33 protein-coding genes, 1 tRNA gene and 1 pseudogene are annotated in these 41,963 nt (G+C 59.9%); 22 read left to right on the forward strand and 13 right to left on the reverse strand.

What is annotated here, in order from left to right; genetic code table 11:
- Nucleotides 1-1,218: pseudogene (locus tag EN824_RS35270) on the reverse strand (hypothetical protein); the annotation flags it as partial.
- A 323-nt stretch (nucleotides 1,219-1,541) separates the two neighbouring features.
- On the opposite strand from EN824_RS35270, the gene EN824_RS18410 reads away from it, so the two are divergent.
- The gene (locus EN824_RS18410) at nucleotides 1,542-2,495 is read left to right on the forward strand and encodes a transglutaminase-like cysteine peptidase (RefSeq protein WP_135865365.1); all 954 of its coding nucleotides are present in this window, start codon (nucleotides 1,542-1,544) and stop codon (nucleotides 2,493-2,495) included.
- 131 nt (nucleotides 2,496-2,626) lie between these two features.
- Here the strand turns inward: EN824_RS18410 and EN824_RS18415 are convergent, their stop codons facing one another.
- The 6 genes from EN824_RS18415 to EN824_RS18440 form a co-directional block, all read right to left on the reverse strand.
- Nucleotides 2,627-3,268, reverse strand: coding sequence for a ribbon-helix-helix domain-containing protein (locus EN824_RS18415; RefSeq protein WP_127276192.1), 642 nt, complete (start codon nucleotides 3,266-3,268; stop codon nucleotides 2,627-2,629).
- Nucleotides 3,258-4,547 carry an HlyD family type I secretion periplasmic adaptor subunit gene (locus EN824_RS18420; protein WP_127873135.1) on the reverse strand — a complete coding sequence of 430 codons (1,290 nt, stop codon included), beginning with the start codon at nucleotides 4,545-4,547 and terminating at the stop codon, nucleotides 3,258-3,260. The genes EN824_RS18415 and EN824_RS18420 overlap by 11 nt, the downstream gene beginning before the upstream one ends.
- A gap of 50 nt (nucleotides 4,548-4,597) precedes the next feature.
- On the reverse strand, nucleotides 4,598-6,730 hold the full coding sequence (locus EN824_RS18425; RefSeq protein ID WP_127276188.1) for a type I secretion system permease/ATPase: 2,133 nt from the start codon (nucleotides 6,728-6,730) through the stop codon (nucleotides 4,598-4,600).
- A 39-nt stretch (nucleotides 6,731-6,769) separates the two neighbouring features.
- Nucleotides 6,770-8,218 carry a TolC family protein gene (locus EN824_RS18430; protein WP_127276186.1) on the reverse strand — a complete coding sequence of 483 codons (1,449 nt, stop codon included), beginning with the start codon at nucleotides 8,216-8,218 and terminating at the stop codon, nucleotides 6,770-6,772.
- A gap of 343 nt (nucleotides 8,219-8,561) precedes the next feature.
- Nucleotides 8,562-8,636: transfer RNA gene (locus EN824_RS18435), tRNA-Gln, on the reverse strand.
- 127 nt (nucleotides 8,637-8,763) lie between these two features.
- Nucleotides 8,764-9,108, reverse strand: a complete 345-nt coding sequence (locus EN824_RS18440) for a VOC family protein (RefSeq protein ID WP_127276184.1) — start codon at nucleotides 9,106-9,108, stop codon at nucleotides 8,764-8,766.
- Nucleotides 9,109-9,334: 226 nt separating this feature from the next.
- Here EN824_RS18440 and ppdK point away from each other — a divergent pair, with 226 nt between their 5' ends.
- From ppdK to EN824_RS18455, 3 genes are all read left to right on the forward strand, one after another.
- Nucleotides 9,335-12,013 (forward strand): pyruvate, phosphate dikinase, encoded by a 2,679-nt coding sequence (ppdK, locus tag EN824_RS18445; RefSeq protein ID WP_127276182.1) that lies wholly within the window; start codon nucleotides 9,335-9,337, stop codon nucleotides 12,011-12,013.
- A 118-nt stretch (nucleotides 12,014-12,131) separates the two neighbouring features.
- Nucleotides 12,132-13,235 carry a glycosyltransferase family 9 protein gene (locus EN824_RS18450; RefSeq protein ID WP_127276179.1) on the forward strand — a complete coding sequence of 368 codons (1,104 nt, stop codon included), beginning with the start codon at nucleotides 12,132-12,134 and terminating at the stop codon, nucleotides 13,233-13,235.
- A 156-nt stretch (nucleotides 13,236-13,391) separates the two neighbouring features.
- Nucleotides 13,392-14,132, forward strand: coding sequence for a polysaccharide deacetylase family protein (locus EN824_RS18455; RefSeq protein WP_127276177.1), 741 nt, complete (start codon nucleotides 13,392-13,394; stop codon nucleotides 14,130-14,132).
- A gap of 269 nt (nucleotides 14,133-14,401) precedes the next feature.
- Here EN824_RS18455 and EN824_RS18460 read toward each other — a convergent pair whose 3' ends face one another.
- Together EN824_RS18460 and EN824_RS18465 are read right to left on the reverse strand one after the other, a co-directional pair.
- Entirely contained in the window at nucleotides 14,402-14,791 is a 390-nt protein-coding gene (locus EN824_RS18460; protein ID WP_127276175.1) for a DUF427 domain-containing protein, read from the reverse strand.
- A 127-nt stretch (nucleotides 14,792-14,918) separates the two neighbouring features.
- Nucleotides 14,919-15,272 (reverse strand): hypothetical protein, encoded by a 354-nt coding sequence (locus EN824_RS18465; RefSeq protein ID WP_127276173.1) that lies wholly within the window; start codon nucleotides 15,270-15,272, stop codon nucleotides 14,919-14,921.
- Nucleotides 15,273-15,606: 334 nt separating this feature from the next.
- Here EN824_RS18465 and EN824_RS18470 point away from each other — a divergent pair, with 334 nt between their 5' ends.
- Together EN824_RS18470 and EN824_RS18475 are read left to right on the forward strand one after the other, a co-directional pair.
- Nucleotides 15,607-17,235, forward strand: coding sequence for a fatty-acid--CoA ligase (locus EN824_RS18470; protein ID WP_127276171.1), 1,629 nt, complete (start codon nucleotides 15,607-15,609; stop codon nucleotides 17,233-17,235).
- Nucleotides 17,236-17,313: 78 nt separating this feature from the next.
- Nucleotides 17,314-18,099: a DUF1499 domain-containing protein gene (locus EN824_RS18475; RefSeq protein ID WP_127276169.1), complete on the forward strand. Its 786-nt coding sequence runs from the start codon at nucleotides 17,314-17,316 to the stop codon at nucleotides 18,097-18,099.
- A 61-nt stretch (nucleotides 18,100-18,160) separates the two neighbouring features.
- On the opposite strand, the gene EN824_RS18480 is transcribed toward EN824_RS18475, so the two are convergent.
- Entirely contained in the window at nucleotides 18,161-19,069 is a 909-nt protein-coding gene (locus tag EN824_RS18480) for an MBL fold metallo-hydrolase (RefSeq protein ID WP_135932599.1), read from the reverse strand.
- Nucleotides 19,070-19,184: 115 nt separating this feature from the next.
- On the opposite strand from EN824_RS18480, the gene EN824_RS18485 reads away from it, so the two are divergent.
- The 11 genes from EN824_RS18485 (at nucleotide 19,185) to EN824_RS18535 (ending at nucleotide 32,211) form a co-directional block, all read left to right on the forward strand.
- On the forward strand, nucleotides 19,185-19,775 hold the full coding sequence (locus EN824_RS18485) for a biotin transporter BioY (RefSeq protein ID WP_135932600.1): 591 nt from the start codon (nucleotides 19,185-19,187) through the stop codon (nucleotides 19,773-19,775).
- 95 nt (nucleotides 19,776-19,870) lie between these two features.
- Nucleotides 19,871-20,896, forward strand: coding sequence for an NAD-dependent epimerase (locus EN824_RS18490; protein WP_127281118.1), 1,026 nt, complete (start codon nucleotides 19,871-19,873; stop codon nucleotides 20,894-20,896).
- A 108-nt stretch (nucleotides 20,897-21,004) separates the two neighbouring features.
- On the forward strand, nucleotides 21,005-21,817 hold the full coding sequence (locus EN824_RS18495) for a class I SAM-dependent methyltransferase (RefSeq protein WP_135932601.1): 813 nt from the start codon (nucleotides 21,005-21,007) through the stop codon (nucleotides 21,815-21,817).
- 204 nt (nucleotides 21,818-22,021) lie between these two features.
- On the forward strand, nucleotides 22,022-22,903 hold the full coding sequence (gene rfbA, locus EN824_RS18500; protein ID WP_127281045.1) for a glucose-1-phosphate thymidylyltransferase RfbA: 882 nt from the start codon (nucleotides 22,022-22,024) through the stop codon (nucleotides 22,901-22,903).
- 1 nt (nucleotide 22,904) lies between these two features.
- The gene (gene rfbC, locus EN824_RS18505) at nucleotides 22,905-23,459 is read left to right on the forward strand and encodes a dTDP-4-dehydrorhamnose 3,5-epimerase (RefSeq protein WP_127281044.1); all 555 of its coding nucleotides are present in this window, start codon (nucleotides 22,905-22,907) and stop codon (nucleotides 23,457-23,459) included.
- 29 nt (nucleotides 23,460-23,488) lie between these two features.
- On the forward strand, nucleotides 23,489-24,559 hold the full coding sequence (gene rfbB, locus EN824_RS18510; protein ID WP_135865383.1) for a dTDP-glucose 4,6-dehydratase: 1,071 nt from the start codon (nucleotides 23,489-23,491) through the stop codon (nucleotides 24,557-24,559).
- Nucleotides 24,556-25,464: a dTDP-4-dehydrorhamnose reductase gene (gene rfbD / locus EN824_RS18515; protein WP_135865385.1), complete on the forward strand. Its 909-nt coding sequence runs from the start codon at nucleotides 24,556-24,558 to the stop codon at nucleotides 25,462-25,464. Before rfbB ends, rfbD begins: the two co-directional genes overlap by 4 nt.
- Nucleotides 25,461-29,111 carry a rhamnan synthesis F family protein gene (locus tag EN824_RS18520; protein ID WP_189343690.1) on the forward strand — a complete coding sequence of 1,217 codons (3,651 nt, stop codon included), beginning with the start codon at nucleotides 25,461-25,463 and terminating at the stop codon, nucleotides 29,109-29,111. Before rfbD ends, EN824_RS18520 begins: the two co-directional genes overlap by 4 nt.
- Nucleotides 29,112-29,122: 11 nt before the next feature.
- Nucleotides 29,123-29,890 carry a class I SAM-dependent methyltransferase gene (locus tag EN824_RS18525; RefSeq protein WP_189522196.1) on the forward strand — a complete coding sequence of 256 codons (768 nt, stop codon included), beginning with the start codon at nucleotides 29,123-29,125 and terminating at the stop codon, nucleotides 29,888-29,890.
- A gap of 40 nt (nucleotides 29,891-29,930) precedes the next feature.
- The gene (locus EN824_RS18530) at nucleotides 29,931-30,725 is read left to right on the forward strand and encodes an ABC transporter permease (protein WP_135865390.1); all 795 of its coding nucleotides are present in this window, start codon (nucleotides 29,931-29,933) and stop codon (nucleotides 30,723-30,725) included.
- On the forward strand, nucleotides 30,715-32,211 hold the full coding sequence (locus tag EN824_RS18535; protein WP_127280410.1) for an ABC transporter ATP-binding protein: 1,497 nt from the start codon (nucleotides 30,715-30,717) through the stop codon (nucleotides 32,209-32,211). Before EN824_RS18530 ends, EN824_RS18535 begins: the two co-directional genes overlap by 11 nt.
- On the opposite strand, the gene EN824_RS18540 is transcribed toward EN824_RS18535, so the two are convergent.
- On the reverse strand, nucleotides 32,108-33,901 hold the full coding sequence (locus tag EN824_RS18540) for a capsular polysaccharide synthesis protein (RefSeq protein WP_127280411.1): 1,794 nt from the start codon (nucleotides 33,899-33,901) through the stop codon (nucleotides 32,108-32,110). The two genes, EN824_RS18535 and EN824_RS18540, sit on opposite strands and share 104 nt — an antisense overlap.
- 303 nt (nucleotides 33,902-34,204) lie before the next feature.
- Between EN824_RS18540 and EN824_RS18545 the strand changes: the two genes are divergently transcribed.
- From EN824_RS18545 to EN824_RS18555, 3 genes are all read left to right on the forward strand, one after another.
- Entirely contained in the window at nucleotides 34,205-36,193 is a 1,989-nt protein-coding gene (locus EN824_RS18545) for a nucleoside-diphosphate sugar epimerase/dehydratase (protein WP_245511814.1), read from the forward strand.
- A 117-nt stretch (nucleotides 36,194-36,310) separates the two neighbouring features.
- The gene (locus tag EN824_RS18550) at nucleotides 36,311-37,243 is read left to right on the forward strand and encodes a glycosyltransferase family 2 protein (RefSeq protein ID WP_127279447.1); all 933 of its coding nucleotides are present in this window, start codon (nucleotides 36,311-36,313) and stop codon (nucleotides 37,241-37,243) included.
- A 120-nt stretch (nucleotides 37,244-37,363) separates the two neighbouring features.
- Nucleotides 37,364-37,903 carry a sugar transferase gene (locus EN824_RS18555; RefSeq protein ID WP_127279446.1) on the forward strand — a complete coding sequence of 180 codons (540 nt, stop codon included), beginning with the start codon at nucleotides 37,364-37,366 and terminating at the stop codon, nucleotides 37,901-37,903.
- A gap of 43 nt (nucleotides 37,904-37,946) precedes the next feature.
- On the opposite strand, the gene EN824_RS18560 is transcribed toward EN824_RS18555, so the two are convergent.
- Nucleotides 37,947-38,894 (reverse strand): NAD-dependent epimerase/dehydratase family protein, encoded by a 948-nt coding sequence (locus tag EN824_RS18560; RefSeq protein ID WP_127279445.1) that lies wholly within the window; start codon nucleotides 38,892-38,894, stop codon nucleotides 37,947-37,949.
- Nucleotides 38,895-38,911: 17 nt separating this feature from the next.
- On the reverse strand, nucleotides 38,912-40,240 hold the full coding sequence (locus tag EN824_RS18565; RefSeq protein WP_127279444.1) for an O-antigen ligase: 1,329 nt from the start codon (nucleotides 40,238-40,240) through the stop codon (nucleotides 38,912-38,914).
- A 481-nt stretch (nucleotides 40,241-40,721) separates the two neighbouring features.
- On the opposite strand from EN824_RS18565, the gene cysD reads away from it, so the two are divergent.
- Both cysD and EN824_RS18575 read left to right on the forward strand, forming a co-directional pair.
- Nucleotides 40,722-41,627, forward strand: a complete 906-nt coding sequence (gene cysD / locus EN824_RS18570; RefSeq protein ID WP_127279443.1) for a sulfate adenylyltransferase subunit CysD — start codon at nucleotides 40,722-40,724, stop codon at nucleotides 41,625-41,627.
- A 2-nt stretch (nucleotides 41,628-41,629) separates the two neighbouring features.
- On the forward strand, nucleotides 41,630-41,963 hold a 334-nt coding region (locus EN824_RS18575; RefSeq protein WP_245520776.1), incomplete at its 3' end, for a GTP-binding protein.

The raw sequence follows: 41,963 nt of genomic DNA on the forward strand, positions 1-41,963 counted from the left end.
CGTCGTTGCCCCAGAACCCGTCACGCCGCTCACCGCGGCGCCGTCGGCACCCTTGGTGTCGGCGCCGGCCGCATTGCCGTCGCTGCCGACGCCGGTAATCACGTTGCCGCTCGCCGTGCCGCCTTCCGAGACGCTGTCCGTGTCGGCAACCGCCGTCGGCACGTCATCGATGATGGCAACGGCAAAGGTCGTGCTCGCGGTGTCGCCGTCGACATCCGTGACGGTGATGCTGAAAGTGTCGGGAACCGTGTCGTTGGCGTCGTATCCGGTCGTGTGAACGGGATGGGTAACCGACTCGGTGACCGTGTAGTCATACTGGATGGCACCCGTGCCAGGATCGAACGACAGGATCGTGATGTAGCCGAACTCGCCCGCGATTTGCTGGTTAACGCCGGTCACGGTGGTGCCGTTGATGACGATCGAGCCGATGCCATCGGGTGCGTCGATGCTGATCGTGCCGACGCCGGAGGTTTCGGAGTTGCTTGGTGCGTCGCTGCCCGGCGATTGTTGCGAGCCGCCATCGAGGCCGGTTTCGCTGGCCGCCTGGCCAGGGTCGGTCAGGGACATGGCCACCACGGAGACGCCCCTGTCGACCAAGGAAGGGAACAGCTCGCGATGATCCAGCTGCCCAAAATGCAGGTCAGTCGGCGGCAGCAATGCCGAAAGGCCGAAGCCGTCGCCGATCCCGCCGGCAGGCTGTTCGAAATTGCCGCCGGCGCTCGAGGCCGAACCTCCCGGGCCCGCCGAGATGGAACCATCCGTGCCAAACGCGACATCGACATGGCTCGCTTCCAGCGCGGCGATCAAGGCCACGCGCGGCACTTCGACTTCGCCGATGATGAAGGTCGGCACATTCAGGGCGCCGTCCTTGATGACGATGACCGAGCCGTCCGCCTGCTCGAGCACGAGGTTGTGCCCGTCGACCTTGATGTTGTCGATCGAGACATTGGCGGGAAGTCTGACGACGTTGCTTGCGTCGGCGACGTATTCGTGTGGGGCATTTGCCGCTGGCGGAGCAGCCGCTGGCGCACCGCCGCCGACATCGACGGGCACGGGTTCGGCCGAAGCCGGCGCCGTTTGGGCCGGTGCCGCCGCCTGCTCGGCCGGTGCGGCCTGCGCCACCAACTGGATCGGCGCTGTCAGGTCCTGGTGATCGTTGGAGACGGAATGCTCGTCCCACGAGTTCGAAACGTTGTCCAATTCAATACTGGTCGCCATAGCTTAAACCCCTCCGGCATTTCCCGGAAAGAGACAGGTGGCGCCTCGACTTTGCAACGGTCCATCAATCCATTCTATATATTTGGATATGCCTGCGATAACTTTTTTTACGCTTGGTAAACTGTGAACATATAATCAGTTATATGTTGTCTTGGACGCATGGCGCTTCGCCGCGAGCGATGCGAACAATCCGGTAAATAGAAGTATAAATACGTGTAAAATTTTACTCAAATTAGCAAAACGATTATACAGGAAAGTTATCCACCTTCCTTTCCAGTAATTTGAGACAAGATTGGTAGCGTCCACGGTCAAAGGTGGGCGTCATGAAAAAACAAAAGAATGCTCCGGGGAAGAGCAAGCTCAAGCTGCTTCTGCTGGCAGTGGGGATGGCCGGCTCGGCGCAACCAGCCCTTGCCGGGCCGGTCGTCAGGGATTTCCTGCCCGAAACAGCGCTGCTTGGGACGGTCCAGGCGCCGCATGGTCTCGGCGGTATTTCGCTGCAAAGGTACCAGCCCTGGCAGCCGGCCGCCCCCTACCAGATCAGCCTTGTCCTGAACGGCTACAGTCCCGTTCCAGCGCAAGACGGCTCCAGCGCCTCGACCGCGCAAGAAGGCAGGGGGGTCGACCCGATGCAGACTGCGTCGATTATCCCGGGCGTGTTCGGGTCGGTTGCATTGTCCATGCGCAATTTTCCCGTTTCGGCGCGCTGGGCACCGGTCTACCAGGCCATAACCGGTTGCACCGTGGGCAGTCCCTGTGACCACAAGAGCCCGGCCTTCGCGGCCATGGTCTCGGCCGCCCAAGGCAAGGGCTTTGTCGAAAAACTGTCATTCATCAACAGCGGCATCAACCACCTGATCGCCTACAAGAAGGACAGCGTCGTTTACGGCAAGCTCGACTACTGGGCGAAACCTTCGGAAATCCTCGCCAATCGCGCCGGTGACTGCGAGGACTTCGCCATCCTCAAGATGACGGCGTTGCTGAGGGCCGGCATTCCGGCACGCAGCATGTCGCTCGTCGTTCTCCAGGACCGCAAGCGAGGTTTCTTCCACGCCGTGCTTTCGGTGAGCACTGCAGGCGGCGCTTACATTCTCGACAGTCTCAACAACACGGTGCTCAAGGACAGCGCGCTCCCGGACTACCAGCCACTGTATTCGTTCAGCACCGACCGGGCATGGATCCACGGGTCCAAACCGGGGGCCGCGCAGATGGCCGACGTCAAGGGCGGTTTCGAAACCGTCGCGCCTGGCGAAGGCGCGCTGCTGGAAGTCAAGTAAAGGCAAGGTGGTCGCTTCCTGTCCCGGCTCAATGCCGAGAGCAATTCCGGGAAAAGTGCGCAGCGCTTTGCCATTGGGAATTGCCGTGAAAACAAGGAGATGGAACGGTTTCCGCGAAAGGATGAGCCGCTCTATCCGTTGAAGACAAAAGCCATCAGCAATTCCAGGTCCTGCACCGGGGCGCGCACCACGTTCAGCTGGCCCCGGTAGCGGCGCTCGCCGGCACCGATCACAAATCCGCTCGCAACGGCAACGTCGCCATTGGTGTCAAGGCGCGCGAATATATCCGCCACGTTGAGATCCAGCGCCAGCTTCAGGTCCTGCCGCGTGTCCTGGTCGAATGCTGTCGGCAACTGCCGTTTGACCAGTTGCTGGAACGACGCATTGAACGTCACGATCTTCTTCGTCGATGCCAAGGCGAAAGCCGGCGACGGACAGGCAAGCAGAATGGCGTTTACCGTCCTGATCGACGCAAGCTTGCGCAGGTTCAGGTTCTCGTTCCCCGATTCGCGTATGCAGGCGACCCGAATTGCCGAGGTCAGGTTTCCTTTTTCCGCGTGACTTTCGGCGATCTCGTCGACCAGCATGCCGATCGTGCATTTGCGGCTCTCGGCCATCTGCTTCAGCGAAACCCAGAAAGCCCGCTCAAGACGGATGCCGCGCCTTACGCCGCCGCGCGCCACGACGCGGAACTCGAGCTCGAAATCTTCTGTCGGGAGCGGCAGAAGCAAACGGTCTTTCAAGGTCCGGGGAGAGATGGCGTTATCGCTCACTCATTGCCTCCTGACGTGCCTTGTTGATCGGCTTCAGCAGGTAGCTCAGGATCGTCTTGCGCCCGGTCTTGATATCCACGGAACAGATCATGCCGGGGATGATCGAATATGCCTTTCCGTCTCGCACCAGTGTCGATTTCTCGGTTGCAACACGCACCTGATAATAGGGTTCGCCCGTCTTCTGATCGACCAGGCTGTCCGCGGTAATGTTGGAAACCTTGCCTTCGATGCCGCCAAAGATCGAGAAGTCGTAAGCCGTGACTTTTATCAAGGCATCCTGATCGGGGCGGATAAAGGCGACATCGCGGGGCGAAACACGTGCTTCTACCAGCAATGTCTCGGAAGTAGGCACGATGCCGGCTACGACAGTACCGGGCTGGACGAAGGCGCCGACGGTGTTCAGTTCCATCGTGTTGACGATACCGTCCACCGGCGAGCGGATATCCGTTCGCGCGACCTTGTCGGTCGCGCCGCGAATGGTTTCGTCCACCACCGAAAGATCGGCCAAGGCCTGCGTCAGGTCATCGAGTGCTTCCTGCTTCAATTGCAGCCCGAGTTCCTCGACCTGGAGCTGCGCCTCGGTGATCGCCGACTTGGCTTTCTTTATCGTCTCGCCGGCCAGGTTCAATTGGCCGTTGAGTTCGGTTTGCTCCTGCTCGACCTTGAGCTGCTCGGTCCTTGCCATCAGACCCTTCTTGACCATCGCCTCGACCAGCGTCGCCTGTTGGTCGCTCACAGCCAGGTTTTTTGTCAATCGGTCGAGATTGGCGTTCGCTTCGTCGAGTTCCTTTTCGCGCTGGTCGAGGCGCGACTTGAGCACCGACAGCTTGTTGTCGAAGTTTTCGCGTCGGGCAACGAGGAGATTTTGCTCGTTGTCGCAGATTTCCGGCGCCACCGCCTGAATGTCCTGCGGACATGGAAACGATCCGCTGATGCTGCCGCTCTGTTCGTATTTGAGCCTGGCGATGCGTGTCTGCAGGGCTCGCGCCTTGGCTTGCTGTTCGCCGAGGCTGGACGTGTTCAAAGTATTGTCGAGACGAATGATAAGGTCGTTCTTCCTGACGACCTGCCCCACCTTCACGGCGATTTCCTGAACGACGCCCGGCTCGCTGGCCTGGATGACCTGGGTCTTGGAGGCCGGTATGACCTTGCCATCGCCACGCGCGATCTCGTCGACCTCGGCGAATGATGACCAGGCGACAAAGGCGACGAAGAGCGCCGCTATGATGAATATGGACGCCGTCGCGAAAAGCGGCGGGCGGTCTTCTCTGGCAAGCATTTCCTACGCCCCGTTATTATATCGGGTTTAGCCCGATATAATTTGTTCATTCAGGAATTGGTTCTCTGCAGCGCCTGAATGACTTGTTCTTTTGGCCCGTCAGCAACGATCCTTCCTTGTTCGACAACAATAAGGCGATCGGCCAGTTCGAGCATGCTGAAGCGATGCGTCGAGACGATCAGCGTCGTGTTGCGGTCAAAAGCGGTCTTCAGTTGCTTGATCAGCTGTCGTTCCGAAGCCAGGTCCATCGAGCCGGACGGTTCATCCAGAAAGACGATCTTCGGCTTGGTCAAAAGCAGCCGGGCAATCGCCACCGTCTGTCTCTGCCCGCCGGAAAGATTGGTGCCTCGCTCGCCGACATTCATGTCGTAGCCGCGTGGATGGCGAGAGACGAACTCGTCGACGCCGGCGGCTTTTGCAGCTTCGATGATCTGCTCGTCGGTCGCCTCCGGAGATGCCATGAGCAGGTTCTCCTTCACGGTGCCCGAAAACAGATCGCCAGCTTGCGCGACGATGCCGACGGCGGCGCGCACCTCCGACGGGTGATACTGGCGGATGTCGATGCCATCCAGCAGCAGCTCGCCCGAGCTCGGCAGGAAAAGCCTGCCGATCAGGCGTCCCATCGTCGTCTTGCCCGACCCGATGCGGCCGATGATGCCGATGCGTTCGCCCGGTTTCACCGAGAAGTTCAGGCCGGACAGAACCTCGTTTTCCGATCCGGGATAGACGAAGCCGACATTCTTGAACGTCATCGCTCCATTGCGGATCGGGCGATTGACAAAGCCCACCGTGTCCGGCCGGTCCTCCGGTTGGGACATGATGGAATTCACCATTCTCAAGGAGAGCATGGCCTGGCGAAATCTCGACAAGGTGATCGCGATCTGGCCGAGCGGAGCCACGGCCCGGCTCGCCAGCATCACCGTTCCGATAATGGCTCCTGTCGATACATGCCCTTCCGAAAAGGCATAGGCTCCGGCCACGACCAGGGCGACCGTCACAAGCTGCTGGATGGCCTGGGTGATGTTGCCGGCCGCGGCCGAGAGCTGCTTGATCTTCTCGGAGGTGTTGGCCGCATTCTTCGAATGCTCGCCCCACTTCCTCAGCAAATAGGCTTCGGCGCGCAGCGACTTGATTGTTTCCAGCGTGGAGATGGACTCGACCAGCAAGGCCTGGCGCTGGGATGCTTCGTTCATCGAGGCGGCGACCCGTTTGCCGATGCGATGTTGCGTGACGAGGCCGACGATTACCGACGCCACAAATGCCAGGGCCGGTATGATGACCAACCAATCGCCGATCGCGTAGATGACCAGCAGGAAGATGAAGACAAAGGCCGTGTCGATGAAGACGCTGATGGTGTTGGAGGTGAAAAACTCCCTGACGAACTCATATTGAGTGACACGGTTGGCATATTCGCCGGTCGAGCCAGGTCGCGCGGACAAGGATGAATTCAGCACCTTCTCGAACAGCAGATACGATATCCGCAGGTCCGCCTTGCGCCCGGCATAGTCGATGAGCGAGGCGCGGGCCGTCTTCAGGAGCAGGTCGAAGAGAATGACGGCACCGATACCGATCGCCAACACCCAGAGCGTCGATATCGCCTTGTTCGGCAATATACGGTCATAGACGTTCATGGTGAAGATCGGCGAGGCGATGGCCAGCAGGTTGATGAAAATCGCCGACAGCACGACCTTCGAATAGGTGCGCCAGAAAGCGCCCATCGTTCCCGTCAGCCAATGGCGCCGTTCGATCTGCTGCGCCGACCCGACCTTCATGCCTTCGGTGGCGTTGGCATAGGTGATCGAGAAGGATACGCCGCCACTGATGTAACTCGCGGCCAGCTCGGATTTGCCGATAGTCGTGCGCCCGTCTTCCTGCGGCGCCGTGAGATACCCGTCGCCATCGATTTCGGCCAGCAGGGCGATCGGCAACTGGCTGACACGGAAGATAATTGCCGGAAGATCGACGCGACCGCGCAGGAAGTCGCGATGATTGAATTCGTGGGTCTCGAGACCGATGCGTTCGGCAAGATGCCGGATCTCGGTGACCTCGATGCGCGTGTCCGAAATCGGCACCCCGGCAAACAGCACGGTCTCCGCACTCGGCCTGCCGAGATAGGCCGCAATCGCCGAAAAGCAGGCCTTGAACGCCTCCTTGGGCGACAGAATATGTGGCTGCTGATTCACGATCCGCCCGCCAGGACCCTCAACCTCCCTTACACCGGCTCACTTCTTCCTGACCGGGGCAAGGATGTCGAAGGGTATATCGTTCGTCTGTTCCGACGGGGTCCGTGCATAGGTTTCGGTGTCCGCGGTCTCCGGAACCGCAAATTCATCTTTGGCGTAGGCCGTGGCCTGCTTCGGCGGATGGATGTCCATCGTTTTCAGCAACTGCCCGGTCGCTGCCAGAAGCCGATATTGCGCAAAGAGCGATGCGTAGGACGCGGTGTCCGCCAGCGTCGCTGTGTTGAACCGCGTATTCTGCGCATCCAGCACATCGAGCAGCGAGCGCTGTCCGACCTTGAACTGCTCGCGATAAGAAGCAACCAGCTTCTCGTTGGTAGCGGCTTGCAGCTTCAGGGTCTTTGCCAGATCGGCTTGCCGGAAGCGGCGATCCCACGACGTGCGAACGGCTTCTTCGATCTCCCGCAGAACCTGATGCAGCCCAAGCCGCTGCTCGCTGGCGCGGCGGATCTGCTCCTGCTCATTGGCTTTGTCGATGCCGCCCCGGTACAGATTCCACCGCAGCACCACCCGTGCTTGCAGATCGGACGTGTCTCCATTGTCGCCGTCAATGTCGTATCCGGCCCGGGCAACGCCTTCGGCGACGACCGAAGGGCCGTATTTCGCCCGCGCGGCGTCAACCTGCGAGGCGGCGGCGGAAATATCGCTATTGGCCATGTGGACGCGCGGATTGTTCTCCCGCGCAATGCCCAGTGCGTCGTCCAGCGACCTTGGCAGCGCAGAGGAAACATCGCCTGGCCGCGATGCATTGGTCAGCGGCTTCCCAACGGTCTTGAAGAAGCGGATCCTCGAGGCCTCGAGTTCCTCGGCGGCTTCCTGCATGCGGGCCTTGGCCGCGAACAAGCGCTCCTCCGCCTGTTGCCGGTCGGCTTCGTTCAACCCGCCGCCTGCTATGCCTTCCCTGATGTCGTGGAGAATCGCTTGGTGAAAGCCCAGATTCTTCTTTGCCTCTGCCACGATCGAGGCCTGAAGCATGTATTCCAGGTAATCCTGGACAACCGACAGCCCGATGAACTCGGATCGCTCCAGCACGCGGAACGAGGCGCCATCGACCCGCGAGGCCTGACGGTTGAGTTCGGCTCGCCTTGCGCCACTATCATAAAGCGTTTGCGAAACTGTCAGGTCGGTCTCCGCGGGATAAAGAGCGTCGTGCTCGATGGAGAGCGCGCGGCGGGAGGAGTTGTCCAGACGGCGAGCACCAGCGGATGCCTCGACATCGACGCTTGGGAGATAAAGCCCTTTTGCCTGTCTCAGTTCGAACTCGATCGCCTCACGGTTTTCGATGGCCTGGCCGATTTCCGGATTGGATTCCACCGCAACCGCCATGGCCTCCTTGAGTGTCAGTGCATGCGCGCTCCAGCAACTCAGCATGGTAGCCGTCATCAAGAGACCAACGCTCATGACCTTGGTCGACAGACCTGTCGTCTTCATTTTCCCACCCACGTTTCCCCGCGCTTTGTTAAGAGCGCCCCAGCCGGGCTTGGCGCCTGGCCTTGTTGACTATCTTGCAAATTACCGTGAGCGTTTCATTATTAAGCTGTGACTAAATCACAGAATCCAGACAGACGGCCAAAGAATGTAGCAAAAATGGCACACATTTGAGACGCTGGTGGGGACCAAGTGCCGGTATTGAAACTTGAAACACCGAGACAGGATACGGAGATGGCCAACAGGACGCTTGTTCTGACAATATCCTGATGAGTACGCATGCCTGCAAATAAAGTGCGCTTGGCGCGGCGTTTTTGAGCAGGGCCGATTCGGTGCGTGCTGCGCTTGGCTGGGGCGCCAGGATTCGAACCTGGGAATGTCGGTACCAAAAACCGATGCCTTACCACTTGGCGACGCCCCAATAGCCGTCAGAGTCGCTGTGCGGCGCGTTATTAGCAGAGCAGCCGAAAAGCACAATGCTTATGAGCAGCCGCGAAGGCACTCGCCTGACCAGCAGTGCGATTGCCTCCAGATGATCCACAAGCGGACTATACGGACCACACGGCCAACTCGTTGCCGGCTGGGTCGACGAAGTGGAAGCGTCGGCCGCCGGGGAATGGGAATATCGGCTTGACGATCGTTCCGCCGGCGCTTTCGACCGCGCGAAGGGTTTCTTCCAGATTCTCACTGTAAAGCACAGGCAGCGGCTTGGCCGGCGCTTCCCCTGCATCAGCCTGAAAACCTCCTTCCAGCCCCTCGGCAAAGGCCGAATAGGTTGGTCCATAGTCGGTGAACGACCATCCAAAGGCAGCGCTGTAGAAGCCCTTCAGCCGGTCCAGCGTGCCGCCGGTCGCCGGCATTTCCAGATAGTCCAGTTTTCCAGGCCGTTTCATGGGACACCTCTTTGTTCCCTTTATGTTCTAGATATCGAACATTGAGGTGGCAAGTCTTTTTGACGCATCCGGGGGCATGGCTTTTTCTTAATCGATTGTAGCGACCCGACGGCTTTGGCCGGCGCTTGCCTTTCGCACTGCAGCATCATATCGCTCCAAAGTCGGACACGGGCGGAGCTTTCCGTTTCGCCAATCTTTCCAATCTCCTGCAACCGGAGAGCAAAGCATGACCAAATGGGTTTTCACCTTTGGCGATGGTGCGGCGGAAGGCCGTGCCGGCGACAAGAATCTGCTGGGCGGCAAGGGCGCCAATCTGGCCGAGATGTGCAGCCTGGGCCTGCCGGTGCCGCCGGGTTTTACGATCACCACCGAGGTCTGCAATGCCTACTATGCCAATGGCCGTACCTACCCGGCGGGATTGGAAGCCGACGTCGCTGTCGCGCTCGACCATATCGGCCGGCTGACCGGCCGCCGGTTCGGCGACCCTTCGAAGCTGCTCCTGGTTTCGGTGCGTTCCGGCGCCCGGGCGTCGATGCCCGGCATGATGGACACGGTGCTCAATCTCGGATTGAACGACGAGACGGTCGAGGCCCTGGCCTCCGATTCCGGCGATGCGCGCTTTGCCTATGACAGCTACCGCCGTTTCATCCAGATGTATTCCGATGTCGTCATGGGCCTCGATCACGAGGTGTTCGAGGAAATCCTGGAAGACCAGAAAGCCAGCCTCGGCCATGAACTCGACACCGAGCTGACGGCCATCGAATGGCAAGGCGTCATCGCGCTCTACAAAGCCAAGGTCGAGGAAGAGCTCGGCCGGCCGTTCCCGCAGGATCCGCACGAGCAGCTCTGGGGCGCGATCGGCGCGGTGTTTTCGAGCTGGATGAACAACCGCGCCATCACCTACCGGCGCCTGCACGAGATTCCCGAAAGCTGGGGCACGGCGGTCAATGTTCAGGCCATGGTGTTCGGCAATATGGGCGAGACCTCGGCGACCGGCGTTGCCTTCACCCGCAACCCGTCGACCGGCGAAAAGCAGCTCTATGGCGAGTTCCTGGTCAACGCGCAGGGCGAGGATGTCGTTGCCGGCATCCGCACGCCGCAGAACATCACCGAGGCGGCGCGCATCGCGGCGGGTTCCGACAAGCCGTCACTGCAGAAGCTGATGCCGGACGCCTTCCAGTCGTTCGTCACCATTTCCGACAGCCTGGAAAAGCACTATCGCGACATGCAGGATCTCGAATTCACCATCGAGCGCGGCAAGTTGTGGATGCTGCAGACCCGTTCCGGCAAGCGTACCGCCAAGGCGGCGCTCAGGATTGCCGTCGAAATGGCCAGGGACGGACTGATCACCAAGGAGGAAGCGGTCACGCGCATTGATCCGGCTTCGCTTGACCAGTTGCTGCACCCGACCATCGACCCGAAAGCCGCGCGCGACGTCATTGGCGTCGGCCTGCCGGCGTCCCCCGGGGCCGCCACCGGTGAGATCGTCTTTTCCTCCGGCGATGCCGAGGACCTGAAGACGCAAGGGCGCAAGGCGATCCTGGTGCGCATAGAGACCAGTCCGGAAGATATCCACGGCATGCACGCGGCCGAAGGTATCCTGACCACGCGCGGCGGCATGACCAGCCACGCGGCGGTTGTCGCGCGCGGCATGGGCAAGCCTTGTGTGTCCGGCGCCGGCTCGCTGCGCGTCGACTACAGGGCCGGCACGCTGCTCTCGATGGGCCAGACCTTCCGCAAGGGCGACATCATCACCATCGACGGCGGTAACGGCCAGGTGCTCAAGGGCTCCGTGGCGATGCTGCAGCCGGAATTGTCAGGCGATTTCGCGGCCATCATGGAGTGGGCGGACGCGGTTCGCCGCATGAAGGTGCGCACCAACGCCGAAACGCCTCTCGATGCCCGCATGGCGCGCTCCTTCGGCGCCGAAGGCATCGGGCTTTGCCGGACCGAACACATGTTCTTCGACGGCGCGCGCATCGTCGCCATGCGCGAGATGATCCTGGCCGACACCGAGAAGGACCGGCGCGCCGCGCTGGCCAAGCTTCTGCCCATGCAGCGCTCGGATTTTCTGGAACTGTTCGAAATCATGGCCGGCCTGCCGGTGACGATCCGCCTGCTCGATCCGCCGCTGCACGAATTCCTGCCCAAGACCGAAGCCGAACTCGCCGAGGTCGCGGTCGCCATGAACGTGTCGCCCGACAAGCTCCGGCAGCGCACCGAGGCGCTGCACGAATTCAATCCGATGCTCGGCCATCGCGGCTGTCGGCTCGCCGTCTCTTACCCGGAGATCGCCGAGATGCAGGCGCGCGCCATTTTCGAGGCCGCTGTCGAGGCCGGCAAGAAAGCCGGCGCGCTGGTGGTGCCCGAGATCATGGTGCCGCTGGTCGGCCTGGTGAAGGAACTCGATTATGTGAAGGCGCGCATCGATGCGGTCGCCAAGAGCGTCATGGATGAGAGCGGCGTCAAGATCGACTACCTCACTGGAACCATGATTGAGCTCCCCCGCGCGGCGATCCGCGCCCATGTCATCGCCGAGTCGGCCGAGTTCTTTTCCTTCGGCACCAACGACCTCACCCAGACCACCTTCGGCATCTCGCGCGACGATGCGGCGTCCTTCCTGGAAACCTACCGCCAGAAGGGCATCATCGAGCAGGATCCGTTCGTCTCGCTCGACATTGACGGTGTCGGTGAACTGGTACGCATGGCGGCGCAAAAGGGCAGGGCGACGCGGCCCGGCATCAAGCTTGGCATTTGCGGCGAGCATGGCGGTGATCCCTCGTCGATCCGCTTCTGCGAGGAGGTCGGGCTCGACTACGTCTCCTGCTCACCCTACCGCGTGCCGATCGCCAGGCTGGCGGCCGCGCAGGCCGCGGTGCATGCGGCGAAGACGGGGCGTGGATAGACTGGTACGGAGCTTAAGGTTTGTATGAAAATTCACGTGAACGTGCTGGCGACATAGCGTAATCTCGACACTGTTCTCGACCAATTTACGGATGACCGCCAATTGCTTCCGGAAACAGATGTTGCAGATATCACCCGCTCCGTTCCGCTCGATCCTGATCATTCAAACGAAGTTTGTAGGCGATATCGTCCTCGCCTCGACACTCGCCAGGAACCTGCGGCTCGAATTCCCTGACTCCAGGATCGTGTTCCTCTGCGAAGCGCATTTCGAGAGCTTCGTGGTTGCGCATGGCATCGCTTCCGAGGTGGTTGCGTTCAGGCGGGCCAGCATGCGGGGTACCCTGCTGCAACGCGCAAAAGAGCTCTATGCCGTGGTGCGGGCGCTGCGTGGCTTTCGCTTCGACCTGACGATCGACCTGACCGATTCCAAGACCTCTCGGCTCGTCAGCGGGTTGGTCAACGCCAGGACACGCGTCGGCTACAATCCTTCCGAGAGGCCGCTGAAGCTGTTGGAGCGGCAGCCCGCCAATGTGTTTGCCAAGCCATTCGGGTTTGGCGGCCAGCATTTTGTCTATCGCTATCTCTCCCCTCTTGAAGCACTCGGCATCGATCTGCACGCCACGGTACCGAGCATCAAGCCGCTGCCATTCGAGGCCGAGAAAGCCTTGGCGCTCCTGGGCAGGCACCATATCCACCCGAACGCCTTCATCGCCGTGCATGCGGGCGCCAGTTTCAAGGGCCGGCAATGGCAGCCCGAACGGTTCGCGGAGGCGATTGACGAGATCGCGGCCGAAACCGGACTGGGTGTCGTCCTGGTCGGGGGGCCAGACGAACGTGAAACCGCCGCGCGGATCGTCGCCGGGACGGCGACGCAGGTGGTCGACCTGGTTGGAGAGCTGTCGCTCGAGAGCCTGCTGGCGGTCCTGGAACAGGCCCGGATGTTTCTTGGCAACGAAAGCGGCCCGATGCACATGGCCGCTGCCGCGGGTACCCCGGTTGTCGGCCTTTTCGGCCTGACCAATCCGTCGCGCTGGGGACCTGTCGGCGTGCCCAGCATCGCGCTTCGGCCGTCAATGCCATGTGATTGCGTGGCCAAGGATCTGTGCCGCCGGACCGACCCCAGCAAGGCGTGCTGCGTTTGGCGCCTGGAGGTGAAGCCGGTCGTCGAAGCGGCGCGCGAGGTTCTGGCGCGCACCGAGATGAAACAGGAACGCGCTGTCTGAGCGGTGATCGATCGGCAAGGCTGTCGTCCAACAGCTCGTTCTCAGTCGGTCAAATTGCCGCGCCAGGCGTTTTTCTGCTATCCATCGTCCCGATTTCCGCCTTCATGCGGGTTTTGGGTTACCGGCTTGAAATCGCCGGTCAGGAATTCGGGTTCGATGCGTCTGCTGCAAAAAAATCTCTGCATGATCGCCATGTCGATGGCGCTGCTATCCAGCGCCCATGCCGCGCCGCTGGTCGAACCCACGCTGCACATCAAGCCGGCTGCAAGCGGAACCGGTCGCGTCGCGCTCACGCTCGATGCCTGCGGCGGCAAGACCGACACGCGCATTCTCTCGGCGCTGGTGGACAACAGGATACCGGCCACCATTTTCGTCACCGGCATCTGGCTGAAGCGCAACGCCGAGGCCGTCGCGATCATGCGGGCGCATCCCGACCTGTTCGAACTGGAAAATCACGGCGGCCGCCATGTTCCGGCGGTCGACACGCCACAGAAAATCTATGGCATACGCAGCGCCGGCAGTCCCGAAGCGGTAGCGGCCGAGGTCGAGTCGGGCGCCGCCGCACTTGCCGGGACCGGCGAGCCGGCGCCGAAATGGTTCCGCGGCGCAACCGCCGAATATAGCCCCTCGGCCATTGCAATGATCCGCAAGCTCGGCTTCAAGATTGCCGGCTTCTCGATCAATGGCGATGGCGGCTCGCTGCTCGGCGTCAAGGAGACGGCCAAGCGTATCGCCGCGGCCAAGGATGGCGACGTCATCATCGCTCATATCAACCAGCCGACCCATGCCGCAGGCGAGGGCGTTGTCCAGGGCCTGCTGGCGCTCAAGGACAAGGGCATGACCTTCGTGCGGCTCGACGACGCCGACGGGACGGGCAATCACGGCACCACCGAGTAGAACGGTTCAAAACCGATCGAGAGCGGTTCAGTGTTCGATAGAATGTCTGACCCACTCTAACTTCTTGTTTTTACGCAATTCCCGGGGGAAGCGCTACGCGCTTCCCCCGGGAAAACCGCTGCGCACTTTTCCTGGAATTGCTTGTCTTATGACTTTCGTTGCCGAAGGGTCGAGAATGGACCGCCGGGAGAGGGTGCCAGCCCTCTCGTCGGCGGCGAGGGTCGGATCTGAACCTCAATGCACTCTCAAGTGCCTTCGGGCTGAAGCGTTCAGTCCGGCTTGGCTTCGATGGTGACCTTGCTGGCGTAGAACGCGCCGTGGTCGCGGATGTCGGTCATCTCGTCGAATGGTTGGCGGTAGGCCCACATCGCATCCTTGCCCGCTTCGCCCGCCGGCAGCACGCTCCAATAGCTGGCGTCACCCTTGTAGGGGCAGTGGGTCGAGTGGTCCGTTCGGCTGAGCTTGTCGAAATCGATGTCGGCGAACGGAATGTAGAAGGCGGCGGGGTAGGGGGCCTCCGTCAGCACCTTCGCCTTCGCGGACGAAGCGATGACTGTATCGCCGGCGCGGACCGTGACGGTGCCGGAATAGGGCTCTATCGTGATGATCTTGTCGGGATTGCGCTGAAAGCCGGGTGCCGGGTTGGCGATCTTGTCCATGCTGGTTCCTCTTGCCCCGACCTTAAGTGTGGTGGAAGGCCGGATTGCGCAAGCCCGTAGTCGCAAACAAAACAGACGCCATGCGCTCGTGCGTGGCGCAAGATAGCCTTCGCATTGCCGCGGAAATTCAGGCGGCGGTTTTGAAGGCGTCCATCAGCCCGGCATAGGCGGCCGCGATTCCCGCCACCGGGTTGCTGCTTCTCGAAATGGTCTCGACTTTCAGCGCCCCGCCGCCGGTTGGCAAGGTGAGCAGGAGGAACTGGCGATTGCCGCCATCGCCGACGGATGCCGCCGCGACGTGCTGGCCTTCCCCTTCGTTCTGGACGCACATCTTGAACAGCAGCGTGCCGCCGACCGCTTCGAGCGCGCCGCCGACAACTTCGACGAACTCGTCTTCGGAAACAGTCTTTTCGTCCGGCACCAGATCGGCCAGGCTTTCGGCAAGTGTACTCTCGAGAACCTTATCGTCGAGCGTGTCCATGCGAACCTCTTTCAGTCGCCAATCGCACCCCTTTGCCCGTTAACGAAACTTAACACCGACGATGGCCGGATTGTGGCGCTTTTTGCTGTCGGTCCGATCACCGGAGTCTACCTCGATGTAACGTATTTGAAGCCCCTGACATTCGAATGGCGGCAGGACCAGCCAAATGGACTCAAAAAGCGTCCGGATTCAATCGTTTGCCAATACGGGTCGAACTCCGACTTTCGTCCGCTGCGCTCCTGGATGGCTGGACAATTCCCGGGTTCGCTTCACAATGCGATCAAAAGGGTGAAGCGAAAAGCTCGGGGGCGAAAAGCGTGAGGGAGGGAACGGCATGCTGGGATTGATGCAGGAATGGCCGCTGCTGTGCCACAAGCTGATCGACAACGCTGAACGGCAGCATGGTGTGCGCGAGATCGTGTCGCGTTCGATCGAGGGGCCGATCGTGCGCACCACCTACGCCGACATCCATCGTCGTTCCCTCAAGGTCGCCCAGCGCTTGGAGCGCGACGGTTTTGCCTTGGGCGACCGCATCGCGACGCTGGCCTGGAACACCGCCCGCCACATCGAGGCCTGGTATGGCATCATGGGCATCGGCGCTATCTACCACACCCTCAATCCGCGCCTGTTTCCAGAACAGATCGTCTGGATCATGAACCACGCCGAGGACAAGGCCGTTTTCGTCGACATCACCTTCATCCCGTTGCTCGAGAAGATCGCTGGTGCCGTCAAATCGCTGAAGAAGGTGATCGTGCTCACCGACAAGGCGCACATGCCGCAAACGACCTTGCCCGGTGTCGTAGCCTACGAGGACTGGCTCGATGAGGTCGATGGCGACTTCACCTGGAAGACCTTCGACGAAGGCACCGCCGCCGGCATGTGCTATACGTCCGGCACGACGGGTGACCCCAAGGGCGTCGTCTACAGCCATCGCTCGAACGTGCTTCATGCCATGATCGCGGCCATGCCCGACGCCATGGGCCTGTCGGCGCGCGACACGATCCTGCCGGTGGTGCCGATGTTCCACGCCAATGCCTGGGGCCTTGGCCAGAGCGGCCCGATGATGGGCTCCAAGCTGGTCATGCCTGGCTGCAAGATGGACGGTGCCTCGATCTATGAGTTGCTCGACCAGGAGAAGGTCACATTCAGCGCCGCCGTGCCGACCGTGTGGATGATGTTGCTCCAATATCTGGAGGAGACCGGCAAGACACTTCCCCATCTCAACAAGGTCGTGATCGGCGGCTCGTCGTGCCCGCGCGCGATCATGACGAAGTTCCAGAACAATTACGGTGTCCAGGTCATCCACGCCTGGGGCATGACCGAAATGTCGCCGCTCGGCACGCTGTGCACCTTGAAGCCGGACTATGCAGGCCTTGACGGCGAGGCTCGGCTCGACGTCCAGAGCAAGCAGGGTTACCCGCCCTTCGGCGTCGAAATGAAGGTGACCGACGACGACGACAACGCGCAGCCTTGGGACGGCAAGACGTTTGGCCGGCTCAAGGTACGCGGTCCGGCAGTCGCTCGCGCCTATTATGGCGGTGTGGGCGCGGAGCAGTTCGATGAGGATGGCTGGTTCGATACCGGAGACGTCGCTCATATCGATGCCGGGGGCTACATGCAGATCACCGACCGCGCCAAGGACGTCATCAAGTCCGGCGGCGAATGGATTTCGACCATCGACCTGGAGAATCTGGCCGTCGGCCACCCCGATGTAGCGGAAGCGGCGGCCATCGGCGTCCAGCATTCGAAATGGGGCGAGCGGCCCTTGCTGGTCGTCGTCGCCAAGCCGGGCAAGGAACCGACCAAGGCCGAGATTCTCGATTTCATGGATGGCAAGGTGGCCAAATGGTGGATGCCGGACGACGTCGCTTTCGTCGGTGAGATACCGCACACCGCCACCGGCAAGATCCAGAAGATCACCTTGCGTCAGCAGTTCAGGGACTATCGCTTGCCGACGGATTGAGGGGATGTTGCGTGTTTCGGCTTCAAGCCGCCGCAAAAAGGCACTAAACCTCCGTCCGGGTTGGGGCAGCAGAGAATGATGGTTAGCATTCCCGAACGGCAAACGTCGAAGGCTGCCAGCTGGTCGCGGCGCACGGCCGCCTTTTCGGCGGTGCTTTTGCTGACGAACTTTGTCGGCCATCGCTTCGGCCTCGTTCAAACGCCGGTGTTCCTGTGGGTGTTGGGCATTGTCGCCCTGCTGGCGGCGCTGGCGCTGTTGTTTGCCGGCCTGGCCTTTGCGAGGCTGTGGAATTTTGGTGACCGTGGTGGCCGCGATCTCACCGTCGGCGCCGTGCTGGCGCTGCTGGTGCTCACCCCCTATGGCGTTGCCGCCTACTGGGCGACGATCTATCCGCCGCTGCGGGACATCTCGACCGATTTCGATGAACCGCCCGCGCTCGATGTCGGTGACCGGACCAAGGACATGAACGTGCTGTCTCCGCCGACGCCGGGTGAGCAGAGTTTGCAGACCGACAGCTATCCATTGGTCACCGCACGCAGCTACGACCTGCCATTTGAGACCATCGTCAACGCCGTTGAAACCGTGCTCGACCGGCGCGGCTGGGACCTTTCGGAGCCTTATCCCGAACTCGCCGGACAGACAGAGGTGACCATCACCGCCATTGCCTCGAGCTTCTTTCTCGGCCTTCCCGCCGACGTCGCCATTCGCGTCATGGATGACGGCGACACGGTCATCGTCGACATGCGCTCGGCCTCGCGTTACGGCCGCCATGACCTTGGCGACAATGCCGCGCGCATCACCGATTTCCTGGCGGAACTGGATCAGGAAGTCGCCGGCCAGGTCGGCGCGGCGCCGGCCGAGTAGCCATTTCCGCGCGAATTCGCGCCTGCGACGACGGTAGGGTGAACGCTTGGGTGGGGCAGACCTATCGGCCCGGCGTGAAAATGCCATCTATGGCTGGGGCGGCGTTTGTCGCCACGACGCCGCGCGCCACCAAATCCTCCAGATGGGCAAGCACCGACAGGCCGGCGGCGCCGTGCAGCCGTGGATCGGTATCCCTGTAGATCGCCCTGACCATGTCGGGAATTGTCCTGTCGCCGGCTCTGATCCGCTCCAGTATGGCCCGTTCGCGCATCTTGCGATGCGTCTTCAGTCCGCGCATGTAAGCGCGCGGCGCAGTCACTGGTCCGCCATGGCCAGGCAGCAGCAGGCGATCGCCGCGCTCGATCAGCCGGTCGAGCGATGCCATGTAATCGGCCATTGCCCCGTCCGGCGGCGCGACGATGGAGGTTGCCCAGCTCATGACATGATCGGCTGAAAACAGGATTCCGGTGCCTTCCAGCGCGAATGCCGCGTGATTGGCGGTGTGGCCGGGCGTCAGCACCGTTCGGATCGTCCAGCCGTCGCCGCTGACCAGTTCGCCGTCCGGCAACGCGATGTCGGGGATGAAAGCGGTGTCGGCGCTGGCGTCGAGCGCATTGGTTTCGCCGATATGCAAGGGTCTCGCCGGCCGGTGCGGTCCCTCCGCCAGCACCTGGGCGCCGGTGCGCTCCTTCAACCGGGCCGCCAGCGGGGAATGGTCGCGATGCGTGTGGCTGACGAAAATGTGGCTGACCGGCCGTCCGGCGATCACGTCGAGCAAGGTCCGCAGATGCCCCTCGTCATCCGGCCCGGGATCGATCACCGCCAGCGTGTCACGTCCCACGACATAGCTGTTGGTGCCATGAAAGGTGAAGGGACTGGGATTGCGGGCCGTGACACGTTGCACGTCGGGGGCCACGCTTACGCCTTGGCCATAAGCGGGGTCGAAGCTGGTATCGAATTTGAGAGCCATGTCGGCACATTGTTCCCGGAACGGCAAAACCGATTGCCGCATAGCACGCAAGCCAATATAGGAAAACGCAAGACCGCGATTTCTGGTTCGCGGCAAGATTGAATTGGGGAAGATCATGACAACCGCAACGACGACGCGCCCGCTTGTTTTTCTGGCCTTGCCGCAAGACGGTGCCGCGCGGCTGGCGACGCAGTTTTTCCTGGCGATTGCCGGGACACTGCTGTTGACCCTTTCGGCCAAGACCAGGGTAGTGCTCGGGCCTGTCGATATCTCGATGCAGACGCTCGCCGTCTTCCTGATCGCCGCCGACTTCGGCATGCGGCTCGGCGTCGCCACTTTGCTGCTCTACATGGCGGAAGGCGCGATGGGCTTCCCGGTCTTCCAGGGCACGCCGGAAAAAGGCGTCGGCATCGCCTATATGCTCGGTTCGACCGGCGGCTATCTCGCCGGCTTCGTGGTCATGGCGGCGATTGTCGGCTGGGCCGCCGACCGCGGCTGGGACCGTCATCCGATCAAGCTCTTCAACGCCATGCTGGTTGCCGAAGTGGTGATGATGGCAATGGGTTTTGCCTGGCTGGCGCTGCTCATCGGCCCGGAAAAATCCTGGCAGTTCGGCGTCGTGCCGTTCATCGTCGGCGACCTGATCAAGGTGGCTCTCGCGGCCAGCCTCGTGCCGGCCGTCTGGTCATTGCTGAAGCGCTCCTGATTTGAGAACATCCGGCCCGGATCACTTCGGGCCGGAGCTTGGCCTGCGATGAGCTCGGGCCTGTTTCCCAGCCATGTCACGGACGGGCGTTTCTGATGAAGGTTCTGGTCACCGGCGCTGCCGGCTTCATAGGCTATCATGTCGCCAGGCGGCTCCTGGAGCGCGGTGACGAGGTTGTCGGCATCGACAGCATCAACGACTACTACGACCCTGAGATCAAGGAGGCGCGGCTGCGGCTGCTGGCCGAGGCGGGTCGCGGCACCAATGCCGGCTATCATTTCATCCGTGGCAATCTCGCCGACCGCAGCGTGGTCGACGGCTGCTTTGCCGACCACGCCTTCGACCGGGTGATCCACCTGGCCGCGCAGGCAGGCGTGCGCTACAGCCTGGAAAACCCCCACGCCTATGTCGAAAGCAACATCGTTGCTTTCACCAACATGCTCGAGGCCTGCCGCGGCAGCCGTGTCGGGCACCTGACCTATGCCAGCACCTCCAGTGTCTATGGCGCCAACACCGACATGCCGTTTTCCGAGCATCGCCCGGCCGACCATCCCTTGCAGTTCTACGCCGCCACCAAGCGCGCCAACGAACTGATGGCGCACAGCTACAGCCATCTGTTCGGCCTGCCCACCACGGGGCTGCGTTTCTTCACCGTGTACGGTCCCTGGGGGCGCCCGGACATGGCGCTGTTCCTGTTCACCAGGAGCATCCTGGCCGGCGAGCCGATCAAGCTGTTCAACAACGGCAACCACACGCGCGACTTCACCTATGTCGAGGACATCGCCGAAGGCGTGATCCGCGCCAGCGACAGCCCCGCCGCGGCCAACCCGGCCTGGGATTCCAGCCATCCGGATTCGGCGACCAGCAGCGCGCCCTGGCGCATCTTCAACATCGGCAACAACAATCCGGTGAAGCTGACCGCCTATGTCGAGGCGCTGGAAAACGCGCTTGGCCGCAAGGCCGTGATCGAACTCCTGCCGCTGCAGGCCGGCGACGTGCCCGACACCTTCGCCGACACTTCGGCACTGCAAGCGGCGGTCGGCTACCGCCCCCGGACCTCCGTCACGGAGGGGGTAGGGCGGTTCGTCGAGTGGTACCTGGGTTATTTTGGGCCGCGTTGAGCGTGATGAACGCGTTCTTGGCCACGTAAAGACCTGCTCTCGGTCGAAAAAGACCAGGAACAAAAATATGTGCTAGTCTCCCCAAGTCATCAGACGGTGGGGATTGCCATGTTGGAAACGGACAAACTGTTCGCCGGCTCGATTCCTGAAAACTACGACCGTTACATGGTGCCTTTGATTTTCGAGCCGTTCGCCGCGGATATCGCGCGCCGAGCCGCGGCCCTGTCGCCGGGGGCTGTCCTGGAAATCGCCGCGGGCACCGGGGTCGTCACCCGCGCATTGGCGCCAAGACTGGCCCCTGGCGCAAGCTATGTCGTGACCGACCTGAACCAGCCGATGCTCGACTACGCCGCCTCGCGACAGACACCCGACAGCCGCATCACATGGCGCCAGGCGGATGCGATGGCGCTGCCGTTCGAGGATGCGGCCTTCGATCTCGTCTGTTGTCAGTTCGGTGCGATGTTCTTTCCAAACCGCGCCTCCGCCTACCGCGAAGCTAGGCGGGTCCTGAAGCCGGGAGGCCGGTTCCTGTTCAACGTATGGGATCGCATCGAGGAGAATGTGTTCGCCGATGACGTGACCAATGCCCTCGCGCGGATTTTTCCCGACGATCCGCCGCGCTTCCTGGCACGCACGCCGCACGGCTATCACGACAAGGCGCTGATCCGTCGCGACCTGGAGGACGCGGGTTTCTCCGATGTCGCGATCGAGACCAGAGCCGAACAAAGCCGCGCATCCTCGCCACGGCTTCCGGCCGTCGCTTATTGTCAGGGCACCGTCCTTCGCACCGAAATCGAGGCCAGGGACGCTGGAAAACTGGACGCCGCGACCGACTACGCGGCATCAGCCATTGCCGACAGACATGGCAGTGGCGAAGTTGCCGCCAAAATCCAGGCACATGTGATCATGGCCGCGGCCTGAATGGTGGAACGTCCACCCTGCGCAATGACCGCTGTCCCGTCCTCGACAAGACGGAAAGTGCGATCAGTGGTCAGGCCTCGGCCTTGATGGCCGCTATCCAACATGGCCGACGCGTTTGTCGTATGCCGCATTGACAAGCCAATGCATGAAACCTAAGCACAGGCACACAGGGCCGGGGGGCTTTGGCATGTCGAGGAGAGCTTCTTGAAAGGAATTATCCTTGCTGGAGGCAGTGGAACGCGTCTTTATCCACTAACATTAGCAGTCTCTAAGCAAATTCTTCCCATTTACGACAAGCCGATGATCTATTATCCGCTGAGCGTGCTGATGCTCGCGGGAATACGAGAGATTCTGATCATTTCGACGCCCCGTGATCTGCCGGCTTTTCGTGGTTTGCTCGGCGACGGGTCGGAGTTCGGGCTGGCCCTGTCTTACGCCGAGCAGCCGCAGCCCAATGGACTCGCGGAAGCCTTCATCATCGGCCGCGATTTCATCGGCAAGGACAGCGTGTCGATGATCCTGGGCGACAACATCTATTTTGGCGACGGGCTATCGCAGCTTTGCCGCGTCGCGGCATCGCGCCAGAGGGGCGCCTCGGTGTTCGCCTACCATGTCGAGGATCCCGAACGCTATGGCGTGGTGTCTTTCGACAAGGCGACCGGAACCGCGCTGACGATCGAGGAAAAGCCGCAAAAGCCGAAGTCCAACTGGGCCGTCACCGGTCTCTATTTCTACGACAATAACGTCGTCGACATCGCCCCGACCATCCGTCCTTCGGCGCGCGGCGAGATCGAGATCACGGCCATCAACAATGTCTATCTCGAGCGCGGCCAGCTCCATGTTCACCGGCTGGGACGCGGCTATGCCTGGCTCGACACCGGTACGCATGACAGCCTGCACGAAGCCTCGTCCTTCGTGCGTACGATCGAGCATCGCCAGGGCATCAAGGTCGCCTGTCCAGAGGAAATCGCCTTCGAACAGGGATGGCTGACGGCGGACATGGTGCTGGATCGCGCAAGCCGGCTGGGAAAGAACGAGTACGCCGCCTATCTGCGCCGGCGCGTCGTCGATCTTTCGGAGGGTTAAGATGCTGGAGGTGAGATCCCTGGGCATCGACGGGGTGCTGGAAATCGTCCCGAAGCGCCATGGCGACGCACGCGGTTTCTTCATGGAAACCTACAATGCCGAGCGCTTTTCGCAGGCCGGCATCGACCTGACTTTCGTGCAGGACAACCATTCCTATTCCGCTGCCCCGGGCGTCCTGCGCGGGCTTCACTACCAGCTTGCGCCGCGTGCCCAGGACAAGCTGCTGCGGGTCATCCGCGGCAGCATTCTCGACATCGCTGTCGATATCCGCCGCGCCTCGAAAACCTTCGGAAAATGGGTCGCCCTCGAAGTGTCGGCCGAAAAAGGCAACCAGATCCTGGTGCCGAAGGGCTTCGCGCATGGCTTCGTCACGCTCGTGCCCGACACCGAGGTGCTGTACAAGGTGACCGACACCTATTCGCCCGAGCATGATCGGTCGATCCGTTTCGACGATCCCGCCATCGGCATAGAATGGCCGTCGCTGGCCGACGGGTTCCAGCTTTCGGACAAGGACCTCAAGGCGCCGACGCTGGCTACGGCCGAGGTGTTCGCCTGATGGAGCATGTGGGGCATAAGGACGGCGGGATGAATTTTCTGGTGACGGGCGGTGCCGGCTTCATCGGTTCGGCGGTATGCCGGCATCTGTGCGCCAATCCGGCCTACCGGGTGACCAATCTCGACAAGCTGACCTATGCGGGCAACCTGGCCTCGCTGCGGCCGATCGAGAATGCCCACAATTACAGCTTCGCCCAGGCCGATATCTGTGACGAAAGGGCGGTGCTCGACATACTGCGCCGCGACGATATCGACATCGTCATGAACCTCGCCGCCGAGAGCCATGTCGACCGCTCGATCGATGGACCGGGCGCCTTCATCGAGACCAACATCGTCGGCACCTACAAGATCCTCAATGCCGCGCTCGAATACTGGCGCGGCCTGTCCGATGACAGGAAAGGCCGCTTCCGCTTCCATCACGTCTCCACCGACGAGGTGTTCGGCGACCTGCCTTTCGACGGCGGCATGTTCGTCGAGGAGACGCCCTATGCGCCGTCCTCGCCCTATTCCGCCTCGAAAGCGGCTTCGGACCATCTGGTGCGCGCCTGGCACGAGACCTACGGCCTGCCGGTCGTGCTTTCCAACTGTTCGAACAATTACGGCCCCTATCATTTCCCCGAGAAGCTGATCCCGCTCGTCATCCTCAACGCGCTCGATGAAAAGCCGCTGCCGGTCTATGGCGCCGGCGCCAATGTGCGCGACTGGCTGTTCGTCGAGGATCACGCGCGCGCCCTGGAACTCGTCGCCACGAAGGGGCATCCGGGCGAGAGCTACAATGTCGGCGGCAATTCGGAACGCACCAACCTCGCCGTCGTCGAGACGATCTGCGACCTGCTCGACACCAGGCGTCCGCGCGCGGGCGGCAGGCGCTATCGCGAGCTGATCTCCTTTGTCACCGACCGTCCCGGCCACGACCGCCGCTACGCCATCGACGCCACCAAGATAAGCCGTGAACTCGGCTGGACGCCCAGGGAGAATTTCGACAGCGGCCTTGCCAGGACCGTGGACTGGTTCCTCGACAACAAATGGTGGTGGGGACCGATCCGCGAGCAGCGCTATGCCGGCGAAAGACTGGGCGAAGCGCGCAAGGTGGGCGCGTGAGGCTCCTCGTCACCGGACGCGACGGCCAGGTCGCGGCGAGCCTGCTCGAGGCCGGCCAGGCGCGCGCGGGCGTCGAGGTCGTTGCCATCGGCCGCCCGGAGCTCGACCTGGCAAGACCCGATACCGTCATCGATGCCATCACCGCCGCCAAGCCTGACATCGTCGTGTCGGCCGCCGCTTACACGGCCGTCGACCAGGCCGAGGACGAGCCCGATCTGGCCTTTGCGGTGAACGCGACCGGCGCGGGCAAGGTGGCCGAGGCCGCGGCGCGGCTCGGCGTTCCAATCATCCATCTTTCGACCGATTATGTCTTCGACGGCAGCGCTCCCCACGCCTATGTCGAGACCGACCCGACGGCGCCGCTCGGTGTCTACGGTGCCTCCAAGCTCGCCGGCGAGCAGGCGGTGGCCGCCGCCAATCCGCGCCACCTGATCCTGCGCACCGCCTGGGTCTACAGCCCGTTCGGAAAGAATTTCGTGAAAACCATGCTGAGGCTCGCCGCCGACCGCGACGAGATTTCGGTGGTATCAGATCAATGGGGAAATCCCACATCCGCACTGGATATCGCCGACGCGATCCTGCATGCGGCCGCCATGCTGCACCGCAACAACGACGTCGCCGCGTTCGGCACCCATCATCTGGCCGGCACGGGCGAGACCAACTGGAGCGGCTTTGCCCGTCATATCCTCGACACAAGCTTGAAGTCTGGTGGTCCCTGGGCGCGGGTACGGGATATCACGACGATGGACTACCCGACCAAGGCGCGCCGCCCCGCCAATTCCCGGCTATCGAGCGCGAAATTCGCGGGCGTTTTCGCATGGACGGCGCCGGACTGGCGGGAGTCGACGGAAGAGGTGGTGCGCGGGCTGGTGGCGGGCGAGACGAGACAGATATTGAGCGCATGAACAAGCACCCATCACCCGAAAATCTGCAAGGCGCGACGCCTGACCCGCAGCCGGCCGAAGGCAGGCCAGCAAAAGCCCGCGCCAAGGCGAAGCCGGCGGCTGCAAAAGACCCCGCGACGAAGCGCACCTGCATCATGGTGCTCGGCATGCACCGCTCGGGCACCAGCGCGCTGACAAGGGCGATCAGTCTGCTCGGCGCCGAACTGCCGAAAAACATGCTTGGCGCCAATCCCTCGAACCCGGCTGGGCATTGGGAGCCGGAGCGCCTTATCGAACTGCACGACCAGATGTTGGCCGAGGCAGGAAGTAGCTGGGATGATTGGCGCGCCTTTGACCCAAGCGATTTAGGCGCGGCGCGGCTGCGTTTTTACAAAGCCGAAATAGCCCGATTGATTGACGAGGAATATGGCAGTGCGCCGCTGTTCGTCCTCAAGGAGCCCCGTATCTCGCGCTTCGTACCGCTTTACGCGGACATACTGAAACGCATGCGCATCGACGTGCGGTACGTGCTGATCGAGCGCAATCCGCTGGCTGTGGTTGCTTCCTTGGCCAACAGGGACGGATTTACGACAGGTTTCAGCTCTCTTCTTTGGTTGCGCCATGAACTGGAGGCGGAGCGCGCCACCAGGAACTATCCCCGCATCTTTGTTTCTTATGAGGCCATGCTTGGCGATTGGCGTGCGCGAATCGAGGAGATCACCAACGTTCTTAAAATCGACTGGCCACGATCAGGCATCGAATGGCAGGCATTGTTGTCCACGCACTTCTCGGCGGACCATCAGCACTTCACGGCCAGCCCGGACCTTCTTGATGCTGATCCGCGCATCGCCGACTGGGTCAAGGAGGCGTACGGGGCGCTGACGGATCTTGGTAAGAGCGGCAATGACGAAGCGGCGATGGCGCGGCTTGATGCCGTACGAGTCGCGTTTGACCGTGCAAGCTCAATCTTTGGCGATGCATCCTTCCCTGAAATGAATGTGCGCATCAAAGCGATGTCAATGGTGCAAGCGGAAGCGCAAACGCTAGCGGATCAACTCTCTCTAGAAAATGAAAAGATGGGGGCCGAGGTCGAAAGGATGCGTGCGAAGGGCATCGCGTTGGAGGCCAAATTCTCAAGGGATCTGGGGAAGGCACTGCAAGAGTCTCAGAGGACGATGGATCGAGAAAATGTGGAAGCTGAAACCCGGCAAGCGGTAGTTGCCAAGCTGCGCGCTGATATCGTCGCAAGAGATTCTGAAATTGCGCAGAAAAACTTGATTATCTCGGATGAGCAAAACAAGTTGCTGCATGCAATTGAAACAATTTCAGAGATGAAGAAAAGCAGATCGTGGAAGCTGATGGCCCCGTTTCGTGTGGCAAAAACAGTGGGGCTTTCGGCCGAGCGGTTTGTCGTAGCGAGTGGCCTGCGTAAGATGAAAAGTGCCCGCTATTTGCTAAATCGTGTGATCGTTGTTTTGAGGGACGACGGGATCATTTCTGTTTTGGAGAGAACAAGAAAGTTTATCGCGAGAAGGCGGGATGCCAAGCGGTACCAAAAGACGGATATATCTGGAACTGTGTCTTCCTTTCATTTCACAAATGAAATTGGTGCAACAAACGCTAGACGACCTCTGCCCGAACGGGATATCGCGATTCGGATGCCGCTGGCCTGGGCATCAAAGGTCGTGCTGCCGAAGAATATCGCCGTTGTAGTTCACGCATTTTACGTGGAATTGTTCCCAGAAATTCTTACGGCGCTGGAAAACATTGAGGCAGACTTCAAACTGTACGTTTCAACAACAGATGAAGAAAAAAAGCAAATTATAAGCTCCATGTGCTCAAGTCGTGGAGTGAGCAACGTAGAAATTAGAGTTTTCGAAAACAAAGGAAGAGATGTCGCCCCAAAGATTGTTGGTTTTCGCGATATCTACGTTAAGCATGATTTTTTTCTTCACTTGCACACAAAAAAATCACCGCATCTGTCTGATCTAGAGAATTGGCGGTCTTATCTGATAGGTAATCTTATTGGGTCGAAGGACATTGTTCGATCTATTTTTTCACTTTTCATGTCTGACAAAAATGTTGGGATAATATACCCTCAGCACTTTGGCCCTGTTCGAGCTATGCTTAATTGGGGGTTCGACTTCGAAGCGGCAAAAACCCTTTTGCGGCGCGCCAAATGGGACCTTAGCAAGGACAGTGTCCTGGAGTTTCCTTCTGGCTCCATGTTTTGGGGGCGGTCGGCCGCCATCAGGCCTCTTCTAGATCTAGGGCTGACGTTCGACGATTTTCCCGAAGAGGACGGTCAAGTCGACGGTACTTTGGCGCATGCGATCGAGCGCAGCTATCTACATTTTGCGGAATGCGCCGGATTTCATTGGCTAAAGATTCAGAGTGGTATTGACTCTCCATCGGAGGCGCTTCTGGCGTTGAAGAAGCCAATCGACGTCAAGCTGCTGGAGAAAATTTATGTACCACTTTTTGATGAGCCAGGACGGTCCGAGTTTTCCCTGAGTAGAAGCTACGGCGAGCTTCGTCCTTTGAGGATGACGAAGTCGAGTAACGCGAAGCCCAGAATTAACTTGCTTCTGCCCACTATAGATCCGGTGTGGATTTTTGGCGGCATATCCACCGCCTTAAAGATATTCGAGGAAATATCGTCTAAATTGTCTGATTTTGACAAGAGGATCGTGGTCCTGGATTCTCCGGTAGAAAGAAATCATTTAGAGAATTTTCCAGAATATGCGCTGGATCCTTTAGGGGGCCATGCTGTAATTTTTGATGCTTTTGATCGAGCTCTCGGCCTGGATGTTCGTAGGGATGATATATTTGTATCGACGGCTTGGTGGTCCGAATATCTTCGGACTTCAATAGCAAGTTTTCAGAAAATGGCATTTGGGCACAGCTCGGGTGCGGTGTATTTCATACAAGATTACGAGTCGAATTTTGTCCAATGGTCCTCAAGGTGGGCGATTGCAGAGTCTACATATAATTTGGCTGAGAATGTTGTCGCTCTGGTGAATTCTGAGGAGCTGTCCTCGTTTATGAATCGCAGATTTGGGTGGACAGACCAGATCGTCGTTCCTTTCCGCATCAATGAGACGATCGAGCACAAAATTAGGCCTGTCCCCAAAGAGCGGATCATCCTGTGCTATGGGAGGCCCAGTGCGGCTAGAAATTGCTTTGAAATAATCGTTGACGGCCTGTCGCTATGGCAACAGCGAAATCCTACCAGTGCCAGCAAGTGGCAGGTAGTCTTCCTTGGGGAAGATTTTGAGATGGCAAAAGTGTGGCCGGTGCAAAATAGTGCCGTTCCTGGCAAGGTCAGCCTTGAAGAATATGCTGCATATCTAAGTCGAGCGAGTGTCGGGATATCTCTGATGATATCCCCGCATCCTAGCTACCCCCCGCTGGAAATGGCTCATGCCGGACTTATCACCATCTCCAATAATTATGATACAAAGAACATCTCCGCGAGAAGTCCGAACCTAATAGGGCTTGATCACGTAACGCCCGATGCGGTCGCGGCCGCACTTGAGAAGTGCGCCCAGGCAGCTGAAGAGAATGTCGGACGCGTGGTGAAGCGAAAAGAGATACAGGAAATCCCCCTTGTCGGAAGTAGATACGACGCTGCCGAGCTTGCAGGCAGATTGCGATCATCGCTATGAATGGAGTCAAAGTGGATACATTTAATTTTCGGGGGTACGAGATTCCCATTCATCTTATGATGTTGACGGGCGGTGGCCCTGAGACATTCGAAGAAATATCGGATAAGCATTTTTTGTCTTTGAGGAAACATGTAGCTATCGAGCCAGATCAGAAGCTTCTTGAGATAGGTTGCGGTATTGGGCGCGATGCAATCCCACTCAGTTCGTTTTTGACTTCGGGGGCTTATATGGGGGTCGACATAATTCGACCGTCTATAGAGTGGTGTGCTGACCATATTTCCAAGCGGTCGCCAAATTGCGAATTTGTTCATTTTGACGTTAAGGATCAACTTCACAATCCTCATGGGACTATCACGACAAAAGAAATTTATCTCCCAGTATCAAACGAATCTGTGGATCGAATATTTCTATTCTCTGTTTTTACCCATATGTTTGAGGATGATATAATACACTATCTGAAAGAGTTCAAGAGGTCGATTAAGAAAGATGGCCTTGTCTATGCCACCACTTTCATATTCGATGATTTGATTTTGGATAAAGCACGAGAAACTAATTTGACGATATTTGATCTTCGTTTTGAGCACCAAATTTCGGACGGTTGCAGAATTAATAATCTGACTTTTCCACTTGGTGCGGTCGCCTACACATTGGATAAATGGTTGGAAATGATTAACATTGCGGGGTTCAGGCTGCGAACGTCTGTGATCCGTGGTGGTTGGTCCGGGGCTTTCGAAAATCGGCTTGATGGACAGGACGTCCTTGTGCTTGAGCCCTCATGAAGGCGAGCCGGTGGCTTTTAACTACGGTCGTTGACGCAAGATGTTCCCAAATTTACGCGGGTTGATATTCCCCCTCGTTCGCCGAGAAGTTACCGGCCGTTATCGTGGCTCCGCGTTCGGGTTGGCGTGGTCGCTGCTCAATCCGCTGTTCATGTTGGCTGTCTACACATTCGTCTTTGGTGTGGTGATGAAGTCGCGCTGGACTATTCCCGGTCAGCAAGGCGCCACTGATTCGACAGGAGAGTATGCGGTTGTCCTTTTCTGCGGATTGATCGTTTTCCAGTTCTTTGCGGAAGTGGTCTCGCTGGCACCCGGGTTGATCGTTGCTAACGCCAACTACGTCAAAAAGATCGTGTTTCCGATTCAGATCCTGCCCTTGGTTTCTGCGGGCGCGGCGTTGTTTCATGCAGCAGTCAGTCTGCTGGTGCTGCTGGTCTTCGCGTTTATCGTTTTTGGCTATATTCCGGCTACAGTCGTTTTGGCGCCATTGGTTTTCGCGCCACTGGTCGTCATGGTTCTCGGCATCGCCTGGATATTGGCGTCAATTGGCGTCTATTTCCGTGATATGAGCCAGATCGTAGCGCCTCTTGTGACCGCAACCATGTTCCTCTCGCCGGTTTTCTTCCAGAGGACCTCGCTGCCCATATGGCTACAGCCATGGCTCTCACTGAATCCGCTAGCGATTCCCGTCGAGAGTTTCCGTGACGTAGTGCTTTTTGATATAGAGCCGGATTGGTTGGCGCTTGGCAGCTATTTGCTCGCGGCGATTGCGGTCGCGTTTCTCGGCTATCAATTTTTCCAAAAGACACGCCGGGGATTTGCAGATGTCCTCTGACAAGATCGGTGCGTCGGACGTCGCTATTCGCGTGCGCGATGTGTCTAAACACTACGTCATGTTCAACCGCCCCGAGGATCGCTTCAAGCAGATGCTCGTGCCACGGTTGGAGCGGCTGATCGGGCGTCCGCCACGCCGTTATTTCCGGGATTTCGCCGCCCTATCCGGAGTCTCCTTTGAGATAGGACGCGGCGAAACTATCGGTATCATCGGCCGTAATGGCTCCGGCAAATCGACACTGCTGCAGATCATCTGTGGCACGCTGCAGCCAACCAGCGGCTCGGTCGAGGTCAATGGCCGCATCGCCGCGCTGCTGGAGCTTGGCGCTGGGTTCAATCCCGAATTCACCGGCCGCGAAAACGTCTTTCTCAATGCCTCGATCCTCGGCGTGCCGCGCAAGGAAATGGAATGGCGTTTCGACGATATCGCTCGTTTCGCCGATATAGGCCCCTTCATAGACCAGCCGGTGAAGACCTATTCGTCGGGTATGTATGTACGGTTGGCCTTCGCCACCGCAATCAATGTTGATCCCGACATCTTGGTGGTGGATGAGGCGCTCGCTGTGGGCGACGAGGCATTCCAGCGCAAATGTTTCGCCCGCATCGAGCAAATCAAGGATAAGGGCGGCACCATTCTTTTTGTCAGCCACGGTGCGTCGACCATCGTTCAGCTGTGCACGCGGGCGATGCTTATGGATGGAGGCGAACTTATCCTGGAAGGTCGGCCAAAAGCAGTGGTGGCGCAATATCAACGGTTGGTCAGCGCCAGCACGGAGGTGGCGACAGAAATTCGCACCGGGATTAAGGCGCTCCGTGCCGTTTCGCCGACCACCAGGGCAGCAGTTACTGACAATTTCGAAAACAAGCCTTCCGCCCCCGATCCTGAAAGGCCCGCCGCTTCGCCTGCCGGAGAAGCCTCCGATGCAGTCGTCGCTTTACCGATCGAGGCCGAACCGAGCGACACCGTCAGCCAGTATGCAGATTATCATGATCCCAACCTCAAGTCGAAGTCCGCAGTTTATCTCGAAGAACGGGGTGCCCGAATTCGAGACCTTCGCGTTCTGACTCTCAGTGGTGAGGGGGTGAATGTACTGCAAATGGGAAAGCGGTATGTCTTGGAATATACCGTGTTTTTTTCGTCCGATGCAAGCGAGGTCGGCTTTGAGTTTCTGTTCAAAAATGTGACAGGCTTAGTGTTGGCGGGCTCGGACACGCACAGAGTAAAAGGAGAAAGAACCAGATTCGTCAGATCTGGTTCTGAAATGACAATAAGTTTTACTTTTAACTGTGTCATGTTGCCGGGAGTATATCTCGCAAGTGCCGGTGTGCGAGGTTTGGTCAACGACGAGTTGCGTATGCTTCACAAAATTATCGAAGGCATTCTCATCCGTGTCGCCAACGAGCCAGACCTTGCAGCAATCGGCTACGCCAACTTGGACGTAACGCCGCAGGTGGCGGTGTCGTCAGCAGAACTTCCAGAGCGTTGAGTGTCTCGACGGCCCTGGATTTGGTGTGTTCGATAACATCTAGAAGCAGGTCACGTTTGCCCCCCTCAATGAGGTTCAAGGCAGCGCCCGTGACTTCATCCTCCTTCGCGTGCTCAATCCGATAGACAAATGGCCATCCAGAGGTGGAAAGGAGGTTTGTCAGCTTCCCACCTCCGCGAATCTGATCGATCGCGATGAAGGGAACCTCATTGCGCATCGCCAGAACTGCGCCATGAAAACGAGATGTGAGCACGAGATCACAAGACGAGTATAGAGCCTCAATTTCGACAGGTGCGCGACCAGAGCGGGTCAAGTGGTGCTCTATCTCAAGCGTTCTCACTTGATATTTTGTGGCCAAGCTGTCGAGCACCCGCGCCGTAAGAGCGCTAGTGCGATCGTGAAGTGAGCTCTGGGGTCCATACTCGCCTTGCTCGCCGCGGAGCACCAATCCGACAACAAGCGGTTCATTTGGTTCACGCGCTCGCTTTGGAGTGACCCGCGAAGGCGCGAGAATGGCGACGTCCTCAAAGCGCCGACCGCCTCCTTCTCTAGCCAACACGACGTCAAACGGCTGCACGTAGTTGATATGGTCTCGGCCAAAGAGGCTTATGCTGATCCCGATTTTGCTAATCGACGGAAATCGACGAATTATCGTCTCTACAATCGGATGATCTCTGATGACCGGACCGCAAACAAAAACCAACGTGGCGTAGTCGCCCTCGGCGATTTCGTCTAGCGCCACCCTTTCGCCGGAAATTTCAAACGCGGTACTCGCTGTTAGATGCCTGAAATTCAACCCCAACGCTTTCATACGGGCAGCAACACTCTGCACTGCGAATAGGTCGCCGATAGTTCCATTGTCTTTCAGCGATCCATACCAGCACAAAAGGATAGGCGGCGCTTTGGCCGCCGTGTCAGTGACTGTGGCGTGTCGGCCGCTCGGATGTGGGATGTAACGGCCGGATGGGTGCCTGCCGAAGTTGCAAAGAAATTGGTAGATGCTTCCTTCGCGAACGGCACTGTGGTCAACTTTGTGCGTAAGCTTCAAGATCGGAATCTTGGCAAGAGATACGATCTCTCTGTCTTCTTCTGAAATCGCGCCAAGCAATCGCGTCTCATAAGGTGCGAATATATGTGGGCCGCCGGCTGATATTTTCGGCACTTGGTCCCACAACACGCGAAATTTTCTGCTATTTTGATAAGCTTGGCCAAATAGGTGATGGAACCAGAAATAGTCCGGGTCAACTGCTCGGTTCTGCCAGTGTTGATGGACCAGCCGGCGCCATTCATAAGTTAGGTAGGAGGACTGGCTGGCAGCCAAAAACCATGAAGATAGCATTCGGGAAGGGGCAGGCCGCTCGAAGGCAAAGAAACCTTCTGACATGACGCTATCAAGCCACTCATCGAGAGGCTGCAGACAATAGCAGGTAGCGTCGACCCACACTCCGCCATATCTGCACAGAAGCTCGATACGCACGATATCACTATATGCCGCATCTGAAAGCGATCTGGAGAGAAGCGAATTTGGATCGCTAACATCGGGCAAAAAGTCGGCCAAATTCCCTTTGGCCAGGATTTGGATCGTCCAGCCGGGGTTCATTCTCTCCCAAGAGTTCACACATGCTTTCACGATCTGTGGCGCTGTTTCGATGCCTTGCAGCCACAGCATCCAGATAATTTTAGGTGGCATCGTTCATCCCGTTTGCGACACGCGGCCTTAGCCTGCCTTAGCAGCGTGCATCCCAGTCCTCAACCCCGACCACGCGCAGTGCACGTTCCTCATTCTCTGCGATCCGATAGGCAATACACAGACAATGACTTGCGTGGGAATGCCAACCCAAAAAAAACATCTGGCTATGCCCCGCGGCCCGCAGTATGCGATACAGCAGGCGGGGGCCGGAAATGCTACTTGGAAGTGTGACGGTCACGAATGGTTCTCGTGCTGACACTTTGCGGGTAGTCATGCCGACAGCCTGGAGTTTAGTACTGCCTAATGAATACTTCCCTGGAAGCTGTGTTCGGGCTCAGGCCACAGGTGCGGCGCGCCTTCATCATGGTCCAGGACGTGGTCATGGTCCTGGTCGCCGTGGCGCTCAGCCTTGTCCTGTCGCGGTCGGATCTTTCGTTCGGCGCGCTCTCCACGGAGGGCCTTGTCACCTGGGCCGGCATCGTTCTCATCAGCCATCTTCTGTTCAGATATTGCGGCCTCTACACCACGGTCTGGCGCTTCGCCTCGACGCCTGATTTCTTCAACATCCTGAAGAGCTGCGCGATCCTGACATTCGTGCTTTACGCCGTCTCGCTGGTCGTGCGCTTCTTCCAGCCTGTCGCGGGCCTCAACGAGCGCCAGTTCATCGTCTTTTTGCTCGTCTCCTTCACCATCATCTCGGCGCCCCGGCTGTTCTACCGCTTTCTGCGTGACGGCGCGAGCTGGGGTGTTCTGAACGGCAAGGCCGACACGGCGCGCGCCAAACAGGCCCTGTTCGTCGGGAGGCTGAGCGAGGCCGACCTGATCATTCGTTTCACGCGCACGGCGCAGCCCGCCGACCATTCCATCGTCGGCATCATGGCCACCGAGCACGGCGCACCGCTCGGCACGCGCATTCAAGGGGTTCCCGTGGTGGCGACCCGGCCGCGCCTGATCGATGTGCTGGAGGATTATGCGACCGGCACCAAGAGCCTCGATCTCCTGATCTTCGGCAGCGGCGCCGAGCATGAGATCGAGGAATATTCGGAGCTTGTCCGCGTCGCGCGTCACGGCGACATCGGGGTCGTGCAGTTCGCGGGGCTTTCGCAGCTGGGCCAGGAGGGAAAGCTCGTTCTCGATGCCGTCGAGATGGAGACGATCCTGCGCCGCCCGACGGTGGCGTCCGACATCGAGCGCATCGGCGCCTTCGTCGGCGGCAAGCGCGTCCTGGTCACGGGAGGCGCCGGCTCCATCGGCCGAACGCTGGTCAAGCGGTCGCTGGAGCTTGGGGCCGACGCCGTGCTGGTCGCCGACAATTCCGAATTCGGCATCTTTCAGTTGAGCCAGTATATCGACGAGAAGCACCATGACCGCCTCAAGGTCCGCATCGTCGATGTCGCGGACCGGCGCCAGATGACGCGTGTCGTCACCGAGTTCAAACCCGACATCCTCTTCCATGCCGCCGCGTTGAAGCACGTTCCGCTGCTGGAGGAGAACTGGGAATCGGCCATCCAGACCAATGTCTTCGGCACGCTTGTCTGCGCCGAAGTCGCCGCCAGGTGCGGCGTGGCGCAATTCGTCATGGTCTCGAGCGACAAGGCCGTCGATCCGACGTCCGTGCTTGGCATGACCAAGCGAGCCGCCGAACAGATCGTCAGCGCCTTGCATGGGACACCGGCCGGCGAGCCGGGCGGGCGCCGCCCCGCCACCAAGTTCATCGCGGTGCGCTTCGGCAACGTCTTCGGCAGCAATGGCTCGGTGGCGACCATATTCCAGGCCCAGATCGAGGCCGGCGGGCCGGTCACCATAACCGACCGGCGCATGACGCGCTATTTCATGACGGTCGCCGAGGCCGTCGATCTCGTCATCATGTCGGCCGCCGATGCCGCGTCGCGGCCGGCCGGCCAGGACTACGCCGTCTACATGCTCGACATGGGCAAGCCCGTGCCGATCCTCGAAGTGGCCGAAACGATGATCCGCATGGCGGGAAAAAGCCCCTATACGGACATCCCGATCCGCTTCACGGGCATCCGGCCGGGTGAAAAGCTGCACGAGACCCTTCACGGCGAAGACGAGGAACTGGTCGAGCTCAGCATCGCCAAGATTTTTGGCCTGAGCACCGATGTCGCGCAGTGGTCGGATGTCCAGGCAGCGCTTGCAGCGCTGCAGCAATCCATGAAGAGCCAGGACAAGGCGGCCTCGCTCACCATCCTGGCCGATCTCGACCGCACGACGAAGACAAGGGCGAACGCGCAGCACGACGCGGTCCCGAAGACGGCCGGGCAGGCGAGCTAAAGCAATTCCAGGAAAAGTGCGCAGCGGTTTTCCGTCCGGAATTGCGTGAAGGCAAAGATGAGCAATTCCAGGAAAAGTGCGCAGCGGTTTCCTCGCGCGGCAAGGCGTTTGACATCGGTGGATAAGACAGATCTGCGTATTGCCGTCCTGATGGCCACGAAGGATGGCGCCGCCTTCATCGACGAGCAGCTGCGGTCGCTGTTCGCGCAGTCGCATCCTCTGATCGACCTTTGGATATCCGACGACGGCTCCGTCGATGGCACGGTTGCCATCATCGAAGCCTGGAAGCCCCGTTGGACAAAAGGCCGGATAAATCTCGTGGAAGGGCCGCGGCAGGGCTTTGCCGCCAATTTCCGGTCGATGATCCTCGACCCGCGCATCGATGCGGATTGCTACGCCTTCAGCGACCAGGACGATGTCTGGGAGCCCGACAGGCTGGAAAGCGCCCTTGGCTGGATGCAGCCATTTGACGCGGCGCAACCGCTGATGTCCTGCTCGCGAACCGCGACCATGACCGAAACCGGGAGTCTGGTCGGCCATTCGCCGCTGTTCAGCCGTCCGCCGTCCTTCCGCAACGCGCTCGTCCAGAGCATTGCCGGCGGCAACACCATCCTGCTCAACCGCGCCGCGCGCGATCTGTTGGCCAGGGCCTCCACCCGCACCGGTTTCGTCAGCCACGATTGGTGGGCCTATCTGATTGTCACTGGTGCCGGCGGTGTCGTCCGCTACGATCCGCGGCCACTGGTACGCTACCGCCAGCATGCGGCGAATCTGGTCGGCGCCAATGTATCGTGGCGGGCACGGATCTCGCGGCTCGGCCGCCTGTTCAAGGGCCAGTTCGCGGACTGGACCGATCTCAATCTTGCCGGCCTCGCCGTCAATCGCGATCTCCTTACGAAGGACGCGCTGGCATGCCTCGACCTGTTCGCGAACGGTCGGCAAGGTAGCCTTTTCCAACGCCTGGGCGCGCTGCGCAAAAGCCGCGTCTATCGACAGACTTTTGCCGGGAGCCTTGGGCTCTATCTCGCCTTTGTGCTGGGTCGTATCTGAATATCGGGAGACCGCTTGGCGCGCTTGGTCAGCAAGGCGACCTCATGCTACGTCGACCGGATTGATGGGCTCGCTCGCGGTTGCCGCGTGAAGCCCTGGCAGGGAGCCCATCGGCCACTCATGACGACAGCCAAGAAAATCTTCGATCTCGCCGGTGCGGCTGTGCTGCTGGTGGCAACCTCTCCCATCCTGTTGCTCGCCATTCTTGCCGTCCGCGCATCATCGCCCGGTCCGGTGATTTTTTCCCAAACGCGGATTGGCCGCGAAGGCGCGCTTTTTCGCTGCCACAAATTAAGGACGATGTACCAGGGAACGCCATCCTTGCCCTCGCATGAAACCCCCGCGAGCGCCGTGACATCGGTTGGAAAGAGCTTGCGGAAATTCAAGCTCGACGAGTTGCCGCAGCTCTGGAACGTCCTTTGCGGCGAAATGAGCCTGGTCGGGCCGCGTCCCTGCCTGCCGACCCAGACGGAACTGATCGAATGCCGCAGGCGGCTGGGGGTTTTGCAGGCTCTGCCCGGAATGACGGGCTTGGCCCAGATCAGGGGCATCGACATGTCGAACCCGCGACTTCTGGCCGACACCGATGCCATCTATCTCAGGACCGCCTCGTTCTGGCTCGACCTTCGCATCCTGTTTGGGACACTCTATCGCGGCTGAGCAGGCCATGCTCCGGAAGCAGAAACCGGTCCTCGGATCAGGGTCAAACAGGAAGCCGGGGCCTTCGGAGCCGCGCCATCTCGGCCAGCCGCTCCAATGTCTCGGTTTCAGGCGCCCAGCCTTCCGAGGCAAGGAGCGAAGGGTCGCATATCTGGGTCGCGGTCAGGCTGTCCCAGAACGTCCGCTTGCCGAGCAGTATGGCGGCCGCCCGCATCGGTCCGGCCGGCATTGTCACCAGGCGCTTCGGTCTGCCGAAACCGCGGCGAAAGGCACCGATGATGGCAGCGACGGAAACCGGCGGCACGTCGCTGGCGGTATAGATCGGACGAAGCGGCTGCGAATGGCAAAGCAGATGCCACACCGCCCCCGCCGCCGATTGCGATGACAGCAGCGAGCGGTTTGCCGTCAGCGCGCCTGTCGGCATCGGCAGAGCCGTATCGGCGAGCCGCATCAGCGTCGCTAGGTTCCCTTTCATGCCGATCCCGTAGACCGGAGGCAGCCGCAATATGGCGGCGTCGGCACGGCCGTGCGAGGCATAGGCGCCCAATACGGCAATTTCTGCTTCGCGTTTCGAGCGCCCGTAGGCGTCCTGCGGTTCGGGGACTGTGTCTTCGTCGATCGTTGCGCTGGCACGCGCACCGATCACGGCCCGGATCGAGGAAAGATGGATGAACCGTCCGCTTGCCTGCGCGGCGGCGGCATGCGCCAGGCGCGCGCTCAATTGCGCATTGGCTGCCAGAAAGTCGCCTTCGGTGGCGTTGCCCTGGTCATTGTTCAGACCCGCGCAATGGACGATATCCGTAACATCCCTGGTCAGCGCCAGGAAAGCCGGGGCAGGTGCATCGAACGCCGGCATCGGCATGGCGTCGGAGCCCGCATCAAGTCTCTCCGGCTGGCGGGAGGCGAGGCGAAGCTCGACACCGGCCTGACGAAGCCGATGGACCACCTGGCGGCCGATGAAGCCCGTCGCGCCCGTAACCAGGACTTTCATTGTCTTGCCCGCACCGGTTACTGGACGACTGGCGGGGGGGCCAGGCTTTCCACCGCTGGTGGAAGGGCTTGCCTTTCCACCAGCGGTGGAAGGGCTTGGTCTTCCACCAACGCAGCTTGGCGGCCACAGGCAAGATATGTTCCCGACACCAGGAAGATCATAAAAACCGAGTCCAGAATGTCATGGCCGATCAGGATGCCCGTCATTCCGGCGGTCAGATAGGTGATCACGAGGGCGACGATCATGGTGGCGCCGAACCGCTCAACCGGATCGGCGCTGTCGCGAAGGACCCGGGCGGCATTTCTGGCGGCAACCACGAAGATCGCCGCCAGCGTCACCGCACCCAGGATTCCCGCTTGCACCAAGGCGGTCAGGAAGCCGTTGTGGAAATGATTGAAACCTTCATCCATCCCGAACTGATCCTGAAAACCCTGCTTGATCAAGAGCCGGGTGGCACCCACGCCATGTCCGAAAAATGGCATCTCCCGAAATGCCTTCAGCCCGATATCCCAAAGGGCGACGCGCGATCCCAAAGCTGTCGTGTGGTCACCATGGGTCAGCGCATCCCAGTCCGAGTGCAGAAATGCGACACGCCCCGCTATCGTCTGGGACCCGAAAACCGCGATCGTGGCTGCGATCGCGGCCAGCAGCAAAAGCACGCGAACGGCATTTCTCCCTCTCAGCTTCTGCTGGTTGATCAGCAGAACGGCGATACCGGTAATCAGCAGTGCCAGCCAGACGATGCGGGTACCGGAGTAGATGATGGCGATCGTTCCGCCGAGTGCAGCGCAGATAAGGGCGATCCTGTATCTCTCTATGCCAGACAGGGCAGCGGCCACGCAGGTCACCACTGCAAGGCAGAGGACCTCAGCGAACACGATCGCATTCCCGGCCCCGCCCTCGGCGCGTATGCCAAGCCGATATTGCTGATAGACCGCCAGCAGCAGCGCTCCAAAACAGGCAGCCATGCTGGCCACCACAATGATGCGGACGAGCGTTGTCTTTTGCGTAATGCTCCAGGTCGAATAGGAGATGGGAAAAAACAGAAAGGTGATCAGCGGAACAAGATGCCGCGCGTCCGTGACGATCGCGTGGTTGACGAGGGACGCCAGGACGTTGCTTGCGCAATAGGCACAGATCGCGATCGTCAGCGCCATCATCGCCCGGTCGACATTGAAGCGTCTTCTCTTCAAGGCGATCAACAGGACGGACCACAGGCCACCGCCATTGAACACGAAGCTGACCACCGACCCCAGGACCGGGGGAGAAAAGAAACAGAGAATGGAGAAGTAGATATTGATCCGCGAAGGCGTGAACTGCTGCCTTATGAATGAAAGCCGGTTCAATTTTCGGACCTGCTATTCTTGAGAAATTTTATGCGGCACATCATGTTTGGTGAAACCGAATGTGCTCGCTTCGAAATTGCCCATGCTCCATCACGCACTTGCCCGCTCTCGAAAAGCGTATAGCGGCTGGGTCGCTGTTTCGATAGTGCGCCCGGATCGATCGCCGCCGAAATCCGGCAGTTGGGGACCGTTGACTCCTGCAGCGTCCCCGCACAACTCTCTCACAGGCAATATTTTTCCTGCCTTTTCCCGACCGGAGGCCGTACAAGCAGAAATTTCCGGGTTTTGCCACAAGCATGGAAAATTCATTCCCGAACGAACCGCTGCCGGGCTCCTCCTGCATTGTTCTGGGCCGTTACGATCTGCTAGAACGCCCGCACGAAACACTTTGTCCAGAAGCGAAGCTTGAACCGGGCGTAAAAGGCTCGATGTTTTGACGTAGGATCTTCTGTTGCAAGGCACGAGAGAACGCTCACGGTCCATGATATCAGCGCTTACGCATCTGCAGCGGCTTGAAGCCGAGTCCATCCACATATTCCGCGAGGTCGCGGCTGCCTTCACCAAGCCGGTCATGCTTTATTCCGTCGGCAAGGATTCGTCGGTGCTGATGCATCTGGCGATGAAGGCGTTCTATCCGGCCAAGCCGCCATTCCCCTTTCTTCACGTCGACACCACCTGGAAATTTCGCGAGATGATCGCATTTCGCGATCAGATGGCCCAGAAGCTGGGTTTTGACCTTCTGGTTCATGTCAACGAAGACGGCGTGCGCGACAACATCAATCCGTTCGATCACGGTTCGAACACCCACACCCATGTGATGAAGACCGTGGCGTTGCGCCAGGCGCTCGACAAATACGGCTTCGATGCCGCCTTTGGCGGCGCCCGTCGCGACGAGGAAAAGTCGCGCGCCAAGGAGCGCATCTTCTCCTTCCGCAATGCCCAGCATGTGTGGGATCCGAAGAACCAGCGGCCCGAAATGTGGAAGATTTTCAACACGCGTATCGCGCAGGGTGAATCGATCCGCGTCTTCCCCTTGTCGAATTGGACCGAGCTCGACATCTGGCAGTACATTCTGCAGGAAAACATTCCGATCGTGCCGCTCTATTTCGCCAAGCGGCGGCCAGTCGTCGAACGCAATGGCATGTTGATCCTCAAGGACGATGATCGCATGAAGCTGCTCCCGGGCGAGGTCGTGGAGGACCGCCTGGTGCGGTTCCGTACGCTTGGCTGTTATCCGCTGACCGGCGCCATCGAATCCGACGCCGACACACTCGAAGCCATCGTTGGCGAGATGCTGACGGCACGCACGTCCGAACGGCAGGGTCGGCTGATCGACCGCGATGAAGCCGGTTCGATGGAGAAGAAGAAGCGCGAGGGGTATTTCTGACCATGCGCCACATCATGGCAAAGAGCCTCGCTCCAACGGACGGCGTCCGCGACTATCTGGCCGCGCAAGAGAAGAAGTCGCTGCTGCGCTTCCTGACCTGCGGTTCGGTCGATGATGGTAAGTCGACGTTGATCGGTCGGCTGTTGTCCGACACCAAGCAGATTTTCGAGGACCAGCTCGCCGCGCTCGAACGCGATTCGCGAAAGCACGGCACGACGGGCGACGACATCGACTTCGCGCTGCTGGTCGACGGCCTCGAGGCCGAGCGCGAGCAAGGCATCACAATCGACGTCGCCTACCGCTTCTTCGCCACGCCGAAGCGCAAGTTCATCGTCG

The organism is Mesorhizobium sp. M8A.F.Ca.ET.181.01.1.1, assembly GCF_004792025.1.
Lineage (GTDB): Bacteria > Pseudomonadota > Alphaproteobacteria > Rhizobiales > Rhizobiaceae > Mesorhizobium.

Bases quoted from the DNA above. Each gene is read 5' to 3' on its own strand.
- ppdK (WP_127276182.1), top strand. From the start codon at position 9,335: ATGACCAAATGGGTTTTCACCTTTGGCGATGGTGCGGCGGAAGGCCGT.
- EN824_RS18520 (WP_189343690.1), top strand. From the start codon at position 25,461: ATGAACAAGCACCCATCACCCGAAAATCTGCAAGGCGCGACGCCTGAC.
- rfbC (WP_127281044.1), top strand. From the start codon at position 22,905: ATGCTGGAGGTGAGATCCCTGGGCATCGACGGGGTGCTGGAAATCGTC.
- EN824_RS18540 (WP_127280411.1), bottom strand. From the start codon at position 33,901: ATGCCACCTAAAATTATCTGGATGCTGTGGCTGCAAGGCATCGAAACA.
- rfbB (WP_135865383.1), top strand. From the start codon at position 23,489: ATGAATTTTCTGGTGACGGGCGGTGCCGGCTTCATCGGTTCGGCGGTA.
- EN824_RS18545 (WP_245511814.1), top strand. From the start codon at position 34,205: ATGAATACTTCCCTGGAAGCTGTGTTCGGGCTCAGGCCACAGGTGCGG.
- EN824_RS18485 (WP_135932600.1), top strand. From the start codon at position 19,185: ATGACAACCGCAACGACGACGCGCCCGCTTGTTTTTCTGGCCTTGCCG.
- EN824_RS18410 (WP_135865365.1), top strand. From the start codon at position 1,542: ATGAAAAAACAAAAGAATGCTCCGGGGAAGAGCAAGCTCAAGCTGCTT.
- EN824_RS18420 (WP_127873135.1), bottom strand. From the start codon at position 4,547: ATGCTTGCCAGAGAAGACCGCCCGCCGCTTTTCGCGACGGCGTCCATA.
- EN824_RS18535 (WP_127280410.1), top strand. From the start codon at position 30,715: ATGTCCTCTGACAAGATCGGTGCGTCGGACGTCGCTATTCGCGTGCGC.
- EN824_RS18530 (WP_135865390.1), top strand. From the start codon at position 29,931: ATGTTCCCAAATTTACGCGGGTTGATATTCCCCCTCGTTCGCCGAGAA.
- EN824_RS18490 (WP_127281118.1), top strand. From the start codon at position 19,871: ATGAAGGTTCTGGTCACCGGCGCTGCCGGCTTCATAGGCTATCATGTC.
- EN824_RS18450 (WP_127276179.1), top strand. From the start codon at position 12,132: ATGTTGCAGATATCACCCGCTCCGTTCCGCTCGATCCTGATCATTCAA.
- EN824_RS18455 (WP_127276177.1), top strand. From the start codon at position 13,392: ATGCGTCTGCTGCAAAAAAATCTCTGCATGATCGCCATGTCGATGGCG.
- EN824_RS18555 (WP_127279446.1), top strand. From the start codon at position 37,364: ATGACGACAGCCAAGAAAATCTTCGATCTCGCCGGTGCGGCTGTGCTG.
- EN824_RS18475 (WP_127276169.1), top strand. From the start codon at position 17,314: ATGGTTAGCATTCCCGAACGGCAAACGTCGAAGGCTGCCAGCTGGTCG.
- cysD (WP_127279443.1), top strand. From the start codon at position 40,722: ATGATATCAGCGCTTACGCATCTGCAGCGGCTTGAAGCCGAGTCCATC.
- EN824_RS18460 (WP_127276175.1), bottom strand. From the start codon at position 14,791: ATGGACAAGATCGCCAACCCGGCACCCGGCTTTCAGCGCAATCCCGAC.
- EN824_RS18465 (WP_127276173.1), bottom strand. From the start codon at position 15,272: ATGGACACGCTCGACGATAAGGTTCTCGAGAGTACACTTGCCGAAAGC.
- EN824_RS18480 (WP_135932599.1), bottom strand. From the start codon at position 19,069: ATGGCTCTCAAATTCGATACCAGCTTCGACCCCGCTTATGGCCAAGGC.
- EN824_RS18495 (WP_135932601.1), top strand. From the start codon at position 21,005: ATGTTGGAAACGGACAAACTGTTCGCCGGCTCGATTCCTGAAAACTAC.
- EN824_RS18470 (WP_127276171.1), top strand. From the start codon at position 15,607: ATGCTGGGATTGATGCAGGAATGGCCGCTGCTGTGCCACAAGCTGATC.
- EN824_RS18560 (WP_127279445.1), bottom strand. From the start codon at position 38,894: ATGAAAGTCCTGGTTACGGGCGCGACGGGCTTCATCGGCCGCCAGGTG.
- EN824_RS18440 (WP_127276184.1), bottom strand. From the start codon at position 9,108: ATGAAACGGCCTGGAAAACTGGACTATCTGGAAATGCCGGCGACCGGC.
- EN824_RS18430 (WP_127276186.1), bottom strand. From the start codon at position 8,218: ATGAAGACGACAGGTCTGTCGACCAAGGTCATGAGCGTTGGTCTCTTG.